The sequence below is a fragment of the Shinella sp. SUS2 genome (assembly GCF_001262505.1).
GTDB lineage: Bacteria > Pseudomonadota > Alphaproteobacteria > Rhizobiales > Rhizobiaceae > Shinella.
Genome location: NZ_KQ410733.1, coordinates 56616 through 113169, shown reverse-complemented (window position 1 = coordinate 113169; position 56554 = coordinate 56616). Strand labels below are relative to the sequence as shown.

Below are 56554 nucleotides of genomic sequence, written 5' to 3'. Positions count from 1 at the left end.
GTCTCCTTTTAATGTAATAACGTAACATAGTTTTGTTATAGCGTAACATCGCCTGTGTCCAGCGTTCCGTGGCTCTTCCTGTTGGAGAACGGCAGGGAAGCCCTTGCCTGTCCGATGGCTGCCTGAAAGCGCTGGCAAGCGCTACGTGGTCGCCAGATGCTCCAGCAGCTTTCGGGCGACGGGATCGAGCGGTCGGGACTGATGAACGCACAACAGCAGGCGACGCGTTGCCCAGGGTGCGCTCAGCCGGACGCAGCGGATCGGCAGGGTGCGCCGGTAGCGCCGGGCCGCAACGTCCGGAAGAATGCCGACCCCGGCGCCGGCGGCCACAAGGCGGCAGATCCCCTCGAAGGTTCGCAGACGGATGCGCATGCGGAGCTTCTGCCCGATCCGAAGGGCCTGCTGATCGATATGGTCCTGCAGTGCACCGGCAAAGCCGATATGGGTCTCGCCGAGCATGTCCGGAAAGGCGATCTGTTTGTGCGTTGCCAGTGGGTGGTCCTGCGGCAGCACCGCGACGAGGCGGTCCACGGCGAAAGGAAATGTCGAAAGCGGACCGGCATCGACGGCATCGGAGACGATGCCGATCTCGGCCAGCCCCCGTGCCACCGCAACCACGGTGTCCCGACTTGGCCGTTCGGAAAGGTCGATATCCACCCGGGGATGGGCCGCAAGCCACGGGGCGAGGCGTTCTGGCAGGAACTCCATCATCGCGGCCGTGTTGGCGAGAACCCGGATCGTCGCCCTCAGCCCGCGCGCATGCTCGGACATGTCCGCATGCATGGTGCCGACCTGGTGCAGCACGAGACGGGCGTGGTGCGCCAGCGTTTCCCCGGCACGGGTCGGCGTCACGCCGCGGCGGCCGCGTTCAAGAAGCAGCACCCTGCCCGAGGCTTCCATATCCCGCAGCCGCTCGCTTGCCGCCGCGACCGAAAGGTTTGCGGCAAGGGCGCCGTGCGTGATGCTGCCAGCCTCGACGATGGCCAGGAAGAGGCGAAGATCGGCTAGGTCAAAGCGCATGTCCGAAGCGTAACACGGATTGTGCTTTCGGAAAAACCGGAAGCTGGCACTGGACCTTCCGGCTTGCGCACCGGGCATGCCCGGCACTAGCTCTCCACATGGACAAGACCGAAATCATCATCGTCGCCGCAACCTTCTTCCTTGCCGGCATCGTCAAGGGCGTCACCGGCATGGGCCTGCCAACCGTCGCGATGGGCGTGCTTGGCGCCCTCATCTCGCCGTTGAGCGCCGCAGCCCTGCTGCTCGTCCCGTCCTTCGTCACCAATCTCTGGCAATTGCTCGCCGGCCCCGGTTTCACGGCCGTCCTTCGCTCCTTTTGGCCGATGATGGCGATGCTTGTCATCGGAACGCTCCTCGGCGCCGGCCTGCTTGCCGGCGGCGACACCAACCGGTCCACCGCAGTGCTCGGCCTCACCCTCGTGGCCTATGTCCTCTATTCCCTTTGCGCCGGGCCAAAACACGTGCCGCGGTCGTGGCGGGCCGTCGCCTCGCCGCTCGTCGGCCTTGCGACCGGCATCGTGACGGGCGCGACCGGCGTGTTCGTCATTCCGGCGGTGCCTTACCTCCAGTCCCTGGGCCTCGGCAGAGACGCGCTGGTCCAGGCGCTCGGCCTTTCCTTCACCGTCTCGACAATTGCCCTTGCCCTCGCGCTCGGTCTGCACGGCGCGCTGCCGGCCGATAGCCTGCTGCCTTCGCTCCTCGCCGTCGCACCCGCCCTGGCCGGCATGGGGATAGGACAGGGGATCCGGCGGCACATCCACCCGGCAACCTTCCGCCGGGGTTTCCTTGTCTGCCTGCTTTTGCTGGGTTGTGAGATGGCACTCCGGCCATTCCGGTGACGAGGCCTCTTTCTACCGCGCTTGTGGCGGCACGATGTGGCGACGGTTGATGCTTGCCGGGCGCCCCTTGATGGACAGGGTGGTGTCGCGCTTTTCGCGCTCGGCAACAACCTTGCCCTTCGAGACGACGCAGAGTCGCTCGGCACGCAGGCGCACTGCCTCGATGGGATTGCCCGCATCGAGCACGACAAGGCTTGCCGATTTGCCGACGGCGAGGCCGAGGTGATCGAGGCCCATGATCTCGGCATTGACCCGCGTCACCATGTCGAAGCAGGCGCGCATGTCCACGGGCGACGACATCTGGGCGACGTGCAGTCCCATGAAGGCGACATCCAGCATGTCGGCAGTGCCGAGCGAATACCAGGGGTCGAGCACGCAGTCCTGGCCCCAGCCGACTCGGATGCCGGCCTTCAACATCTCCGGCACGCGCGTCATGCCGCGACGCTTCGGGTAGGTGTCATGCCGGCCCTGCAACATGATGTTGATGAGCGGGTTGGGAATCGCCGACACACCCGCCTCGGCGATCAGCGGCAGCAGCTTCGAGACGTAGTAATTGTCCATCGAGTGCATCGAGGTGAGATGCGAGCCGGCCACCCGGCCCTGCAGGCCGAGGCGCTGGGTCTCGTAGGCGAGCTGCTCGATGTGGCGGGAGAGCGGATCGTCGGTCTCGTCGCAGTGCAGGTCGACCATCAGGCCGCGCTCGGCCGCGATCGCGCAGAGGTCGGTGACCGACCGCGTACCGTCCGCCATGGTGCGCTCGAAATGCGGGATGCCGCCGACGACATCGACGCCCATGTCGAGGGCGCGGATGGTGTTTTCACGCGCGTTGGGCGCGCGGTAGAGACCGTCCTGCGGGAAGGCAACGAGCTGGAGGTCGATATAGGGCGCTATCTCACGCTTGACCTCGAGCAGGGCTTCCACGGCCAGCAGACGGTCGTCGCAGGTATCGACATGGGTGCGGATGGCGAGCAGGCCCATGGACACCGCCCAGTCGCAATAGGCAAGCGCACGCTCCTTGACGGCCTCGTGGGTCAGCAGCGGCTTGAGCTCCCCCCAGAGCGCAATGCCTTCGAGCAGCGTGCCCGAGGCGTTGATGCGCGGCAGCCCGTAGGAGAGCGTCGCATCCATATGGAAATGTGGATCGACAAAGGGTTGGCTGACGAGATTGCCCGACGCATCAACGACACGGCCGGCTTCGGCGTCGATACGTGGCTCGATTGCGGCGATCACCTCGCCCTTGATGCCGATATCGGCGACGGTTCCATCGGGTAGCGTGCCACCCTTGACGATCAGGTCGAAGCTCATCTTTCGCCTTTCTGGTATGGGATCATCAAAGCCTTGGGATAGGTGGCGCGGCGCGCCACCAGGATCAGCGCCAGGATCGACAGTGCATAGGGCATCATCAGAAAGACCTGGTAGGGCACGATGCCGCCCGATATCTGCTGCAGGCGGATCTGATAGGCGTCGAAGGCGGCAAACAGGATGGCGCCGACCAACGCCTTGCCCGGCCGCCAGGAGCCGAAGACGACAAGCGCGATGCAGATCCAGCCACGGCCGTTGATCATCTCGAAGAAGAACGAGTTGAACGCCGACATGGTCAGGAAGGCGCCGCCGACCGCCATCAGCGCGCTGCCGGCGACGACGGCACCCATGCGGATGCCGGTGACCGAAATACCCTGCGCCTCCACGGCCGACGGGTTTTCTCCAGCCGCGCGCACGGCAAGGCCGACAGGCGTGCGATAGACAACCCAGGTGACGAGCACGACCGCGAGGAAGGCGAGATAGGTCAGCGGTGTCTGCGTGAACAGCGCCTCGCCGAGCACGGGGATGTTCGACAGGCCGGGGATCGCCAGCGGCTGGAACGGCTCGATCTTCGGCGGCGAGGTCACCTCCGGCAATACGAGGCGATAGGTGAAATAGGTCAGGCTGGTCGCCAGCAGCGTAACGCCGATGCCGACGACATGCTGCGACAGGCCGAGCGGCACGGTGAGCGTGGCATGCAGCAGACCAAACAGCGCACCGGCAAGGGCCGCCACAAGCACGCCGGCCCACAGGTCGCCGCCGCTATAGACCGTGAACCAGCCGGCGAAAGCGCCGACAGTCATGATGCCTTCGATACCGAGATTGAGCACACCGGCGCGTTCGCAGATCAGTTCGCCCATGGTCGCGAAGATCAGCGGCGATGCGATGCGCACGACGGCGACCCAGAAGGAGGCGGTGAAGAGGATTTCAAGCGCGTCCATCATCACCTCCACCTGATCCTGTACCGTGTCAGAAGGATCGCCACCACCATCGTCAACAGCGAGGTGGCCACCATGACATCGGCGATGTAGCTCGGCACCTTGGCGGCGCGGCTCATCGCATCGGCACCGACGAAGATGCCGGCGACGAAGATCGCCGAGGCGACGACGCCGAGCGGATTGAGCATCGCCAGCATGGCAACGACGATGCCGGTATAGCCGTAGCCTGCCGACAGATCGAGCGTCAGGTTGCCCTTGAGCCCGGACACTTCGGAAAAGCCCGCAAGTGCGGCCAGCCCGCCGGAGAGCAAGGCCGTCTTCATCAGCACAAGGTTGACCGGAATGCCGACGAAACGCGCGCCTTCGGGATTGTGGCCGACGGCGCGCATCTCGTAGCCGAGCTTGGTCTTCGTCGTGATGACCCACACCACGACGGCCGCGATGATTGCGATGACGAAGCCGAGATGCAGACGCTTGCCCTGGATGAGGCGCGGCAGCTGCGCCTCCGCGATGACCTTCTGGGACTGTGGCCAGCCCAGCCCCATCGGGTCTTTAAGTACGCCTTCCAGCAGCATCGACACGAAGAGCAGGACGATGAAGTTCAAAAGCAGCGTGGTGACCACCTCGTCGACGCCGAAGCGCGTCTTCAGCACGGCCGGGCCAAGCAGCAGCAGCGCACCGGCCGCCATCGCCGCCGCCATGAGCACCGGAATCAGGATGACCGACGGCAGGGGTAGGGCGCCGGTTCCCAGCACCACGGTGACCACACCGCCAATATAGAGCTGCGCTTCAGCGCCGATGTTCCAGAGCTTGGCGCGGAAGGCGACGGCGACGGCAAGGCCTGTGAAGATCAGCGGCGCCGCGCGCGTCAGGGTTTCCAGCAGCGCGAATTGCGAGCCGGCTGCGCCCTGCGCGACCAGGTAGAAAACCGAGAGCGGCGACGCGCCGGCCGCCAGAACCAGAAGAGAGACCAACAGCAGCGTGGCGAGGATGGCCGCCAGCGGGAACAGCAGGGTGACCGCCAGCGTCGGCGCGGGTTTCGGCTCAAGCCGCATCGGTGCGCTCCCCGCTGTGGCCGGCCATCAGCTCCCCGAGCTCACGAATGCTGCGCTCGCCGCGGGCGGAGGGTGTCGACAGGCGCCCCTTGGACATGACGATGATGCGATCGGACAAGGCCAGGATTTCCTCGAGATCTTCCGAAATCAGCAGGACGGCCGCGCCGCGTTCCCGCGCCGCGAGCAGCTTGCGGTGGACATAGGCGACGGCGCCGACATCAAGGCCGCGCGTCGGCTGGCTGGCCAGGATGACAGCGGGTTCCGGATCGAGCGCTCGACCCAGGATGAGCTTCTGCATGTTGCCACCCGACAACAGGCGTATGCGCGCCTCAGGCGAGGGACACTTCACATCGTAGTCGGCGATGATCTTCTCGGCGAAGCGACGGGCGGCCTTCCAGTCGAGAAACCCCATGCGGCTGAAGCGCGCACTGCCGTAGCGCTCGGCGATCACATTCTCGGTGACGCTCATGTCGCCGATGGTGCCGACCGCATGGCGGTCTTCCGGAATACGCGCCACGCCATGGTCGAGCGCGACACGCGGCGACCAGCCGGCCACGTCCTGCCCGGCGACGGAAATGCGGCCGCCGGTCGCGCGCTGGGTGCCGGCGATGAGCGCTGCAAGGGCCGCCTGGCCATTGCCGGAAACGCCGGCAAGGCCGGTGATCTCGCCGGCCCTCAGGGTAAGCGATATGTCGTCGAGCGCAGCCCCGTTGTAGGGCGTGGTGGAGACGCGTTCGAGCGCCAGCAGCGGTGCCCCGACATTGGCCGGGCTGACCTCCGCCGGCTTCACCTCCTGACCGACCATCAGAGCCGCCAGCGCCTTGCGATCGGTCGATGCCGTTTCGCGTTCGCCGACAAGCTGGCCCGCGCGCAGCACCAGCACACGATCGCTGACGGCCATCACTTCATGCAGCTTGTGGGAGATGAAGATGATCGACAAGCCCCTGGCGACGAGCAGCTTCAAGGTTCGAAACAGCGCATCGGTTTCGGCCGGGGTCAAGACGGCGGTCGGCTCGTCGAGGATCAGGATACGGGCGTCGCGATAGAGCGCCTTGAGGATTTCGACACGCTGGCGCTCGCCAACCGAAAGCGTGGAGACGGTGGCTGCAGGATCGACGGCAAGGCCGAAATCGGCGGAGAGCTGCGCAATGCGTGTCCGCGCCAGCGCCCTGTTGAGCCGCGCCCGCCAGAGGCTTTGTGTGCCAAGTGCGATGTTCTCCTGCACCGTCATGTTGTCGGCGAGGGTGAAATGCTGGTGCACCATTCCGATACCGGCATCCAGCGCAGCGCGCGGATCACCCGGCGGCAGCGGCTCGCCAAAGGCCTCGACGGTTCCAGCATCGGCGACATAGTGGCCGAAGAGAATGTTCATCAGCGTCGTCTTGCCGGCGCCGTTCTCGCCGAGCAGCGCGATGACCTCGCCACGCTTCAGATCGAAGGAAATGCCGTCATTGGCCCGGAGGGAACCGAAACGCTTGCTGATGCCGGAAAGACGGAGGACGGGTGTATCGGACACGTTGGTAACCGGGCGTGGGTTTTGAGGGCTGTTCTGCTCACAGGGAGGCGTGATGGCGGCAAGGGAAAACATCCTCTGCCGCCAGCCATGTCGCCCCGCGATCGTCAGAACGCGGAACGCTAGCTCGATTTCGGCTCTGCGTCGTTGATCTCGACGGTGAACGAACCGTCCTTGATCGCCTTTTCCTTCTCGGCGATCTTCGCCTTCACGTCGTCGGGAACCTTGGCATCGAAGGTGCCGAGCGGCGCGAGCGAACAGCCGCCGTTCTTCATGAAGGAGTAGACGCCGTAGTCGTCCGCCTTGAAGGCGCCGGCCTTCACTTCCGCGATCGCCTTGTCCAGCGTCGGTTCGAAATGCCACAGCGCGGAGGCGACCACGGTCTCCGGATAGTCCGCCTGGGTATCGATGACATTGCCGATGGCCAGGACCTTCTTTTCCTTGGCCGCGTCGGACACGCCGAAACGCTCCGCATAGAGCAGGTCCGCTCCGCCATCGATCTGGGCGAAGGCGGTCTCCTTGGCCTTGGGCGGATCGAACCACGAGCCGATGAACGCGATCTGGAACTTGGTATCCGGGGCCACCTCTTTCACGCCCGCCATGAAGGCGTTCATCAGGCGGTTGACCTCGGGGATCGGATAGCCGCCGACCATGCCGATGTTCTTCGACTTGGTCATCGCGCCGGCAACAAGACCGGAGAGGTAGGAAGCGTCCTGGATGTAGTTGTCGAAAACCGAGAAGTTCGGCACGGCGGCATCGGGCTTGAAGCTGGAGCCCATCAGGAAGGCGACGTCCGGATAATCCTTGGCGACGGCACGGGCGGCATCCTCCACGCCGAAGACCTCTCCCAGGATCAGCTTGTGGCCGGCTTCGCAATATTCGCGCATGACGCGCTCATAATCGTTGTTGGCGGTATTCTCCGAATAGACATATTCGATGTCCCCGCGCTCCTTGGCGGCATTGGCCGCCTTGTGGATGCGGCTGACCCACTGCTGCTCGACCGGAACGGTATAGATGGCCGCGACCTTGAGCGGGTCGGCGGCGAACAAGCGGCCCGGCAGGCCTGCGGCCGCAACCGCCGCGGACGCACCGGCGACCTTGATCAGGGTTCGTCTGGAAATGCCGAAATTGAATGGATTGCGATGCATTCGATTCCCCTTTGGCTTATCGCGCAATTCATTGAAAAGCGTCTTTTTTTACCACTTGGTCAACATAGGTGAAATCTCTCGCTGCGGCAATTGGGCGCGGCTGAAAGTTCACGGCATGCGGCCTGGCGCACCCGTCAGTGCCCGGCACGACACCGGGTTTCGCTTCAGCAAGATTGCCGCCTTGTCCGAACGGCACCACCAGCCCGGAGCGTTGCTCGCCGGACTGCCGAAAATGCGGTAATGCTGATGATGGTGTGCTTACTTGCCGACGAAGGTCGGCCTGCGCTTCTCGACGAAGGCGGCCATGCCTTCCTTCTGGTCCGCCGTTGCGAACAGCGCATGGAAAAGCCGCCGCTCGAAGGCGATCCCGTCACGCAGGCCTGTTTCGAGCGCACGGTCCACCGCCTCGCGGGCGGCCATCGCCGCCGCCTTTCCATAGGTGGCGATCGTCTCGGCCGCGGCGAGCGTCTCCTCCATCAGCCTGTCGGACGCGATCACCCGGGAAACGAGGCCCGCCCGTTCCGCCTCCACCGCGTCCATCATCCGGCCGGTGAGGATGAGATCCATCGCCTTCGCCTTGCCGACGAGCCTCGTCAGCCGCTGTGTTCCGCCCATGCCGGGGATCACGCCAAGCTTGATCTCCGGCTGGCCGAACACGGCCGTATCGGCGGCAAAAATCATATCGCACATCATGGCCAGCTCGCAGCCGCCGCCGAGCGCATAACCGGAGACCGCAGCAATTTTCGGCGTGCGCAGCGCAGCGAACCGTTCCCAGGCGGCAAAAAAGTCCTCGCTGTACATCTCGGCGAAGGACTTGTCGGCCATCTCCTTGATATCGGCACCCGCGGCAAAAGCCTTTTCCGAGCCGCGGATAACGAAACAGCCGACGCCGGGGTCGCGATCGAGCGCGGCAAGATCATCGGCGAGTGCAAGCATGATTTCGGAATTCAGCGCGTTGCGAGCCGCCGGCCGGTTCAGCGTTACGATGACGACGCGGCCCTGCCGTTCGACGATAACAGGTTGCTCCACCCCAGCCACTCCCTCGATGATCGATGCCATGTCCGCTACCTTGTCCCCGTCTCGCCCCGCAACATGTTGATGATGGCGGAAAAATCCTTGCCGCCGAACCCTTCGTCGGCAAATCTCTGATAGAGCGCCGCCGCCGTGGCGCCGAGTGGTGTCATCGCGCCGGCATCTGTTGCTGCTGCCTGCGAGAGCTTCAGATCCTTCAGCATCAGCGCCGCGGCAAAGCCAGGTTCGTAGTCACGATTGGCCGGCGAGCCGGGGACGGGCCCGGGCACCGGGCAATAGGTCGTCAGCGACCAGCATTGGCCCGAGGAGACAGAGGCGACGTCGAACAGCGCCTGGTGCGTGAGACCCAGCTGCTCGCCGAGCACGAAGGCCTCGCCCACGGCGATCATGCTGATGCCGAGGATCATGTTGTTGCAGATTTTTGCCGCCTGGCCGGCGGAGGCGCCACCGCAGTGGATGATCTTCTTGCCCATCGCCTCGAACACCGTTTTCGCGCCGGCAAAGACCGCCGCATCCCCGCCCACCATGAAGGTGAGCGTGCCGGCCGTAGCCCCGCCGGTGCCGCCGGAAACGGGTGCATCGAGCGCCGGGCAACCATGTGTCTCGGCGAGCGCGTGGGCCTTGCGGGCGCTGTCCATGTCGATGGTCGAGCAGTCGATGAGCAACGTGCCCGAGGGCACGATGGCCACCAGCTCCTGCCAGACGGAAAGCACATGCGCACCCGCCGGCAGCATGGTGATCACGATGCCGGCGCCGGAAACGGCCTCCGCGACCGAGGCGACGGTCGATATCCCATTTTCCCGGGCGAGCTCCAGCGAGGCGGCCGTCAGGTCGAAACCGCGCACATTGTGGCCGGCTTTCACGAGGTTTGCGGCCATCGGGCCGCCCATATGGCCAAGACCGATGAAGGCGATAGGGCTCATAGGCGTTCTCCTTTCCCTGCATCCACAACGAAGAGCGGCTTTGCCGACGGTTCGAAGAAGGCGGCGACATGCTCGGCAGTGACGTCATCCAATCGCGCCGGGCGCCACTGCGGATTGCGGTCCTTGTCAATGACGGCGGCCCGGACACCCTCGTAGAAATCATGACTGCGCAGAACGGCCGCCGTGGCGGCGAACTCCCGTTCGAGGCAGGCTTCAAGCGACGGCGCCTGCCTCCCGAGGCGGAGCAGGCGGAGCGTCACCTTCAGGCTGAGCGGTGATTTCGTCCGCAAAACGCCGAGCGTCTTTTCCGCAAAAGCCGATCCGTCCTGCGCCAGCGCCTTCAGGATGTCCTCGATCGTATCGAAGGCAAAAAGCCGATCGATCAGGGGTTGCTGCGCAGCGACGCTTGCGGGCGGCGGCGTTTGCGAGAAGGCGGCAATCGTTGCCGGCACATCGGGCTGGCGGGAGAGCGCTTCGGCCAGCTCCGGCAGGCGTTCCGAAGGGACGTAGCTGTCGGCAAGCCCGAAGGCGATGGCGTCGGCGGCAGCCAGCAGTTCGCCGGTCAATCCGGCATAGGTGCCGAGTTCGTTCTTCCCGCGTGTGAGGAACCACGACGCGCCGACATCCGGGAAGAAGCCGATGCCCGTTTCGGGCATGGCGAAGCGGGTGCGCTCGGTGACGATGCGGTGGCTGGCATAGACGGAAACGCCGACCCCGCCGCCCATGACGATGCCGTCCATGAAGGCGACGAAGGGTTTTTGCAGCCGGTTCAGGCGGGCGTTCAGGCGATATTCCTCGCGCCAGAAATCGACGGGCTCCGGGGAGCCGGCCTTGCCGCCCTCATAGATCATGCGGATGTCGCCGCCGGCGCACAGCCCGCGCTCGCCCTCGCCGGTGAGAAGCACGGCGGCGACGTCGGGATCGACCTCGAAGGCGTCCAGCGCCCTGTCGATGTCGCGGATCATCGGGAGGGTCAGGCTGTTGAGCGCCTTCGGCCGGTTGAGCCGGATGCGGCCGAGCGCGCCGGTGCGGTCGATCAGGGTTTGCGGCTCAGATGTGGAGGGCATGGCCGAGGGCTTTCAATGCGGCTTCCTGCAAGCCTTCGCTGCGGGTCGGGTGGGCGTGGATCGTGCCGGCGACGTCCTCCAGCCGCGCGCCCATTTCGAGCGCCAGCGAGAAGGCGCTGGAAAGCTCCGAGACACCAGCGCCGACCGCCTGAAGGCCGAGCAGCAGGTTGGTGTCCGCGCGCGCCACGGCGCGGACAAAACCGTCTTCCGACTGGGTGGTCATGGCGCGGCCGTTGGCGTTGAACGGGAAGAGGCCGATGCGGATGTCGTAGCCCTGCGCGCGCGCCTCGTCGGGCGAAAGGCCGGCGGTGACGATTTCCGGATCGGTGAAGCAGACGGCGGGGATGGCGCGCTTGTCCCAGGCGCGCTTGCGGCCGGCGACGATCTCGGCGACCATCTCGCCCTGCGCCATGGCGCGATGGGCGAGCATCGGCTCGCCGGTGACGTCGCCGATGGCATAGACGCCGCGCATGGAGGTGCGGCAGCGCTCGTCGATGCGGACGAAGCGGCCGGCGCGGTCGAGATCGAGGTCTTCGAGGCCCCAGCCCTCCGTGCGCGGCTTGCGGCCGACGGTGACGAGAACCTTATCTGCGGCAATCTGTTTTTCCGCGCCGGACGCGGTCTCGATCACCAGCGCCTCGCCGGAAAAACCTTTCGCCTTGACGCCGGTCAGCACGCTGACGCCGAGATCGGCGAGGCGCTTTGCGACCGGCTTGACGAGTTCGGCGTCGTATTGCGGCAGGATCTGCGCCATGGCCTCGACCACCGTGACCGCCGCGCCCAGCTTGGCGAAGGCCGTGCCGAGTTCGAGGCCGATATAGCCGCCGCCGACGACGGCAAGTTTTTGCGGCACGCTTTGCAGCGACAATGCCTCGGTGGAGGACAGGATCGCGCCGCCGAAGGGCAGCGCCGGCAGCTCGACCGGTTCGGAGCCGGTGGCGATGACCACCGTCTCGGCGCGGATGACTTGCGTTCCGGTCTCGGTCTCCACCTCGACGGTCTTGCCGTCGCGGAACCGCGCCTCGCCGTGCACGATCTTCACCTTGGCCTTGCGCAGGAGGCCGAGCACGCCGCTGTTCAGCCGGCCGACGATGCCGTCCTTCCAGCGGATGGTCTGGGCAAAGTCCAGCTTCGGCGCTTCGACCGTGATGCCGAGCGCGTTGGGGGCCGTCATGTGGCGCACCTTGTCGAATTCCTCCGCCGCATGGATCAGCGCCTTGGAGGGGATGCAGCCGACATTGAGGCAGGTGCCGCCGGCCTTGGCCTTTTCGACGATGACCGTATCGAGGCCGAGCTGGCCGGCGCGGATGGCGCAGATATAGCCGCCGGGGCCTGCGCCGATGACAAGAAGCTTGCAGACGATCTCTTTCATGTCATCAGCCTTCGATGAAGATCAGTGCGGGGGTTTCGAGCAAAGCCTTGATGCGCTGGACGAACACCGCCGCATCCCAGCCGTCGACGATGCGGTGGTCGAAACTCGACGACAGGTTCATCATCTTGCGCGGAATGAACTGCACGCCGTCCCAGACCGGCCGGGTCAGGATCTTGTTGACCCCGACGATCGCCACTTCCGGGTGGTTGATGATCGGCGTCGTGACGATGCCGCCGAGCGCACCGAGCGAGGTGATGGTGATGGTGGAGCCGGAGAGTTCCTCGCGCGCGGCCGTGCCGTTGCGGGCGGCGTCGGCGAGGCGCGTCAATTCGGCGGCGCTGTCCCAGATCGTCCGCGCCTCGGCATGGCGCACGACCGGCACCGTCAGGCCGGCCGGCGTCTGCGTGGCGATGCCGATATGGACGGCGCTGTGGCGGGTGATGATGCCGGCATCGTCGTCGAAGGTAGCGTTGACGCCCGGCTGTTCGCCCAGCGTCTTGACCAGCGCCCGCATCAGGAAGGGCAGGATGGTCAGTTTTTGCTGGTCGGGCTTGCGGCCGGCGTTCATCGTCGCGCGCAGGTCTTCGAGGTCGGTGACATCCACCTCCTCGACATAGGTGATGTGGGGGATGCGGGCGCTGGCAAGCCGCATCTTTTCCGCGATGCGGCGGCGAAGGCCGGTGACCTTGATTTCCTCCGTCGCAGTCTTGCGGGCAAGGCCGGCCGGCGCGGCGACGGGCTGTGCGCCGCGCGCAACAAACTGGTCGAGGTCGTCATGGGTGATGCGGCCGGCCGGGCCGGTGGCCGATACCTGCCGCAGATCGACGCCGGCCTCCTGTGCGCGCAGCCGCACGGCGGGCGAGGCGAGCGGCCTTGTCTCCACCGTCGAGGTCTTCCCCTTCTCCCCGGCGGGGAGAAGGTGGCCCCCCCGGGTCTTGCCGGAGGCGAGCCCCAGGACAGGCTCCGGGCCGGATGAGGGGGGCGGCTGGCTCGGTGCGGGGGAAGATACCCCCTCATCCGCCCTTCGGGCACCTTCTCCCCGCTGGGGAGAAGGGAGAGGCTGCCGCGCCTCTTCCGTTACGCTCTCATTCTCGCTTTCACCACCGCTCTCGCCCTCCCCAGCCACAGCGATGCGCAGCAGCGGCGCTTTCACGGCCACCGTGTCGCCGATCTCTGCGCCGAGCCACAGCACCGTGCCATTGACCGGCGAGGGAATCTCCACCGTCGCCTTGTCGGTCATCACGGCGGCGAGCACCATGTCCTCGCGCACCGGATCGCCCGGCTTGACGTGCCATTCGACCAGCTCGGCCTCCGCCACGCCCTCGCCCACATCGGGCATCTTGATGACGAACTCGCCCATCCTCAGCCCTCCATCACTTCTTTGAGCGCCCGGCCGACGCGGGCAGGCCCCGGAAAATAGTCCCATTCCTGCGCATGCGGATAGGGCGTGTCCCAGCCCGTCACGCGCACCACCGGCGCTTCGAGGCTGTAGAAGCAATACTCTTGAACCAGCGACACGACCTCCGCGCCGAAGCCCGACGTGAGCGTCGCCTCGTGCACGACGACGCAGCGGCCGGTCTTCTTCACCGATTGCACGATGGTGTCGAGATCGAGCGGCAGCAGGCTGCGCAGGTCGATCACCTCGGCGTCGATCCCCGTCTCCTCGGCCGCGGCGAGCGCCACATGCACCATCGTGCCATAGGCGACGACGGTGACCGCGCCGCCCGGCCGGCGGATCTCCGCCTTGCCGATGGGGATGGTGTAGTGCCCCTCCGGCACCTCGCCGAGATCGTGCTTCGACCAGGGCGTGACCGGTTTTTCGTGATGGCCGTCGAAGGGGCCGTTGTAGAGGCGCTTCGGTTCGAGGAACATCACCGGGTCCGGGTCCTCGATGGCGGCGATCAAGAGGCCCTTGGCGTCGTAGGGATTGGAGGGGACCACCACCTTCAGCCCGCAGACATGGGTGAAAAGCGCTTCCGGGCTCTGGCTGTGCGTCTGCCCGCCAAAAATGCCGCCGCCGGTCGGCATGCGCACCACGATGGGGCAGGTGAAATCGCCGTTGGAGCGATAGCGGATGCGCGCCGCCTCCTGCGTGATCTGGTCGTAGGCCGGATACATGTAGTCGGCGAACTGGATCTCGACGCAGGGTTTCAGCCCATAAGCCGCCATGCCGATGGCCGTGCCGAGAATGCCGGATTCGTTGATCGGCGCGTCGAAGCAGCGTGTCTTGCCGTATTTCGCCTGCAAGCCCTGCGTCGCGCGGAAAACGCCGCCGAAATAGCCGACGTCCTCGCCGAAGACGACCACATCGTCGTCGCGTCCCATCGAGACGTCCATGGCGCTGCGCACAGCCTCGATCATCGTCATTCTTGCCATGTCAGTATCCTGCCTTCTGCCGCTGGCGGCGGATATGGGCGGGCATGTCCGCATAGACGCCCTCGAAAATGTCGCGCACCGAGGGTTTTCCCCCGGCATGCAGCGTGCCGTGGCTTTCGGCCTGTTTCTGCGCCTGGATCACCTCGTCGAGGATTTCCGCTTCGGCCTGCGTGTGGCGCTCCTCCGACCAGGCGCCGCGCACGATGAGGTGCTTCTTCAGCCGGAGGACGGGATCGCCGAGCGGCCACGCCTCGGATTCCGTCTTCGGGCGATAGGCGCTCGGATCGTCCGAGGTGGAATGTGCGCCGACGCGGTAGGTGACGTATTCGATCAGCGTGGGCCCAAGATTGCGCCGCGCCCGCTCCGCCGCCCACTTCGCGACAGCGTAGACGGCAAGGTAGTCGTTACCGTCGACACGCAGCGCCGGGATGCCGAAGCCGAGGCCGCGGGCCGCAAACGTGCCGGAGCCGCCGCGGGCGATGCCCTGGAAGGTCGAGATGGCCCATTGGTTGTTGACGATGTTGAGGATGACCGGGGCCTTGTAGGTGGAGGCGAAGACGAGGGCGGAGTGGAAATCGGATTCGGCCGTCGAGCCGTCGCCGATCCACGCCGCCGCGATCTTGGTGTCCTTCTTGATCGCCGAGGCCATGGCCCAGCCGACGGCCTGCACATATTGCGTGGCGAGGTTGCCGGAGATGGTGAAGAAACCGTGCGCCTTCGAGGAATACATGATCGGCAATTGCCGACCGCGCAGCGGGTCCGCCTCGTTCGAGTAGATCTGGTTCATCATCTCGACCATCGGATAGTCGTCGGCGATGAGCAGCCCTGCCTGCCGGTAGGTCGGGAAATTCATGTCGCCCTTCTCCAGCGCCTTGCGGAAGGCGGAAGCGACCGCCTCTTCGCCGAGATGCTGCATGTAGAAGGAGGTTTTCCCCTGCCGTTGCGCCATCACCATGCGGGCGTCGAAGGCGCGCAGCATCATCATGTTGCGCAGGCCCGTCAGCAGCTCCTCGTCGGAGAGCAGCCCGGCCCAGGGGCCGACCGCCTCGCCCTCGCGATTGAGCACGCGGATGATCGAATAGGCGAGATCGCGGATATCCTCCGGCGCCACATCGACCGCCGGCCGGGGCACCGAGCCCGCCTTGGCGATCTTGACGCTGGAGAAATCCGGCTGGCCGCCCGGCCGGACCGCCGGCTCGGGGACGTGCAGGCTCAGATGCGGAACCTCGGTCATGCCCTATCATACCTCCCTTGTCGGCTTGTCGCCGTTATAGATTGCGCGCGATGACGATGCGCTGGACGTCACTCGTTCCCTCGTAGATCTGGCAGATGCGCACGTCGCGATAGATGCGCTCGACCGGGTAATCCGCCATGTAGCCGTAGCCACCGTGGATCTGGATCGCATCGGAGCAGACCTTTTCCGCCATTTCCGACGCGAACAGCTTTGCCATCGAGGCTTCGGTGAGGCAGGGCAGCCCCTCCTCCTTCAACACTGCTGCATGCAGCACCATCTGGCGCGCCACCTCGATCCGCGTCGCCATGTCGGCGAGCCTGAAGGCGACGGCCTGATGCTCGATGATCGGCGCACCGAAGGCCGTACGCTCGCGGGCGTAATCGCGCGCGGCCTCGAAGGCCGCCCGCGCCATGCCGACGGACTGCGATGCGATGCCGATGCGCCCGCCTTCGAGGTTCGACAGCGCGATGCGATACCCCTCCCCCTCCCCGCCGAGCCGGTTTTCGGCGGGAATGCGCATGCCGCTGAAGGCGATCTGGCAGGTGTCGGAAGAATGCAGGCCGAGCTTCTCCTCCACGCGCACGACCTCGTAGCCGGGCGTATCGGTCGGCACGAGGAAGGCGGAAATGCCCTTCTTGCCGGCATCGGGATCGGTGACGGCGAAGACGATGATGAGGTTGCCGTTCTTGCCCGAGGTGATGAACTGTTTCGCGCCGTCGATGACGTAGTGATCGCCGTCGCGGCGGGCGCGCGTCTTGAGGTTCGAGGCGTCGGAGCCGGCCTGCGGCTCGGTCAACGCAAAGCCGCCGATCCATTCGCCAGAGGCGAGCTTCGGCAGGAAGCGCTCTTTCTGCGCCTCCGTGCCGTATTTCAGGATCGGCACGCAGCCGACGGAACTGTGCACGCTCATGATGGTCGAGCAGGGGCCATCACCGGCGGCGATTTCTTCCAGCGCCACGGCATAGGCGACCGCGCCCGTCTCCGAGCCGCCATAGGCTTCCGGCACCAGCATGCCGAGGAAGCCGAGTTCGCCCATTTCCGCCAACGCCTCGCGCGGAAAACGGCTCTGCCTGTCGCGCTCCGCCGCGCCCGGAGCCAGCCGCTCGCGGGCAAAATCCCGCGCCATGTCGCGAATCTGGGCCTGCTGTTCCGTCAGGATCATGTCCGGTCTCCCCCCAAACCGTTCAGTGCCGTTCGATCGCCACCGCCGTCGCCTCGCCGCCGCCGATGCAGAGCGTCGCCATGCCGCGCTTCAGATCGTAGCGTTGCAGCGCGGCGAGCAGCGTGACGAGCACGCGCGCGCCGGATGCGCCGATCGGGTGGCCGAGCGCACACGCGCCGCCGTGCACGTTCACCTTCTCGTGCGGCAGGTCGAGATCGCGCATCGCCGCCATGGCGACGACGGCGAAAGCCTCGTTGATCTCGAACAGGTCGACATCGGCAAAATTCCAGCCGGTGCGCTCGCCGAGCTTTTTGAGCGCGCCAATCGGCGCGGTCGCGAAAAGATTGGGCGCTTGCGCATGCGTGGCATGGCCGACGATGGTGGCGAGCGGCGCAAATCCCTCGCGCTCGGCCTGCGAACGCCGCATCAGCACCAGCGCCGCCGCGCCGTCGGAAATCGAGGAGGCGTTGGCCGCCGTCACCGTGCCGCCTTCGCGGAAAGCCGGTTTCAGCGTCGGGATTTTTTCCAGTTTCGCCTTGCCGGGCTGCTCGTCACGGCTGACGACCGTTTCCGACCGTCCGGCCTTGACGGTGACCGGAACGATCTCGCCATCGAAAGCGCCGCTCTCGATGGCGTCGCGGGCGCGGCTGAGCGAGGTCACGGCATAATCGTCCTGCGCGGGGCGGGTGAACTGGTAGGCTTCGGCGCAGTCCTCCGCAAACGTGCCCATCAGGCGGCCCTTGTCATAGGCGTCCTCCAGCCCGTCGAGGAACATATGGTCGATGACGCGGCCATGGCCGAGCCGGTAGCCGCCGCGCGCCCGGTCGAGCAGATAGGGCGCATTCGTCATGCTCTCCATGCCGCCGGCGACGGCGACCGAGGCGCTGCCGGCCGCGATGAGATCGTGCGCCAGCATGACGGCCTTCATGCCCGAGCCGCACATCTTGTTGACGGTGGTGGCCCCGGCGGCGAAGGGCAGGCCCGCGCCGATGGCCGCCTGCCGGGCCGGCGCTTGCCCCTGACCGGCCGGCAGCACACAGCCGAACACCGTCTCCTCGACAGTCTCCGGGCTGACGCCGCTGCGCTCCAGCGCCGCGCGGATCGCGGCCGCGCCGAGTTCCGGCGCGGTGGCGTCCCGGAGATCGCCCTGAAAACCGCCCATCGGCGTGCGGGCCGAACCGACGATGACGATGGGATCCTGCAACATCATATCGAAACCTCCCGAATCCGATCTCAGCGCGGAGCCATGCGCAACGCGCCGTCAAGGCGGATGACCTCGCCATTCAGCATGACGTTCTCACAGATGTGGCGCACCAATGCGGCAAATTCCACCGGCTTGCCGAGGCGCGTCGGGAAGGGCACGCTGCGCCCCAGCGAATCCTGCACCTCCTGCGGCATGCCCGCCATCATCGGCGTTTCGAAAATGCCCGGCGCGATGGACACCACCCGGATGCCGGAGCGGGCAAGCTCCCGCGCAATCGGCAAGGTCATCGCCGCAACGCCGCCCTTGGAGGCCGCATAGGCCGCCTGGCCGACCTGCCCGTCGAAGGCGGCGACCGAGGCCGTGTTGACGATGACGCCGCGCTCGCCGTCCGCCCCCGGCTCCTGCCGGGCGATGGCGGCGGCGGCGAGCCGGATCATGTTGAAGGTGCCGATGAGATTGATGCCGACGGTGCGGGCAAAGCTATCGAGCCGGTGCGGCCCGTCGCGGCCGATCACCTTTTCGCCGGGCGCGACGCCCGCGCAATTGACCAGCCCATGCAGATGGCCGAACCGTTCGAGCGCAAGATCGACGGCGGCCTGGCCATCCCTCTCCTGCGTCACGTCCGTCTGGATGAAGGCAGCACTGCCTCCAAGTTCGCCGACGATGGCCGAACCGGCCTCCGCATTGACATCGGCGATCACGACATTGGCGCCCTCGCCCGCCAGCATGCGGGCCACGGCAGCACCGAGGCCCGAACCGCCTCCGGTGACGACAAAGGTCTTTGCGCGGATCAACATGGCTGCTCTCCCTCAGCACAGTTCTTGTCCGTTGGGCCAGCGTGAAGTGTCGTGAACCGCGAATGGGTCGCACGCCCTCGACGGGCCTGCCCATCCGTCTTGCATCACTCTACGATGGCGCGGTATTGCATGCGATGACCAAAGCGTCTCGATTTTTCGGCCAGTTTTACCATATCCTGCAGGGCATGACGATGACGGAAACCGGACGGCGGATGATATCACCCTTCTTTGTGGAAGAGGCGATCGATTGTCTGAAACGACAGGGAAAAGCACCTGAAAAGGTGCTTGCCTCCGTCGGCCTACCCGCCCGGATCACAGCGCCGATCTCCGCGGAAAGCTACGGTGCCCTCTGGCTGGCAATCGCGGCCGAGATGGACGACGAGTTCTTCGGCATGGGCGGCCGGCCGATGCCCAGCGGCAGCTTCACCCTGCTCTGCCACTGCATCCTGCACGCCAAGACCCTTGACCAGGCGCTGCGGCGCGCGCTGCGTTTTCTGAACGCAATGCTGGAGGATCCGCAAGGCCATCTCGACATTTCCGACGGGCTTGCCCAGATCGTGCTCAAGGACGCCATCGGCCCGCGCACCGCCTTCGCCTACCGGACCTACTGGATCCTGCTGCATGGCATCACCTGCTGGCTCGTCGGTCGGCGCATTCCGCTGCGCATGGTCGACTTCCGCTGCGCCGAGCCGGAGCACGGCGCGGACTACCGGCTGTTCTTCGGCGCTCCCGCGCGTTTTTCGCAGCCGGTCAGCCGTCTCGCCTTCGATGCCTCCGTGCTGAAACTGCCGATTGCCCGTAGCGAGCAGGCATTGAAACAGTTCCTGCGCAACGCGCCCGCCAACATCCTTGTCCGTTATCGCTACGATGCCGGCCTTGCGGCGAGCGTACGCAAGCGCCTGCGGCAGGTGCCACCCACCGCCTGGAGCGCCTTCGACGATCTCGCCGCGCAATTGCGCATGTCCCCCTCGACCCTCCGGCATCGCCTTCATGCGGAAGGCCAGAACTACGCGACGATCCGCGATGAAATCCGCCGGGACCTCGCCATCGAGATGCTGCAGACGACGGCGCTCGGCGTCGGGGAGATCGCCACCCGGCTCGGCTTCTCCGAACCCAGCGCCTTCCACCGCGCCTTCCGCAAGTGGACGGCGACGAGCCCGGCCGGTTTTCGCCGGGAGACGCTGGCATAGGCGCTGTCCGTCCGGGCATGCGTGCGAGAGGCACAGGGCGATCCCGTCACCAAGCGCAGCCCGGCCTCGTCCTTTAGCTTGCGCCTTCCTGCCCTGTGCCGAGATGCAGACCAACAATGGCGATCACGATAATCGCCACATAGGCTATGCGCTGGGCGCCCAGCGGTTCGCCGAACACGACGGCACCGACGAGAACCGAGCCGACCGCTCCGATGCCCGTCCAGACCGCATAGGCCATACCGAGGGGCAGGACGGACAGAGCTCTGGCGAGCGAAAACACGAAAGCCGCCAGAAGGAGGATGGAAAGAAAGCCCCAGCCCCAATGGGTCATGCCGTGCGATTTCTTGGTCGCCAGCGCCCAGAGCACGTCCAGCACGCCGGACAGAACCAGCAAGGTCCACCCCGCCGCGGCACTCATGCATCCGCCCCCGCGAAGCGCTCTGCAAGGGCCGCCAGTTGCACCTGCGCCTTTCCTGCCGCAGCGAGCACGCCCTCCGGCTTGCCAGCCGTCGGGCCGACGGGAACGATGTCCGCGTCACCCAGACCGATGAACGCCAGCGCCTGCCGCAGGTAGGGCGTAGCAAGATCGGGCCGGCCCCAGGACGGGCCCTCGGAGAAACCGCCGGAGCTTGCGAGAATCGCGACAACGGGGCGCGGCCGCAGAAGCGGCGTGTAGCCGGTTTGCGGATCAAAGCGGAAGCTGAGGCCCGGCTGGGTCACGAGGTCGATATAGTGCTTGAGCCGGTAGGGGATTGAGAGGTTCCACATCGGCGTGGAAATGAGGACCGCATCCGCTGCATCGAGCCTTTGCACCAGATCCTCGATCGCCGCCCAGCTCTCGGCCTCCTGCGGCGTGAAGGAGCGGCCCGCTAGACGCGCATACTTCGCGGCAAGCAGAGGCCCGTCGAAGGCCGGCAGGTCGGCCTGCCAGACGTCGACCTCGCGGACCTGAAGGCCCGGGCGATGCGTTTCAAGCGCCTTTATGAAACCCGCCGCCGCCTTGCCGGAATGGGAGAGGTCCGCACGGGGTGACGCCTTGATATGCAGCAGTTCGGTCATGTCGATCTCCTTTGCTGGATCGACATATAAATTTGCGTCTGCGCGAATTATTCTGCATGAATTACGAAACCAGTTCGCATTGGCGCGAAAATGCTCTCGACCGACGACCTTCTTCTGATCGCGGCCCTCGCACGCAGCGGAAAGCCCGCCGCGGCGTCCACCAGTCTCAATGTGCATCTTGCAACGGTCTATCGCCGGCTGAAGGAACTGGAGCAGGAGGCCGGCGCACCGCTGTTCCAGCGCCTCGGCGGGCAATATATCCCGACCCCGCTCGGCAGCGAGCTGGTCCGCGCCGCGACGGCCGTCGCGGCAAGCCTTGCCGAGGCCCGACGGCGGCTTGCGGGCGGCGAACAGCGTCTTGAGGGCCGCATCACCCTCACGACGCCCGATTCCCTGGTGCCTCTGGTCACCGCGCTGCTCCCGCTGGTCCGCCGGAAACATGCCGGCATCCGCTTCGACCTTGTGGTCTCCAACGCCTTTGCCGACATGGCGCGCTACGAGGCGGAAGTCGCAATCCGCCCCACACGGTCCCCGCCGGAGACATTGGTCGGCCAGCGGGCGGGCGCGTTCCGCTACGCAATCTACGCGAAAACCGGCAGCGCGACGGATCTGCCGTGGATCGCACTCGACGACAGTCTTTCGGCCATTCCCGCCGCCCGCTGGCTGGCCGTCCACGTAGCGGAAGAGGAGACCGTACTGCGGGTGAACAGCATGTGGGCCGCCGCCCAGGCCGCGGCAGCCGGCCTCGGGCAGGCACTGCTGCCGGACTATCTGCACCGGTCGTTCGATCTTGAACGGCGGGGCGGCTTCATCGACACATTGGAATCGGAAGTCTGGCTCCTCGTCCATCCGGACCTGCGCCGCACACCACGAATCCAGGCCTTCATGGATCTGGCCGCCGGAAAACTCCGGGAGCAGTTGAAGGCAGGGTAAGAGCGTCAGCCGCGGCTCGATGGCGACATGCGGTACGTCCGGCCGCTCATCGTGCGGATCGAGGATGGGGTGGCCGGAGCGCACGCCGATGCGTCTCGGCCTTCGGGATCGCCTCGGGCAAGGGCCAGTCGATGAAGATCATATTCAGCTAGGAAAGAGCCATGAGCACGCAACTCTTCGACCTCACGGGCAAACGCGCCCTCGTCGCCGATCCCGCCTTTTCCGCCTGGCTGGAAAAGCGTACGCCGGCGGGCCGCTGGGGCAAGGTGGAGGAGCTTGTCGGCGCGTGCATCTTCCTTGCCTCCGATGCTTCCTCCTTCGTGAACGGACACACGCTTTATGTCGACGGCGGCATCACGGCCTCACTGTGAGGAAAACAGGCGCACCGTCCTGATGAGCGTCTCCGGCTGCGGCACGTCCGCCGTCCGCGCGGCACATCGCCCCGTTACCTTCGTGCACTTTTCCGGCAGCAAGGAGCTGACTACCGCCGGCATGACCGGCGGGCGGGGCATTTCATGCCGCTGCCGCCAGCGACTACGTGATCCCCAGCCTCAACTCCCCAGCCATTGTACGCTGCGCCATCTTCCGCGATGCCGACACGGGCCCTTCTCGTTGCTCGGTTCCCCGGTCTTCCCTTCGTTGAGTACGATCCCCCTCAGGCCCTGCCAAACACGGCTTTCAACTCCGCGACATTCTCCGGCGACAGCATGCGCCGGGGGGCACCGCGCAGGAGAACCAGGAGCTTGGCGGTTTCCTCCAGCTCCTCGGCGGCATAGACGGCGGAGGCGATGTCCGTTCCGGTGACAACCGGCCCATGATTGGCGAGCAGCACGGCAGCACAACGCCCGCCGAGATCGCAGATCATCTCCCCCATCCGCGTGTCACCCGGCTTCACATAGGGCAGCAGCTTCACCGCGCCGACGCGCATGACGACATAGGGGGTGAGCGGCGGGATACAGTCGTCGGGGTCCGTATCGGCAAGACAGGACAGCGCGGTGGCGAAGGTCGAATGGAGATGCACCACCGCGCCCGTCCCTTCCCGCGTCTCGTAGAACGCCCTGTGCAGGAACACTTCCTTCGACGGCTTGTCACCGGAAACGTGGTTGCCGCATAGTCGGCCGGATATCCGGCAGGAAGCTCCTCGGCGAATGCACCGAAGGTGGTCATGAGCGCAGTGCCGAACACAAGGGCAGCCGCGCGGGCGGATAGGATCCTGTTCATCATCTCATCTCCCAAAGATTGAACCCGCGTCGCGAAAACAGCCGCGGGCAATGCGCGAGGGCCACTCCCTGCCCTCGCATCCTCCCCGTTTGTGTTTTGGTTTTCAGCAAATCAAAACACAAACAATACCATCAGGCGCGCTTCCGCTCGCCACCACCGTTCCGAACCGCACCCGCCACGCGAGAGCCGAAAACGTCTGTGTTGGTGGCGCCACCGAGATCGCGCGTGCGCGAACCCGGATCAGCCAGGATCTCGTCGACAGCGCGCTCGATTTCCGCACCCGCCGCCTCGAACTGCGGCAGGTCGCGTTGCTCGCCGAGCCAGCTCAGCATCATCGCTGCCGACAGGATGAGTGAGGTGGGGTTGGCGATATTCCTGCCCTGGATGTCCGGCGCCGAACCGTGCTGGGCCTGAGCGCAGACGAGGCCGGTCTCGGCATTGGCATTGATCGAGCCGGCAAGGCCAAGGCTGCCGGAAAGCTCGCTTGCAAGGTCCGAGAGGATGTCCGAATAGAAGTTGGTCGCCACGATCACGTCGAAGCGCGAGGGATCGCGCACCAGATGGGCCGCCATCGCATCGATGATGACGTCGTTGAGCGTCACCTCCGGAAACTCGGCGGCAACCTTGTGGACCTGCTGCAGAAAGAGGCCATCGGTCAGGATGAAGTTGTTCGCCTTGTGGACCGCAGTCACCTTCCTGCCCCGCTTCATGGCGAGCAGGAATGCCTGGCGCGCAATGCGTTCGCAGGCCGAAGCCGTGATCTTGCGGACCGACAGCGCCACGTCCGGTGTTGGCATGAACTCGCCCGTGCCGGCGAACATGTTGCGGTCGGGGTAAAACCCTTCCGTCGCCTCGCGCATGATGACGAGATCCATCGTCTTGGCGTTGTTGAGGAAGGGACGCGAGCGGGCCGGGCGCACATTCGCATAGAGGTCGAGCTTGACGCGGAAACCGGCAGAGACGTTCGCACCCCCCTTGTCGCGGGGCGGGTAGTCCATGTGCGACTGCGGGCCGAGGACGATGCCGTCGAAGGTACGCGCCCGTTCGATCGTCTCGTCCCGCAGCGTCGTGCCGAACTTTTCCAGGCTGGTGAAGCCGGTGTCTTCGAAGTGGTATTCGAGGCCGAGACCGAAGGCCGCATCCGCAGCCTTCAGGACCTCCATGGTTGCCGCGGTGATCTCGGGGCCAATCCCGTCACACGGCGTCACGAACAGTTTCATCAGATCCATCTCCCATAAGGCGACGAGCGATAGCGCCGCGCAATGTCACGGGAGAAGTATTGGCTTTTTTAATTCATAAATGCAATCTCTATTTTTCGGGACCTTCTTTTTCATGCGCCTGGTGCGACCAGGACCAGGCAACGGGCGACTTCTTGGAGAGCGCACCGCCGAGATGCCGGCGCATCGTGTAGGACGCCTCGACGATCTCGCCGCGCTCGAGAAGATCGAGAATTTCGAGGTGTTCCTGGCATTGCCGCACAGTGCGGCTGCGGTCGACGCGCGAGCGGTATTCGAGAAGACGGCGCATGCGGTTCACGCGCACGAGCGAGAGATGGAAGAACGGGTTGTTCGACATCTTGATCAGCTCCTCATGGAAGGACGCACCATTGTGCAGCAGCCGCTCGGCCGGTAGGCGCTCGATGTCGGTGTCCAGCATCCGCTGCTGGATACGCCGCTGCTCCTCGATGATCTTCCGGTCGAGGCGGAACTCCGGTTCCAGCATGGCGGCCGGCTCGATCAGCATGCGGAACCGATAGATCTGCTCGAAGGCCTCCGGCGTCTTCGCCACCGGCAGGAAGCGCCAACCGTATCCCTGCTTGCGCTCCGCCCAGCCCTCGCGGGTAGCACGCATCAGGACATCGTTGAGCTGCGATTTGGTCAGTTCATAGCGCTCGCGCAACATCTGCTCCGTCACCTCGGCGGGGATGCGGTCCGTCAGCCAGTCCTCTGCCAGCCGCTGGTAGTCATTCGCGATCTCGAATGGCTCGGCATCGTCGCGCACCCGCTCGACGATGCCTCCGGCCGTCTCCCGCACGAAGAAGCCACGGTTTTCCTTCTGCTCCAGCAATCCCTGACTTGCCAGCATGTCCATCGCCTCACGCACAGGCGAACGGGAGACTCCGAAGCGGTCCGCCAGCTGCTGGGTCTTGACATGGTCGCCCACCGTCAACTCCCCGGAGGTGACGAGAAGGGTGATTTCGTTGGCGATGGTCTGGGCCAGCTGGCTGGAGCGCATGTCTTCGGTGTCCCTGGTCTTCCGGAGGGGCGTGTCGGGCAGAGGTTATTCCACGGGTGGGGCAAAAGAAACAATAGCCCAGATTTTTTGCATATCCTGCCGGATAAAAGCCAATGAGAGGCCAGATTCCGATTGACACATCCATATAATTGGCTTTTTAAGTTCTAAAAATCATTTTCTTGGAGCTTTCGGCGATGCGGCAGATCGAAACGGCGCAGGGAACCGCCCGGCTCGTCCCGTTGAACGAGGTCTTCGAAGGTCGGCTCGAACGCTTGCCCGTCGTCCTGCGCATCCTGCTCGAGAACGTGGCACGGCGCGACCCTGGCCGGCTGGCGGCCTTCGTCGCCGCGCTCGACCGCTGGATCGAGGACGGCACGAGCGAGGGGGAGGTCGATTTCCATCCGTCCCGCGTGCTGATGCACGACACGACCTGCGTGCCCGCACTGGTGGATATCGCCGCCATGCGCGACGCCATCGCCGAGGCTGGCGGCGACCCTTCGTCCCTGACCCCCGCGCTGCCCGTCGACGTTTCGGTCGACCACAGCGTGGCCGTCGACTGGTATGGTCGCCCGGGCGCGCGCGAACACAACATGCGCCGCGAGATGGACCGCAACAGCGAGCGCTACCGTCTGATGAAATGGGCGACCACCGCGCTGCCCGGCGTCCGGGTCCATCCACCCGGCACCGGAATCATGCACACGCTGAATCTCGAACAGCTCGCCACGGTCATCGGGATCGAGGGGCGCGACGGTGAGCGTTGGGTTGCGCCCGACACGCTCGTCGGCACGGACAGCCACACGCCGATGATCAACGGCATCGGTGTTCTGGCCTGGGGTGTCGGCGGGCTCGAGGCTGAGAGCGTGCTTTTCGGCATGCCGGTGACGCTGCGCATTCCTGACGTGGTCGGTGTCCACCTCACCGGGCGACTGAGGCCCGGCGTGCTGTCGACGGACCTCGCGCTCGAGGTCACCCACCTGCTGCGCCGGCACGGCATCGCCGGCGAGTTCGTCGAATTCTTCGGCGCGGGCGTCTCCACGCTGACCGGCGGCGACCGGGCGGTCGTCGCCAACATGGCACCGGAATACGGCGCCTCGACCGGCTTCTTTCCGATCGATACACAAACGATCGCCTATCTTCGTGAAACGGGGCGCTCGGCCGAACATTGCGCGCTGGTGGAGACGGCGGCAAGGGCGCTCGGCCTCTGGTTCGATCCCGCCGCGGAACCGCGCTACACCCGCGTCGTCGAGCTCGATCTTGCAAACGTTGCGCCGCTTCTCGCCGGCCCGTGCCGGCCGCAGGACAAGCTGCCACTTGACGAGGCGGCACGGGCACTGGAGGCGGCAAGCGGCCAACCGTTCCGGCAGGGAACACAGGACATACCGGATGGCGCGATCGCCATCGCCGCCATTACGAGCTGTACGAACACCTCCGACCGTCGGCTGCTTGCCGCCGCAGGCCTCGTCGCACGCAGGGCCCGCTGCCTCGGCCTTCGCCCGCCCGCCTGGGTCAAGACCTCCCTTGCGCCCGGCTCACCCTCCGCCGAGCAGTTTCTCTCGGCCAGCGGACTGCTTGCCGATCTGGAAGCGCTGGGCTTCGGCATCGTCGGCCATGGCTGTACGACCTGCATCGGCAATTCCGGGCCGCTGCAGCCGGACATGGCAGAGGCGATTGCCGGTGGAACGGTGGCAGCGGCGCTGCTTTCAGGCAACCGCAACTTTCCGGGGCGTGTGCATCCGGCCCTGCAGTTCGGCTTTATTGCGTCTCCGCCACTCGTCGTCGCCCTGTCGCTTGTCGGCAGGATCGTGCCCGATCCCATGAATGTCGAGATCGCCCGCGGGGGCGGCAGCACCCCGATCCGCCTTGGCGAACTGCTCGCGTCAGACGCGGAAATCGATGCTGTGGTGCGACAGTTTTCCGAGCCGCAGGCCTTCAGGGAGGCCTTTGCGCAGGCCGGGCAATACGAACCCTGGCAACAGCTCGATGCGCCGCGATCCGTGCGCTTTCCGTGGTCCGAGACCTCCACCTATCTCCGCCGGCCGCCCTTTGCCGCCGCGGGACAGGAAAACCGGCTGGGCGCCTATACGGCCCATCCCCTGCTCGTCCTCGGCGACGACATGACGACCGACCACATCTCACCGGCCGGCCAGATCGCAGCCGGCAGTCTTGCCGGGCAACACCTCATCGAACGCGGAGATCCCCCGGCCGACCTCAACGTCTACGCCGCCCGGCGCGGCAACTGGCAGGCCATGGTGCGCGGCCTTTTCGACAACCGGACTGCCGCGAACGTCCTGATCGGCGGCCGGCCGGCCTCGCGGACCATCCATGCGCCGACGCTGGAGGAAGGCCCGCTCTGGAACGTCGCCGAACGATACCGGGCGGAGGGCCGTTCCGTCGTCCTCGTCGCCGGCGAGCGCTACGGCACCGGCTCGTCACGCGACTGGGCCGCCAAGGGCGTGGCGCTGCTCGGCGTGCGCGCGGTGCTCGCCCGCAGCTTCGAGCGCATCCACCGCACCAATCTCGTCGGCATGGGCGTGCTTCCCATCGTGATCGACCGCGCGACGCCCTTTTCCCCGGGGCCAACGGACCGTATCGAGATCGACGCCACGCAGGTGGTACCGCGTGGCCCGATCAGAGTGACCCTGCTGCGGCCCGACGGCACCCGCCAGCAATTGCAGGCCCGCGCCGCAGTGGAAACGGACCGGGAGGCCGCCATCCTGGTTTCCGGCGGCATGATCCCGGCGATCCTCTCCGCGAGGCTTCGCCGGCAGGCCTGAAGCATTCGTCGCGGGAATGCGGCAACACCCCCCAAGACGATAGTGGCCTATTTCGACGGGTCCTCGTTTCCTCTCCCGCCGCGCCCACCTGCAAGGGCAAGCATGTCGGAGAACAGGGCCGTCCATTGGGCCTCTGTGATATCGATAAGGCCGAAGGCCTTCAGCAGGAAGGCGCCCTCACCAGCGAGGAAGGCGAGCGCCGCCTGCCTGTCCTCCGCCTTGTCCATATCCAGCCCCGCCAGGCGATGCGTGTACCAGACCCGGCTCGACGCCACCTGCTCCGGGCTTTGCAAGAGGGCCGTCATCATTACAGCGGAACGAGAGTACTCCGCCTCGTCGCTGTCGCGGGTCGCGAGCAGATGTCCGCGGATGACGGACTGCGGCGAGCGGTCATCGCCCGCATGCGCCATCACCTCCCCCTCGAACGTGCTGCCCCAGCGCTCGATCATCGAGCGGATCAAATTCTCCTTCGTGCCGAAGCAATATTGCACGCCGCCCTTCGTGATGCCCGCGGCGCGCGCGACGGCATCGAAGGTCAGGCCCGTCGCACCGTCCAAGGCCACGATCGCCTCCGCGGCGTCCAGAACACGGTCGCGATCTATACTGCGCGGTCGTCCTGCCATTTCACCTCTTCCATTTCAATACGAACGTATTTATATAGCGCCCCACGCGCATGCAACCTCTAAACACCATGCCCAAGGATCATACCCATGTCTCGTGGTAAACGCTGGCTCGTTCTCGCCGTCGTCTCCAGTGCCCTCTTCCTGATCGTCATCGACATGACGGTGCTCTACACGGCCCTGCCCAAACTGACGCACGCACTGTCAGCGACAGCCGCGGAAAAGCTCTGGATCGTCAACGCCTATCCACTTGTTGTCGCCGGCCTGCTGCCCGGTCTCGGTACGCTGGGCGATCGGCTGGGCCACAAGCAGATGTTCATGGCCGGCCTCATCGTGTTCGGTCTCGCCTCGCTCGGCGCGGCCTTCGCCCCCTCCTCCGCCCTCCTGATTGCCGCACGCGTCGTCCTGGCCGCCGGGGCCGCGATGATGATGCCCGCCACGCTGTCGCTCATCCGCCTCACCTTCACCGACGAGAAGGAGCGCGCCTTCGCCATCGGCATCTGGGCTGCGGTCGCCTCGGGCGGGGCAGCGCTCGGCCCCGTCGTCGGCGGGCTGCTGCTCGAATATTTCTGGTGGGGCTCCGTCTTCCTGATCAACGTTCCGGTCGTGCTCGTCGCGCTCGCGGCAAGCGCCGTCCTGCTCGCCCGCCGCGCGGGAGACCGCACCCGGCCCTGGGATCTCCTCGGCTCCGTGCAGGTGATGTTCGGCCTCGTCGGCCTCACCTATGCCGTCAAGGAAGCGGGCAAACGCGATCCTTCCTGGGAAAGCGCAGCCATCGCGCTCGCCATCGGCCTTGCGGCGATGACGGTATTCATCCGCCGCCAGCGCCGCAGCGCGGCACCGCTGATCGATTTCGCGCTCTTCGCCAATCCGCGTTTTACCGCGGGCGTCGTCACCGCACTCGTCGCCTCCGCCGCCCTCATCGGCGTGGAGCTGGTCTTCAGCCAGCGGCTTCAGCTCGTGCTCGGCTATTCCCCGCTCGAGGCCGGCCTGCTCATTCTGCCGATCCCCGCAGCCGCCTTCTTCGCCGGGCCGCTTACCGGGCTCGCCCTGCCGCGCCTCGGTGGCGAACGGGTACTCTGGGCCGCACTGCTGCTGTCCGGGCTTGCGCTTGCCGCCTTCCTCGCCACGCACCAGGGACCGACGGGTTACTGGATCGCGGCCCTCGCCGCGATGGGCTTCGGTGTCGGCGCCTCCATGACGGCGGCATCGGCCGTGATCATGCTCTCGGCACCGGAGGAGCAGGCCGGCATGGCCGCCTCCGTGGAGGAAGTTTCGTTCGAACTGGGCGGCGCGCTCGGCATTGCACTGCTCGGAAGCCTGATGTCCGCCCTCTACTCGAAGGCGATGGTGGTGCCGCAGGGCATAGCGCTTGCCGACGAGGCCCGCGACAGCCTCGACGAGGCGCTGGTTCTTGCCGACGGCCTCAAACCGGACCAGGCACAACAGGTCATCACCCTTGCCCAGTCCGCCTTCGACTATGCCTTTGTCGGCGTTGTCGGCGTCGCCGTGGCGATGCTGATTGCGGTCGCTTTCACGCTCTACTGGAAACTGAGCCCGCGCTGATCATCGCACGAGTGCCGCGCTACGCGCGGCCTCACTCCACCCAGGCACCGTTGCGCGCGACGATACGGCCGCGCTTGACCACCAGGCTGCGCTTCGGCCGGTCGACGAGGATCTGCGCCCGGTTTTCGCCCTCGATCAGCACAAGGCTGCCCTCGCGACCGACATCGAGGCCGTAGCCTTCAAGATCGAGCAGGGCGGCGCCGCGCGCCGTGCCCATGTCGAGCGCAGCGACCAGCTCGTCATCGGTGCGGCAATAGGAGCGGTAGGACAGCAGCCAGCAGCGCTCCAGCATGTCGCCGTTGCCGTGCGGGTTCCAGGTGTCACGCAGGGAATCCGAAGCGACGGCGCATCTGACGCCGCGTCGAGCCAGCTCGAAAATCGGCGGAAAATCGATCTCGCCCGGAACGGCGGAAATGATGCCGATATCGTTTTCCGCAAGGACGTCGATCATCCTGTCCACCGCATCGGCCGCCCCGTCGCCAAGACAGAAGGCATGGCTGACAACGACGCGGCCCTGCATGCCGTTCGCCCTGGTACGCTCGGCGATCATCTTCAAGGTGGCCAGGCCGAGTTCGCTCGCCTCGTGCAGGTGGATGTCGATCTTCGCCCCCTTGCGGCTGGCGATGTCGAAGACCGTGTCGAGATGCCCTTTGGGATCACCGTCGATATCGGTCGGATCGATGCCGCCGATGATGGATGCCCCCTCGTCGAGCGCCGCTTCCATCAGATCCGCCGTGCCAGGGTCGATCATCATGCCGAGCTGCGGAAACGCGACGAGTTCGAGACCCACGGCGTGGCGCGTCCTTTCATGGGCGCGCAGCACCGCATGCAGGTTGTCGAGCTTGTAGCCGCTGGAAATGTCGACATGGCTGCGGATATGGGTCGAGCCCATGGCAACGCACTGCCGCATGAGGTTGCCGGCGCGCTCCTCCGTGCTCCAGGGCAGGTTCTGGCGGATCTCGACCTCGTTGTCGATCATCGCACGCAGCGAGGGCGGCACATTGATGCTGTGCCACGGCAGGCCCCAGAGGATCTTGTCGAGATGCACGTGCGGCTCGACGAAGGGAGCGATGGCGACGGCATTGCCGCCATCATGCGCGGGAACGCCCGGCTCGCGCGGCAGGTTTGCACCGATGGCGACGATCCTGCCGCCCTTGATCAGGATGTCGGCAGTCTCACCGCCATCGGGCCGGACATTGGTTACAAGCAGGTCGGTCATTTCGGAGAACCCTGAAATCAGCACGGATGCGGGTGGAGAACGTCATTCTTTTCCCGCTTTGCCAATCTCCGCTCTCCACCGTCCACTTGGCAACCGTTGAGGATGCAAGCCTCAATCGACCTGGGCGACGAGGCCCACGGACTTGATACCGGCAACCGCGCAGATCTCGTCATTGTCGGAGGTATCTCCGGTGATACCGACCGCACCAAGCAGCGCCCCGGCGGCATCGCGGATCAGCACGCCGCCGGGAACGGCGACGATCTTGCCACCCGAGACGGCGGTCAGGCCTTCAATGAAGTGCGGGCGCTCCTTCGCGTTCTTGTCCAGCCAGCGTGAGCCCATGCCCACGGCGAGCGAACCATAGGCTTTGCCGAAAGCGATCTCATAGCGCAGCATGGAGGCACCGTCCTGCTTCTGGAAGGCCTTCAGGTGCCCTCCGGCATCGAGCACCGCCACGGTGAGCGGCTTGAGGCCGGCCTGAGCGCCCGCCTCCAGGGCGGCGGCGATGATGCTGTTGGCGACGGCAAGGGTAAGTTCGGCCATGTCTGTCCTCGTAGGGTCCTGTTTTCCGAAAGGTCCCGGCGAAGGATCGCCGGAACCCGAACTGTCGAAAGCTTCGCTGCCCTTCTATCAGGCGGCGATGGCGCGGTCTGCTGCCATTTCGCCGGCAATCGTATCCGTCACCATCTGCGCGGTCGCTGCCGAAAGTGTCCAGCCGAGATGGCCGTGGCCAGTGTTGTAGAACACACCCGGCTGACGCCCCTTGCCGACCCGCGGCATCATGTTGGGCATCATCGGGCGGAGACCCGCCCAAGGCACGACACGATTGGTATCGGCCTCGGGAAACAGCATGCGCGTCCAGTCGACGAGCGGCTTGACGCGGTCGTGGCGGATGTCGCGGTTCATGCCGTTGAATTCGGCCGTGCCGGCAACGCGGAAACGGTCGGGGCCAAGACGGCTGGTCACGATCTTCGCCCGGTCGTCGAGCAGGCTCACCCAGGGGGCTGCCGCCTGGCTGCGCTCGTCATCGAGATGCACGGTGATCGAGTAGCCCTTGACGGGATAGATATTGACCCGGTCGCCGAGCATGGCGGCAATCTGGCGACTGGCCGTGCCGGCGCAGACGACGACGCCATCCGCCTCGACCTGGCGCTCCGCGCCCTCACCCGTCGCATAGCTGATGCGGAATGCACCGTTTCTGCCGATCGCCGTAACGCGGGCATCGAAAAGGAACCGGGCGCCCCGGCGCTGGCAGGCCTTCGCAAGGCCCGAGGTGAACTTGTGGATGTCGCCGGTCGAATCCGACGGCGTGTAGAAGCCACCATGGAAGGCCCCGTGCAGGGTCGGCTCGATCGACTTGACCTCTTCGGCCGTCACCGCCCGGCGATCGAGCCCGCCCTCGGTCAGCATGGCGTTGACCTTCGCGGCGTGGTCGAAGCTCGCCTTGTCCCAGTAGATGTGCAGGATACCGCGGCGCACATGGTCGAAATCGATGTTTTCGCGCTCGGCGATGGAGAAGAGGTGCTGCCGGGCGGCGATCGCCAGACGGGTCGTTTCCACCGTGTTGTCGCGATAGCGCATGATGTTCGAGACGAACTCGGCAAGCCAGGAATATTTGTGCCAGGTCGGCCGCGGGTTCATCAGCAGCGGCGCGTCGTTCCGCATCATCCATTTGACACCCTTGAACAGGGTGGACCAATGGTTCCAGACCTCGGCATTGCTGGCGGAAAGCTGACCGCCATTGGCAAAGGAGGTTTCCATGGCAGCGTAGCGCTGGCTTTCGAGCACGGTAACGTCGAAGCCACGCTCCAAAAGAGCATAGGCAGTGGTGACGCCGGTAATACCGGCGCCGATAACGGCGATATGGGGCATATAGGTCTCTCGCTCCGTATGACATCAGGGTACGGGCCGGAGCCCGCGTTTTCCCCAATCTGTCACGGTACCTGAGAGTTTACCCGCACGGCACGGCCGCGGCGGCTTTCCCCTTCGGTGGACGCTCACAGCGTCTCTCTCCAGATCGTTCAACTGCACGGTCACTTGTGCCTGAGAGTTTCCTGGGGGGTTGCTCCGTCGGCGCCGGCCTTGCAGCCGGTCTCTCCCATGCAGTCTTGTCGAACGCGCGCAGGCTACCGCAATCTTGAGGAGAATCAAGAGGGGCGATGACGATGTCCCGAAACTTCCGCCCCGGCACCGCCAGGCAGCGCGAGGAAACGCAGGGCCGAGACGAGCCCGATGGCGGCGATGCACAGGAAGGCGGCACGGATATCCACCAGCATGCCACCGCCAGCGGCCTCGGGGAAAAGGGCGGCCGAAAGGCGGATGAAGGCGGCGGCAACGGCGACGCCGAGAAGCTGCGCGAGCTGCTGCAGCATGGCGGAGATGGTAGTCGCCGCGCTGCGCTGGGCGGGCGTGACATCGGCAAAGGCGATCGTCGTCAGCGCGGTGAACTGCATAGAGCGGGACAGTCCGCAAACGATCAGCAGCCCGAAGAGCAGCAGCCACGGCGTGTTATCGTCGACGAAAGCGAAGGCGCCGATCGTCAGCGCAGCGACAAGGCCGTTGACGACGAGCAGCGTACGGAAGCCGAAAAGGCGCAGCGCCGGCGTCGTCACGCTCTTCATCAGGAGGTTGCCAAGGAAATAGACGAGCACGAGCGAGCCGGTCTCGACGGCGTCCATACCGAGGCCGACCTGGAACAGGAGCGGCAGCAGGAAGGGCGTGGCATTGACCGCAAGCCGCCCGGCAGTACCGGCCGAGAGCGTCGCGAAGGCAAAAGTCGGAACCTTGAGCACGGCCATGTCGAGCAGCGCATGCGGCGCGCACCGGAGATGACGGATGGCAGCCCAACCGGCGGCAAGGCCGAGGGCGAGAACGGCAAGCGTGCCGGCACCGCCCGTCGGCGCGCTGGAGAGCTCCAGGCCGGCAAGCGTGAGGGCGAGCGCGCTTCCCGTCAGCAGGAAGCCTTTGAGATCGAAGGGGCGCGCGCCCTCGGCCGGCGCTTCCGGCACGAAGAACAGCACGAGCACCACGCCGAGCAGGCCGAGCGGCAGGTTGATGAAGAAATTCCACTCCCAACCGGCATGGGTTGTAACCCAGGCGCCGATCAGCGGCCCGACCACCGGCGCGATCAGCGCCGGCCAGGTGATGGTGGCGATCGCTCGCACCAACTCCGCCTTCGGCGCGCCGCGCAGCACGAGCTGGCGCCCGACGGGCGTCATCAGTGCGGCGGATGCGCCCTGAAAGAGCCGCGCCGCGGTGAACTCGCCAAGCGAACCGGAAAAGCCGCAGGCGACGGAAGAAAGCGTGAAAAGTGCGATCGCCGTCACGAAAACTTCGCGGGCGCCGAACCGGTCGGCAAGCCAGCCGGCCAGCGGAATGAACACGGCCATGGCAAGCAGATAGGCCGTGAAGCCGATGTTGAGCCCCACGACATCTGTCGAGAAGGCCTTCGCCATCGCCGGCAGCGACGTCGCGATGATCGTGCTGTCGAGCATCTGCATGAAGAACGCCACGGCGACGACGGCCGGGACGATGCGGGTGCGGTGGAGCGGTATGGGCTGTGAGGGAATGGAAGACATCGCAATCACAAAAAAGGCGACGGCGTTCAAAACGCCGCCGTCCGATCCTATAGAGCAATTCCAGCGAGAGCGCGAAGCGGATTTGCCGGACGTGCAAGGAGACAAACGAAGGGAGCGTTTCCGCAATCCGGAGACAAGCGGAAGCGCCCGTAAATCAGTTGCTGGCATCCAGCTTTTTGACGGCGGCATCGTAGAAGGAGCGATCGATCCAGGTGTCGTAGTTGACCTTGCCCTTCAAAAGCTCGGCATCGGCCATGAACACCTCCTCACCCTGAAGCGCACGCACGGCCTCCTCGGTCACCTGCGGATCCTGGAAGAACTTGCCGTCCGGATAGGTCGCGCGCACGGCCTTGTCGCTGTTGCCGGTCTCCCTGACGAAGATCGCGATCGTCTCTTCCGGATTGGCGTCGGCCCAGCGCGCCGCCGCGATATCGACGGCCAAAAGGCGCGTCACGATGTCGGGGTACTTGCGGGCGAAATCGCCGTTGACGCTGAGGAGATGCGGCACGGCCCATTCCGGGCTGCCGGAAACGCCGGCATCGAAGATCACCCGGGCTTCGCCTTCCTCGACCAGCTTCTGCACAGGACCGGTGCTCTCCACGAGGGCATCGACGTCACCACGCGACAGGGCCGGACCGGAGCTCTCGATGCCGAGATTGAGGCTCTCGACGTCGCCCAGCGAAAGGCCCACCGTCTTCAGCGCCTTGGCGAAAGTCGAATGGCGCACCGTGCCGGCGAGATAGGCGACCTTCTTGCCCTTGAGGTCCTCGATTTTCTGGATCGGCGAATCCGGCTTCACGACGATTTGCGTCTCGTTGGAGCGGTTCCAGCTCGACAGGCCGATCAGCTTCACGTCGGCGCCGGTGGCCGCAAGGCGCAGCGAGGGGTTGTTGCCGATATAGGTGAAGTCGATTGCGCCGGAGCCGAGGGCGACGGTCGCCGCCGAGCCACCGTCGAAGGTGGTCAGCTCAACCTTGATGCCGTCCTTGGCGAACTCGTCCTCCAAGAGCTTCTTGTTGCGGTAGAGGATGAACTTCAGGTGGCCAGGCGCCGTGGAGCCGATGCGGATGACGTCGGGCTTCGCCTCGTCGGCGGAGGCCGTCGCAAGGCCAGCACCGGGCAGGATCGACAGCGCGAGTGCGATTTTCAGGAGTGTCCGGCGCAGCGGAAGGAGCGGAAACGATGTCATGGGCAAATCCTTTCGGGATGGGTCGTTGATTGAGGAAGCGATGCGATCGGGATCAGTTCGGGCCGCTTTCGCCGCTGCCGCGCCAGTGCGTCGCACGCCGTTCACCAGCAACGAGCAGGTAGTTGAGCAGGAGGCCGATGATCGTCAGCGTCAGGATGCCCGCATACATGCGATCGGTTTCCAGCATCAGCGACGAATTCTGGATGAGGTAACCAATGCCGGACTGGGCCGCGAGCATCTCGGCCGCGATCACCGAGAAGAGCGAGGTCTTCACGCCGAGCCGGGCACCGGCGACGATCGAGGGAATGGCGGAAGGGAAGATCACCTTCTTGAAGAGGTCCCAGTCCGAGGTGCCCATGGAGCGTGCCGCCTTGACGAGCAGCGGATCGACGGACTTCACGCCGACGATCGTGTTGATCAGAAGAAAGAACACTGCGGCATAGAAGGTGATGGCGATCTTCGAGGCTTCGCCGATACCGAGAACGAGGATGAAGACCGGCAGCAGCGCGAATTGCGAGGTGTTGCGCAGCGTCTGGACGAGAAAGTCGGAGGCTTTCTCGAACAGCGAATAGCGCCCCATCAGGAAGCCGAGCGGCACGGCGGTGACGACGGCCAGCGCAAAACCGATCGCCGCCCGTTGCAGGCTGATGCCGATGTGGTCGGCAAGCTGGCCGGAGACGATCATCTCCCAGAGCACCGCAAGCACCTGGCTCAGCGGCGGGAAGAACAGGGCATTGATCCAGCCGATACGCGGTGCGACCTCCCAGAGCAGCGCGAAGGCGACGAGTGCCGGCAGGCCGAGCGTGATGGTGGAGACGGTCTCGCCGAAAGCACTCGGCGCCTTGGAAGAGGTGCGCTTGCGGCGCAAGGAAAAGGCGGTGCGCAGTGGCAGGTTGCGGTCGACGATGAGGCTCATCGGATCCTCCCTCAATTGGCGTAGGTGGAAGCAAGGGTCCAGTCGCGCTGGGCCTTGCCGACTTCGTCGCGCAGGCTTTCCCAGACGCGGCCGCGATAGGCGTTGAAGGCTTCGCTGTTGCGGATATCGAGATCACGCGGGCGCGGCAGGTCGATTTCGACGATCTCCTTCACGCTCGCCGGCCGGGCGGTCATCACCACGACGCGGTCGGCAAGATAGATCGCTTCGTCGATGGAATGGGTGACGAAAACCACCGTCGTCTTGATCTGCTCCCAGATGCGAAGGAGCTCGCTCTGCAGGATATCGCGGGTCTGCGCATCGAGCGCGGCAAAGGGCTCGTCCATCAAGAGGACCTGCGGATCCGTCGAAAGCGCCCGGGCGATCGCCACGCGCTGCTGCATGCCGCCGGAAAGCTGCGAGGGGAAACGGTCCTCGAAGCCCTTGAGACCGAAGAGATGCAGGAAGTCCTTCGCCCGCTCGCGCCGCTCGGCTGCTGGAACGCCACGCACTTCCAGCGCATATTCGACATTCTGCAAGGCCGTGCGCCAGGGAAAGAGCGCATATTGCTGGAAGACATAGGCCGTGCGGGCATGGGGTTTGGTGACCTCGATGCCATCGATGCGGGCGACGCCCGAGGTCGCCTCGGTCAGCCCGGCGATCACGTCGAGGAGCACCGACTTGCCGCTGCCGGAGGGCCCGACGAGCGTGATGAACTCGCCGCTGTTAATGGTGAGGTCCACGCCATCCAGCACCGCGATACGACTGGACGTGACACCGTCGACGGTCACGGTCTGGCCGGGCTTCAGGTTGAACGACTTGCGCACAGCGCTGACGGCGATGCGTTCCATGGTATCTCCTTTTCAGACCTGTGCCACGCGGATGTGGCGGGTCGGATCATTCCTTGTTCCCCCGGCGCGGCCGCGGTTCCAGCCGAGCGCGCGGGCATAAGCGCCGAAGAGGTCGCGCTCGAGGACGTCGGGCTCGGTGATGCCGGTCGGGCCATCCGCCTGCTCGGCGACGTAGAGCGCATCGGTCGGGCAGTAGATTTCGCAGAGGAAACAGGTTTGGCAGTCGTCCTGTCGGGCGATGACGGGAAGCCCCGTCTCGTCCCGATCGAAGACGAAGGCCGGACAGATGCGCTCGCAGATATCGCAGCGGATGCAGCGGTCGGCGGAGACGACTTCGATCATCCTCAGCCCTCCTGCGCCGTCTCGAGGGAAAGGGTCTCCCGCACCGCCGTCACGCGATCGAGGCCTGAGACGATGATGCGGCTTGCCTGCGCCTCGCTCTCGCCCGGAAAATCGCGCCGGCGGTGCACGCCGCGGCTTTCCGTGCGCAGCGCGGCCGCGGCAACCGTCCAGCGGGCGCTGGCGGTGACGGCCGCGACCTCGCGGGTCTGCAGGCGGTCAAGGCCCGCGGCAGGCGAGGCCCCGTTCAGCCGGGACCAGAGGTCCTCCAGCGTCCTGCCACTCGCTTCAAGCGTGGCAGCCGTGCGCCAGTAACTCTTGTCGAGCGGGGCGATCTCGTCGTGCACCGTACGGGCGGCGGCGGCAAGATCGATGGCCTCCCCGGCCGGGCCGCGAAGGCCTGTCCTGCCGAGTGGGCGCAGGCGGTTTCCATCACGTCCCTGCCAACGGCGGGCGTGCCGGGCCGCGCCATGGCCGGCCCACCAGCCACTGGCGATCGCCCAGGAGGCATTGATTGCGCCGCCGCCCGAAATGCCGCCCGTCACGTTCTCGCGGCTCGCTGCGTCGCCGGCGGCATAGAGGCCGGAAATACCGGTGCCGCAATCGGAGGAGACGATGCGGATGCCACCGGTGCCGCGCACCGTGCCCTCGTATTTGAGATCGACACGGAAGAGATCCTCGAACGGATTGACGCCCATGCGCTCATACGGCTGGAAGCAGTTCGGCTGGCCGCGCCGCAGCCAGTCCTGCATGGCGGGTTCGGCAAGATCGAGCCGGGCGTAGACCGGACCGGACAGAAGCGCTTCTGCCACCAGCCGCTCCCCGCCGCCGATGCCGTTCGTCACCGGCTCGCCGCGAGCGTCGCGCAGCACCTGACCGTCCGCGCCGTAGAAGGTGGCCCAGCGGAAAGGCAGGCCCTTGTTCAGCGACGTGCCATGCGGGGCGAGCGTGTATTTGCCGGTGAACTCCATGCCGGACAGCGATGCACCGGCCTCCGCGGCGAAGAGATAGCCGTCGCCGGTCAGCCCCGTACCGCCAAGGATGCGTTCGAAAAAGGCGCAACCGCCCGTGGCCAGTATCACGGCCCCCGCCCGGACCTGGAAACTTGCCCCGGTGCGGCGCGCAAGCCCTGCGGCGCCAGCGACATGATTGTCGTCGCCAAGCAATTCGAGGACCGGGTGATGATCGAGGATCGTCACGCCGGCCTTCTGCACGCGCTGGCGCAGGAAGCGCATGTAATCCGGCCCGCGCAGATTGGCGATGTAGAGGCTGCCGTCCTCCTCGCTCGGGAACGGATACCCCCATTCCACCAGCTTCTGGAGGTTCTCGTAGGCCTGGTCGGCGGCGCGCAGCATCCAGCGGCGGTCGGCAAGGCCGACTGTGCGCTTGAAACGCTGCTCGACGGAGGCCGCCCGTCCTTCGCCCGGCGGCACGCACCAGGTCCCCGTGTTCGACGGCGCGGTGGCGCCACTTGTGCCATGGTAGCCCTTGTCGGCCAGGACGACGCGGGCGCCGGCCTCGGCCGCCGACAGCGCCGCCCAGCCGGCGGCCGGCCCGCCGCCGACGACGAGCACGTCCGTTTCGATGAGGCGCCCCTCCAGGGTGGGCTGTTCCTTGCGACGCGATGCCATGATGTTCCGGCCTGGTACGAGGAGAATGACGGCCGGTTCAGGCGGCGGTGGGAAACCAGGAGGGCTCGTTGCCGGCTGTCCACTTGATGTTGCAGCCGATGGAGGGAACCTGTGCCGCTGCTGCAGCACCCCCGATCAGCACAGCTTCCACGGCCGCACGTAGATCCGCGCCGGTGACGTCCTTGCCGTTGCCCGGGCGGGCGTCGTCGAACTGGCCGTGATAGGCCAGCCTGCGCTCGCGGTCGTAGAGGAAGAAGTCCGGCGTGCAGGCTGCGCCATAGGCTTTGGCGACGCCTTGCGTTTCATCCTTCAGGTAGGGGAAATCATAGCCATAGGTCTTCGCCTCGATGCCGAGCCGTTCGAGCGCTTCCTCCGGATGCGCCTCCGCGTCGTTGCTGTTGATCGCGACGATGGCAAGCCCCTGCCCGGCATGATCGCGGGCGAACTGCGCCAGCGCCTCGCGGATCAGCACCACGAAGGGGCAGCGGTTCGAGATGAAAGCGACCAGCAGTGCCGGGCTATCCGCGAAATCCTTGAGGCTGAACGCGGCGCCATCGGCATCGAACAGAACAAAGTCCGGAGCGCGGGTCCCCAGCGTGATGGGATTGGATTCGGTCTTGGGCATGATATCCTCCTGGCAAGCCAACGAGACTATTAAAAGATATAATCCATAGATTTTATAGGCAATGAATCGCTGCGATTGCCAGTCACCGGAGATATTCTTCGCGCACCGCCGCGGCATCGTGAAATTTTTCACCTCACCGGAGGTCCAGCGATCCATCTGCCCGGAGTTCCAGTGGGCCGAAGGTTACGCCACTGGCTTCAAAAACGAGCAATGCCTTAAAGCCCGCCTCGTTCCGCCCATTTTTTGTGCAACGCGCCCCTTCTTTCAGCGAAAGTATCGCCGTGTTTGCGGGCAGACCTCCGCAGGACGATGAATTTTCCGCAGATATCCGCGCTCGCTTCGATCTGGCACGTTTGATGCATTTCATCTGCTATCCGGTTGTCGAGCGCCCCAGGCGTCCGGCAGCCTCGTAAAACCAGCGTCACGTGAGAGAACGAAATGACAAAGTACAAGCTCGAATACATCTGGCTCGACGGTTACAAGCCCAGCCCGAACCTGCGCGGCAAGACCCTCATCAAGGAATTCGACGCTTTCCCGACGCTGGAACAGCTTCCGCTCTGGGGTTTTGACGGTTCTTCCACGATGCAGGCCGAAGGATCGAGCTCGGACTGCGTGCTGAAGCCGGTCGCCGTCTATCCTGATCCCGAGCGCAAAAACGGCGTTCTCGCCCTCTGCGAAGTCATGATGCCCGACGCCAAGACGCCGCATCCGTCGAACACGCGCGCCTCCATCCTCGATGACGACGGCGCCTGGTTCGGCTTCGAACAGGAATACTTCTTCTACCAGAACGGCCGGCCGCTCGGCTTCCCGGATGCCGGCTTCCCGGCTCCGCAGGGCCCGTACTATTGCGGTGTCGGCTACAGCAATGTCGGCGCCACCGCCCGCAAGATCGTCGAAGAGCATCTCGACATCTGCCTTGCCGCCGGCATCAACCATGAAGGCATCAACGCGGAAGTCGCCAAGGGCCAGTGGGAATTCCAGGTCTTCGGCAAGGGCTCGCGCAAGGCTGCCGACGAGATCTGGCTTGCCCGCTACCTGCTGCAGCGCCTGACCGAAAAGTACGGCATCGACGTCGAATATCACTGCAAGCCGCTCGGCGACACCGACTGGAACGGCTCGGGCATGCACGCCAACTTCTCGACCGCCTACATGCGCGAAGTCGGCGGCAGGGACTATTTCGAAGCCCTCATGGGCGCTTTCGCAGAAGCCCGTGCCGACCACATCGCCGTCTACGGACCGGACAACCACATGCGCCTGACCGGCAAGCATGAAACGGCCTCGATCCACCAGTTCAGCCATGGCGTGGCAGACCGCGGCGCATCGATCCGCGTGCCGCACTCCTTCGTCAACAACGGCTACCGCGGCTATCTGGAAGACCGCCGCCCGAACTCCCAGGGCGACCCCTACCAGATCGCTTCGCAGATCCTGAAGACGATCTCCACCGTCCCGACCGACGTCGAGAACCGCGAAGCAGCCTGACCGGCGTTTCGAAACGAAAGATACAACGCCCCGTTTTACGGGGCGTTTTTTTGTCCGGCGCATGCCGATAAGCGGCGCTCATGTCTCCATCATACCTACTTATTTGCGCCGCAGCATGGCGCAACATAGGCTTTCCTCACAGCCCGCAATCAAGACGGGCGGCGCGACGGGCATTTGAATCTGTCTCCAGAGAGGAATTTCCATGTTCAGAAAACCCATGTTTCTGGCAGCGACGGCGCTTGCCTCCTGTTTGTTTCTCGGCGCGGCGAGCGCCGCTGAACCGCTTTCCGTCATGAGCTTCGGCGGCGCCTACCAGGACGCCCAGCGCAAGGCCGTCTTCAGCGCCTATGCCGAAGAAACCGGCCGGGCCGTCTCCGAGCAGGAATACGGCGGCGAGATCGCCAAGATCAAGGCGATGATCGACAGCGGCAACACGACGATCGACGTGGTCGACGTCGATGCGCCGACGCTGCTGCAGGGCTGCGACGAAGGCATTTTCGAAACGATCGATTGGGAGAAGATCGGACCGAAATCGGAATGGCTGGCCGGCACGACATCGGACTGCGGCGTCGGCACGATCGTCTATGCGACGGTGCTCTCCTACGACGAGACGAAGCTCGAAAAGGCGCCGACGAAACTTGCCGACCTCTTCGACCTTGCCGCCTTCCCCGGCAAGCGGGGCCTGTGGAAGAACCCCGCGACCAACCTCGAATTTGCGCTGCTTGCCGATGGCGTGCCGTCGCAGGACGTCTATACGGTGCTCGCGACGCCGGAGGGTCTCGACCGCGCCTTCGCCAAGCTCGACACGATCAAGGAGCAGATCGTCTGGTGGGAGGCCGGCGCGCAGGCCCCGCAACTGCTCGCCTCGGGCGAGGTGACCATGACGACGGCCTGGAACGGCCGCATCTTCAACGCCAACAAGGAAGGCCGCGCCTTCGGCATCGTCTGGGACAACCAGATCCTCGATTCCAACTACTGGGTCATTCCCAAGGGCGCGAAGGACCTCGAGGGTTCCCTCGCCTTCATCCGCTTCGCCGTCGCGCCGAAGGTGCTGGCCGGTATCGCCAAATACATCCCCTACGGCCCCGTTCGCTCGACGGCGGCTGCCGAAGTGGCCGCAGAAGACGCAAAAAACCTGCCGACGAGCCCGGCCAACCTGACGACCTCGCTCACGCTCGACAACGCCTTCTGGGCCGACCATGGCGACGAGATCCGCAAGCGCTTCACCACCTGGCTTTCCAACTGAAGGACGGGCGGATGAACACGATGACGCTGGAAAGGAGGCGGCTCGGCGACGAGCCGTCGCCATCCCCTGCCGCCAATCCGATGGTCGCCTTCGAGAGGGTGCAGAAGACCTATGACGGGCGCACGCTGGTGGTGGAGGACCTGAACCTTGCCGTGCGGCGCGGCGAGTTCCTCACCATGCTCGGCCCGTCCGGCTCAGGCAAGACGACGACACTGATGATGCTCGGCGGCTTCGAGCAACCGACGAACGGGCGCATCCTGCTGGAGGGGCAGGCGGTGGAACGCCTGCCGCCCGAGCGGCGCGACATCGGCTTCGTCTTCCAGAACTATGCGCTCTTCCCGCATATGACGGTGGCCGACAATGTCGGTTTTCCGCTGCGTTACCGCGGGATCCGCGGGGCGGATGCGGCACGGCGGGTTGCGGAGGCGCTTGCCATGGTCAGGCTCGACGGGCTTGGTGAACGCCGCCCGGCGCAGCTTTCCGGCGGCCAGCAGCAGCGCGTGGCGCTCGCCCGCGCCATGGTGTTCAAGCCGAAGCTCATCCTGATGGACGAACCGCTCGGCGCGCTCGACAAGCAGTTGCGCGAGCACATGCAGATCGAGATCCGCAGGATCCAGCAGCAGCTCGGCATCACCATGGTCTATGTGACGCACGACCAGTCGGAGGCGCTGACCATGTCCGACCGGATCGCCGTCTTCAACGACGGCCGCATCCAGCAGCTCTCCGATCCGGTGACGCTCTACGACCGGCCAGAGAACCGCTTCGTCGCCGGCTTCATCGGCGACAACAACACGCTCTCCTGCGAATTCCTCGGCAGCGAGAACGGCCTCGCCTTCGTGCGGATGAAGGACGGAACGCGCCTTGCAGCGAGCGGGCCGGCGCATCCCGCGCAAAACGACCTCACCGTCTCGCTGCGCCCCGAACGACTTGCTCTCGACGGCGCGGGAAGCGCGAACGCGGAAAACCGCATCAAGGCCCGGGTGCTCGACAAGACCTTCCTCGGCGACCGGGTGCGTCTCACCCTCGAAGCTTTCGGCACCGAACGCCTCGTCGCCAGCCTGCCGGCAGCCGAAGGCGCGACGGCCCTGCCCGGAAGCGAGGTCGGCATGGCCTTTTCCGCCGCCGATTGCAGATTGCTGGCGAGGTGACCGTGACACAGACCCTTTCCCTCCCCTCCCCAGCCGCCGCCCCGAACCTGCGCGCCGCACTCCGGCGAGCCGAACGGCCGGGCCGGCTCGGCGCGCTCGCACTGGCATTGCCGGCGCTGCTCTTCCTCGTCGTCACCTTCGCCGCGCCGATCGGGCTCTTCCTCACCACGGCCGTGCGAAACCCGGAGGTGCGCGATACCCTGCCGCAAACCGCCGCGATCCTTGCCGACTGGGATGGGCTGGCGACGCCGGGCGAGGCAGCTTACGCCGCGCTTCTCGGCGATCTGACCCGCGCCAAGGAGGAAAACACCGCTGCCGCGCTTGGAAAACGGCTGAACTACGAAAGCGCCGGCATGCGCAGCCGCATCATGTCCGTCGTGCGCCATCTCGGTGGTTTTCAGGACGGTGCCCTCGCCCCGCAATTTGCCGCGCTCGATCCCGTCTGGGCAAGCCCGGACCTCTGGGCGATCATCAAGCGCAATGCCGCGCCCGTGACGCCCTACTACCTGCTGACGGCGGTTGACCTGCAACAGGACGCGTCCGGCGCCGTCACGCGCGTCAAGGACGACCAGGCCGTCTTTCTCGGCATCCTCGGGCGCACCCTCTGGATCGCCGGCCTCGTGACGGCGGCGACGCTTCTTCTCGGTTTCCCGACGGCCTATGTCATTTCGCTGGCGCCCGCGCGCATTGCCGGCTTCATGCTGCTGATGGTGCTGCTGCCGCTCTGGACCTCGCTTCTGGTGCGCACCACCGCCTGGGTCGTGCTTTTGCAGACGGACGGCGTCATCAACCAGGCGCTCCTGGCGCTCGGCCTCACCACCGAAAAGCTGCAACTGATGCTGACGCGCTTCGGCACGGTGACGGCAATGACCCATATCCAGCTTCCCTTCACCATCCTGCCGATCCTCAGCGTCATGAAATCCATTCCCGCGGGACAGATGCGGGCGGCGCGTTCGCTCGGTGCCCCGCCGTTCTTCGCCTTCTGGCGGGTCTACGCGCCGCAGACGCTTCCGGGCGTCGCCGCCGGCTGCCTGATGACCTTCATCCTGTCGCTCGGCTACTACATCACGCCCGCGCTGGTCGGCGGCCCGCGCGACCAGATGCTCTCGAACTTCATCGCCACCTATATCAACCGCGACCTGAACTGGGGCATGGCGGCGGCGCTGGCCGGCCTGCTTCTCGTCATGACGATCTCCATCTATCTCCTGTTCCTGCGCCTCGTCGGCGCGGAGCGTATCAAGCTTGGATAGAACCATGTGGCTTCCCGCTTACGCGACCCGCAGCGAACGGCTCTGCCGCATCGCCGTCGTCCTCTTCGCCTTCGCCGTGCTCGCCTTCCTGATCGGGCCGCTCTTCGTCGTCTTCCCGCTCTCGGTCTCGAAGGATCCGTTCTTCACCTTCCCGATCCGGGAATATTCGTGGCGCTGGTATGCGGATTTCTTCCAGAACGCTCGCTGGATGCAGAGCCTCGTCAATAGCCTCGCCGCCGCCGCCCTCAGCACGCTGATCGCGACCGTCCTCGGCACGCTCGCCGCCCTCGGCATCAGCCGCCCCGGCTTCCCCGCGCGCAAGGCCGTGATGGCACTGATGATCTCGCCGATGATCATGCCGGTCGTCATCGTCGCCGTCGGGGCCTACATGTTCTTCGGTTCACTGGGGCTGACCAACACGCGCACCGGCCTCGTGCTGGCCCATGCGGCGCTTGCCATCCCCTTCGTGGTCGTCACCGTGCTCTCGGCGCTGTCGACCTACGACACCAATCTCAGCCGGGCGGGCGCAAGCCTCGGGGCGGGACCGGTCAGCGTGTTCTTCGCCGTCACGTTGCCGCTCATCCTGCCCGGCATCGTTTCGGGCGCGCTGCTCGCCTTCGCGGTGTCCTTCGACGAGGTAATCGTCGCCCTGTTTCTCACCGGGGCCGACCAGCGCACCCTGCCGGTACAGATGTTCTCCGGCATCCGCGACCAGATCAACCCGACGATCATGGCGGCGGCCAGCCTGCTGACCACCGTCTCCATCGCACTCTTCGTGGTGCTGAGCCTGATCGGGCGGGCGCGCCGCGCCTGATCAGCCGTCCCGGTTGCTGGCGAGGAATGCATCGGCGAAATGCGCCGCAAAACTTTCGGCAACCGGCGAGCGCTTGCGATCCGAACTCAGATAGATGCCGACGACGACGTCGGCGAGGCGCGGCAGACCGAGCGCCTCGTCGAGCGTCCTCAGCTTGCTCGGCACGATGCGGCGGGCGAGCACCGTGTTGCCGAAGCCGGAGCCGACGGCAGCCTCCAGCCCGGCAAGGCTGGGGCTGGTATAGACGAGATCGTAGCCGCGCCCGTCGCGCTGCAGCGCCGTCAGCATGGCGCGGCGATAGAGGCAGCCTTCCGGATAGCAGACGATGCGCAGGTTCGCGCTTCCATCCGTCACGACGGAGGTCGGCGTATCGCCGACCCAGGCGAGCGGTTCCTTCCAGGTCATGAACGCGCCTTCCGCCGGCCCGTCCGGCGTCATCGCCACGACGAGATCGTAGAGGCCGTTGCGCAGCCCCTGCAGCAGGACATGCGAGAGATCGCAGACCACCTCAAAGCGGAAATCGTGGCCGCTGCGGGCAAGACGCGGCATTAGCTTCGGCAGGAAATGGTCCGCATAGTCGTTGGGAATGCCGAGGCGGATCTTGCCGTGCTGGTCCCGCCTGGAGAGCCGCAGCACCATCTCGTCGTTGAGCGTCAGCATCTGCCGGGCATAACTCGCCACGAGCTCGCCCGCCTCGGTCGGCTGGGCGCTGGCATCCTTGGCGAAGAGGGAAACGTCGAGAAGCTCCTGGAGCTTCTTCATCTGCAGGCTGATGGCCGGCTGGGTGCGGCCGAGCTGCTCGGCGGCGCGCGTATGGCTGCGCAGGTCGATGACCGCGAGGAAGGTGCGAAGAAGATCGGTCGGAATGTTTCTCACGGGATCGGCACCGCTCCAAAAGGAAACGGGCCGATCGGGCGGCCCGTTCCAAGTTGCCCGCGGACGGGTCAGGCGGGGAGGATATTATGCTCCGGACCGAAGGGAAAGCCCGTGATGTTCTCGCTGCCGGTCTCGGTCATCACGAGGATATCGTGCTCCCGGTAGCCGCCGGCGCCCGGCATGCTCTCCGGAATGGTCAGCATCGGCTCCATGGAGACGACCATGCCGGGTTGCAGCACCGTGTTGATGTCCTCGCGCAGTTCCACGCCCGCCTCGCGGCCGTAATAGTGCGAGAGCACGCCGAAGGAATGACCGTAGCCGAACGAGCGGTAGCCGAGCAGGCCGTGCTCTCGGTAGATCTCGTTGAGTTCCGTCGCGACGTCGCCGCAGCGCGCGCCGGGCTTGAGGAGTTCGAGGCCACGGCGATGGACGGCGCAATTGATCTCCCAGATGCGCAGGTGCTCGTCGCTGGCGTGGTCGAGGAACAGCGTGCGCTCCAGCGCGGTATAGTAGCCCGCGATCATCGGGAAGCAGTTGAGCGAAAGGATGTCACCCTTCTCCACCCGGCGTGCGGTCACCGGATTGTGCGCGCCGTCCGTGTTGACGCCCGACTGGAACCAGACCCAGGTGTCCATCAGCTCGGCATGGGGAAAACGGTTCGCGATATGGCGGACCATGGCCTGCGTTCCCGCCAGCGCCACCTCGTATTCCGGCACGCTTTCGCGAACGGCGTTTGCCACCGCCGCCCCGCCGATATCGGCCGTCGCGGCACCCTCCTTGATGAGCACGATCTCCTCGGCCGACTTGATCGTCCGCAGCCACATGGTCGGCGCGCCGATATCGACGAATTCGACATGCGGAAACGCCTCCTCCAGCAGCCGGCGCAGGTCGAGATTGACCTGGTCGAACTCGATGCCGATGCGCGAGACCTTCGGCAGCAGCGTCTGCAGGGCATGGAAGAAATTGTCGCGCTGCCAGTCGGTATAGGTGATGTTGTCGCCGAAGGTGCGCCGCCAGGGCTGGCCCGCATCGATGCCCGCGGAAACCGACGTCGCCTTTTCCGGCGTGATGACGAAAGCATAACGACGGCCGAAGGAGCAGTAGAGGAAATCGGAGAAATAGCAGATGTTGTGGTAGGAGGTGAGGATCGCCGCATCGAGCTTCAGCTCCTCCAGGATGCGCCGCATGGCATTCTGCCGCCGCTCCATCTCGCCCGCCGAAAATGTCGGCCGCACCTTCTCGCCATTGTGCATCTCCTGCAGCCGCAGCAGCTGGTTCGGCATCCCTCGCGCAAACATGTTCATTCGAAAAACTCCCTTGACCGCGGCCAATCGCGCCGGTTGACGGGATTCAAGGTAGAAATCTTCGCTGTCGCTGGAAAATTAGAAGTTCCAATGGAGCCATAAGGGGCAACGCAGCAATCTAAAAAGAAAGGGCGACACCAATGGTACCGCCCCTTTTCTTCCTTAAAGGATACCGCTCAGGCCGCCCTTGCAGCCGTCACGAAGGCCTTGATCTTGTCGAGGTCCTTGCGGAAGCCACCTTCGGGCAGCGGCTTGTTGGTGTGGGTCAGCGAATCCACGGCCCAGGGTTTGACGGCGGCGATGGCGGCCGCGACATTGTCCGGTCCGAGCCCCCCGGCAAGAATGACCGGCAGCTTGCTGCGCTCGACGATCGCGCGGCTCAGCGACCAGTCATGGGTGACGCCCGCCGCACCGATGCCGCCGATATGGGCGGCGACGGAATCCAGGATGAAGCTGTCGCAATAGGGCTCGAAGGCAGCAGCATGATCAAGCGCTTCCGGCCCGGTCATCGGGATGGCCTGCAGGATGCCGAGGTCCGGATAGAGCGGCAGCAGGGTTTCGCGGAGCTGGCGCACATGATCCGGCGTCACAAGCGTGATGTCGCCGCACAGATGCAGCACGTCCGGCCGGACGGCGGCGACCATGTCGGCGATGGCGCCAAGATCGCTCTCCACCGACAGCGCGACGCGCGACGCCCGGCCCTTCAGTGCATCGGCGATCTCGCGCGCCGTCGCGAAGCTGATTTCGCCCGGCAGGCCGCGATTGGAGGGGGTCAGGCCGAGATAGTCGACGCCCGCCTCTGCCGCGGCGATCGCCTCGGAAACGGTCTGCATGGTGTAGATCTGAATTTTCACGGCATTCCCTGTCTTGGAACTAGATGGACTTGGGAAGGATGGCGTTGACCATCCGCTCCTCGGTGAGCTGGGCCCGCTCGGCATTGCGCGCGACGAGGGCGGAATAGAGCGCGTCGATCAGCGCCATCTGGGCGATCTGTGCGGCCATCGGCTCGCTGCCCTGCTCGTGCGAGACGCTGACGAGGACGACATCGGCAAGCCGCGCCAGCGGCGAGGCGCTGTTGCCGGTGATGCAGAGCGTCTTTGCCCCGCGCGACTTCGCTTCCTGAAGCACGAGCACCGGATCGCTGGTGATGCCAGAGTAGGAGATGACGACGACGAGGTCTTCCGGCCCGGTCAGCGCCGAATGCATGATCTGCAACTGGGAATCGACGGGTGCATCGCACCGGAGACCGAGCCGGATGCAGCGCTGATAGAGAGCCTGCGCGACGATGCCCGATCCGCCGACGCCGCCGACAAGGATATGGCGCGCGCCGGCGATGAGATCGAGCGCGCCGGCAAAGGTCGCCTCGGAAAGCACGCCCTGCGTATCGTTGATCGCCTGCGCCACGGCGCGGAACAAGCGGCCGGCAGCCTGAAGGTCGCTCGCATGGGGCTCGCTGGCGTTCGTGTCCTGGCTCTGGCGCGGCTCCTGGACCAAGGCCAGCTTGAGATCGGTGAAGCCCTCGAAGCCGGCGGTGCGACACATGCGCAGCACGGTCGTGTCGCTGACGTCCACCGCCTGGGCGATGGCCGACATGGAATTGCGGATGGTCGCCTCGACATTGTCGAGCACCCAGAGCGCAACGCGACGCTCGGAGTCCGACAGTTTCGGCAGCACGCTGCGCAGCCGGCTGCTCGCGGGATTGGACGGACCACGCAGGTCAACGGTCATGGCGGCTCTTTCGCGGTCTGACACGGTCGATAGCGGTGACGCTAGCATGGGCATGTTGTGGTGTCACTATGGACAGCTAGTTTTTGTTGTGGCATCACTTCATATGGCGGCGGAGGGCGCTGCCCCATCGTTTCGGGAGGATATCGTGAAGCTGAAACGTCTTCTCATTGCCGGCGCCGCGCTTGCGCTCACCGCACTTCCGGCCGCGGCCGGCGAGCTTTCCTTCTGGCATGCCTATGCCGGGCAGCAGGACAAGATCGATTTCATCACCTTCGCGCTCGACGAATTCGCCAAGAAACATCCCGACATTACGCTGGATGTCGTCGCGGCCGAGCAATCGGCCTACAAGACGAAGCTCAACACCGCCATGGCGTCCGGCAACCCGCCGGACGTCTTCTACACCCTGCCCGGCGGCTTCCTGAATGCCTTCGTCAAGGGCGGCCAGATGTATGCGCTCGATGCCGATCTTGCCAAGGACGGCTGGCGCGACAGCTTCCTGGAAAGCGCCATCGCCCAGACCAGCAAGGACGGCAAGACCTATGCGGTGCCCGTCGACGTCGATTCCGTCGTCTTCTGGTACGACAAGGCGCTGTTCGCCGAAAAGGGCTGGACCGTTCCGAAGACCTATGACGAGCTGATGGCGCTCGCCGAGAAGGTCAAGGGAGAGGGCCTCGTGCCCTTCTCGCTCGGCAACAAGGATTCCTGGCCGGCCACCTTCTGGTTCCAGTACATGGAAATGCGCCTGAAGGGCTCCGGTGTCGTCGCGTCCTTCGTCAATGGCGACGCCGCTGCGACGCTCGGCGCAGAGGGCGAAAAGGCCTTCCAGACGGTCGCCGAGATCGCCAAGAAGGAGTATTTCCCGATCGGCTTCAACGGCATGAGCGACCAGGAAGCCAACATGCTCTTCCTCAACGGCCAGGCCGCCATGCTGCTCAACGGTACCTGGCAGATCGGCGCATCGGCCGATGCACCCGAGGGTTTCGAGCTTGGCTACTTCGCCTTCCCGAGCGTTTCCGGCGGCGCGGGAGACCAGACGGACGTACTGGCTGGCGTTGCCGCCTCCTTCGGCATTTCGGAGAAGACGGACAACAAGGCCGACGCGGTCACGCTGTTGAAGTTCCTCTCCTCGCCCGAGGTGATGACCAAGTATGTCGAGCTGCGCAAGACGATGGTGACCGTCAAGGGCGCCACCACCGAGGCCGCTGCCGGTCCCGTGCTCTACGGCATCAGCAACGACCTGATGAACGCCGCCGGCCATCTCGATTCCTTCTACGATACGGCCATGCCGCCGGCTGCGACGAACATCTACTACACGACGCTGCAGGGCGTGCTCGACGGTTCCGTTGCGCCCGCCGACGGTGCCAAGCGTCTCGAAGACGCGCTGAAGGCGAACAAGTAGGAAAACAGCCCGCCGGCGCTTCAACGTGGGCGGGCCGATACCTCCAGGAAACCGGCGGGATGATGCGCGCTGACATCGGCTTTGCGAAGAGACACAATCGGGCGGCGCTGGTCTTCCTGGCGCCGGCTCTCGTCTTCGTCTTCGCCTTCGTCGCCTATCCCGTCGTCTATGCCGGCTGGTTGTCGATGTTCCAGTGGGACGGCGCCTCCCCGCCGCTCTTCGTCGGCGCCGGCAATGTCCTCAGGCTTGCCGCCGACCCGATCTTCTGGGCCTCACTCGGCCGCAACCTGCTCGTCGCGCTCTCGGCCATCGTCTTCCAGGTCTTTCTGGCGCTGGTCATCGCCTATTGCCTGGTGCGCATCGTGCCGGCCTTCAGCCGCATCTTCCTGTTCTTCTATCTCGTGCCCGTCATGGTCAGCGAGATCTGCATCGGCCTGCTCTGGCGCTTCATGTACAATCCCTATTTCGGGCTGGTGAACGCGGCGTTGAAAGTGGTGGGCCTCGACAGCCTGAAGCGCGGCTGGCTCGGCGAATCCGACACCGCCTTCCTCGCCGTCGTCGTGGTCATGAGCTTCACCTATCTCGGGCTCTATGTGCTGCTCTTCACCGCGGCCGTGCGTTCCGTGCCGGAAAGCGTCTACGAGGCGGCGGAGATCGACGGCGCGGGCCATCGGCGCAAGTTCGTCTCGATCACCATCCCGATGGTCTGGGATGCCGTGCGCGCCAACTCGCTGCTCGCCATCATCGGCTCGCTCAAAACCTTCTCTCTGGTGTTCGTGCTCACCAATGGCGGGCCGAGCCACGCCAGCGAGGTCATTTCCACCTATCTCTACAAGATGGGCTTCGGCAGCTTCGAGATGGGCTATGCCGCAACCATCGGCTTCGCCCAGATGGTGCTGACGGCCCTCGCCGCCTGGATCATCTTCCGCTACATGAAGCGCAAGGGGGACGCATGACGACGGTCGTCCACCGCTGGAACCGCACGAACAGCGTCGTGCTCGCGCTCCTCACCCTGCATGTGCTGATGGTGATCTTCCCCTTCATCTGGATGATCTACAGCACCTTCAAGACGAACAAGGAATTCATGCGCTCCGTCTGGTCCTTCCCGACCAGCCTCAATTTCGACGCCTACATCGGGGCGTGGAGCGGCGGGGCGCTCGGCGGCTACGCCGTCAATTCGCTGATCGTCATGGCCGGCGCGACACTGATCACCGTCCTCGTCTCAACGCTCGCGGGCTACGCGCTCGCCATCTACCGGCCCCGCTGGATGCCGGCGGTGGAACTGTCCCTCACCGCCGCCATGGCGATCCCCGCCTATGTGGCGCTGGTGCCGCTCGTCGTGATGCTGCGCGGAGCCGGCCTGCTGGACACCCATCTCGGCGTCATCCTGCCGACAGCGGCCTTCAACGTGCCCGTATCGATCTTCATCATGCAGGCCTTCTTCAACACGCTGCCGCGCGAACTCTTCGACGCCGGCCGCGTCGACGGCGCTTCCGAATGGCAGATCTTTCGCAAAGTCGCCCTGCCCATCGCAAGGCCGGCCATGTTCACCGTCGCCATCGTCAACATGATCTGGGTGTGGAACGACTTCCTCTTCCCCGTCGTCTTCATCAACAATCCGGCGCGCAAGACCCTGCCCGTCGGCCTTACCGATTTCGTCGGCGAGCACATCACCAACTATCCGGCGATGCTGGCGGCTATCCTGATCGCGGCCATCGCCCCGCTCATCCTCTTTGTCTATTTCGAACGCCAGATCACGGCCGCCCTCATCGGCGGCGCCGTGAAGGAGTAACACAATGTCTGCCAAGGATTACCAGTTCGCCAGCCGCGCCGTCTTCTACGAGCCTGAGGAACACTCCCAGTCGATCAGCTACCCGATCTACATGTCGGCGAACTTCCAGTATGCCGGCGACATCTACGACCAGATCGTGGCCGGCGCGCGCAAGGAAGTGAACATCTATTCGCGCTGCGGCAATCCGACAGAGTACAAGTTCGAAGAGCATATCGCGCAGCTCACAGGCGGCACCGGCTGCCTTGCCACGGCATCCGGCATGGCAGCGATCTCGCATGCGCTCTTCGGCATCCTGAAGGCCGGCGATCATATCGTCGCCGACCTCACCACCTATTCCTCGACCCATGAATTCTTCGACCACCGCGCCCAGGATTTCGGCCTGAAGGTCAGCCTCGTCGATTGCACGGATGTGCGTGCCGTCGAGAACGCCTTCACCGCCGAAACCAAGGTCCTCTATGTCGAGGCCATCGCCAACCCGACGATGAAGGTGCCGCCGCTCAGAAAGCTGGTCGAGATCGCCCATGCCCGCGGCATCGTCGTCATCTGCGACAACACCTTCGCCTCCCCCGCCGTCTGCCGCCCGCATGAATTCGGCGTCGACGTCGTCGTCGAAAGCGCCACCAAGTTCATCGGCGGCCACAACGATGCCGTCGGCGGCGTCATCACACTGAAATCGGACATCCTGCCCACCGACTGGCTGGAGGATGTGCGCTGGAACACGCTGAACAAGCTCGGCGCGCCGCTCTCTCCCTTCAACGCCTGGCTGCTTCTGCGCGGCGCCCAGACCCTGTCGCTGCGCCTCGAAAAGCAATGCGCCAACGCGCTGGCGCTGGCAAAGCACCTGGAGGCTCATCCGCGCGTCAAGCGTGTCTTCTATCCCGGCCTGCCCTCGCATCCGAACTACGCTGCAGCCAGCGAGCAGTTGCAGGGCGGCGGTGCGATGCTCTCCTTCCAGGTGGCCGACGAAGCCTCCGGCGCACGCCTCCTCAAGCGGCTGAAACTGTGCTCCTTCGCAGCCAGCCTCGGCGGCCTTCGCACCACCACGCAGGTTCCCGCCACCATGGCCTTCCTCGACATTCCAAGCCAGGAACGCGAGGCGATGGGCGTGGTCGACGGCCTGGTGCGCTTCTCGGTCGGCATCGAACATATCGACGACATCATCGCCGATGTGGATCAGGCGATCGCGTTGATGCACGTCGATCTCTGAGGCCGCCCGATGGCCGCGGTCGTCCTGCTCGGCGATATCAATATCGACCTCGTGCTCGATATTCCCTTCTACCCGCCCGAGGGCGGGGAAGGCATCGCCACGCACCAGACCGTGGCACTCGGCGGTTCGGCCACCAACACGGCGATTGCCCTTGCCCGCTCCGGCCACGAGGCCCGCCTGATCGGGCGTATCGGTGCGGATGCCTGGGGCCGGCAGGCGCTTTCGGATCTTGTCGGAGCCGGCGTTGCGACCCGCTGGATCGGCGAGGATCCGGCCGAGCCGACGCAGATCAACGTGGTGACGGTGGGTGCGAGCGGCGAACGCACCATGTTCGCCTATCGTGGCGCCAATGCCCATCTCGTGCCGGACGACATTGCCGAAAGCGCCTTCGAAGGCGCCGCGCTGTTCCATCTCTCCGGCTATGCGCTGCTTCAAGCCCCCCAATCGCAGGCCGCCTGCCGCGCCATCGATATTGCAGCAGCGCGGAGCATCCCCGTCAGCCTCGACGTGCCCGGCGGCGTCGCCTCGACAATCGCCGGCAAGGTGCTGAGCCTTCTGCCGAAGCTGGAGATGATCCTGCTCGACGGCGCCGACCTTCCCCGCCTCCTGCATCGGCCGCAGGGGAGCGACCTTGAGCCGATGCTCGCCGCGCTGCTGGCGGGTGGCGTGCGACGCATCGCGCTCAAGGGGGATGGAGCCGCATCACGCCTCTGCCGACGCGAAGGCACCGACAGTGCCCCGTGGTTTTCCACCGCGGCAGTGGACACGACCGGCGCCGGCGATGCCTTCGCCGCCGGCCATATCCACGGCAGCCTCACCGGCCTCAACGGCCCCGACTGCTGCCGCCTCGCCAACGCCTTCGGCGCCGTCGCCGTGACGCGCAAGGGCGCAGGCATCGCCATGCCGTGCCTTCAGGACGCCTTGCAGCTGATGGCGCGCTGATCCAGGTTTTCCGACAGACGTGACCTTTTCCAAGAAAAGGCCGCAGGCGGGTACGACCTGCCAAGGATGCTCGCGCGCGGCGGTGCCGGTCCGTCCCGATAGAGGATGGCTCGCGACCAAAGCCGGGCGCCTGAAACGGGGCGAAGACATCGGGCCTCCTTGACTGAGCAATATATTGCTCATAGCATCCTGTGCAATCATCCCTGTCCTGAAGACAGCAAACCGCACGCTCTCCATCGCCTGCTGCCGATGTCCGAGACACCAAAGGAGTTGCCCCATGAAGATTCGTGATTTCGGCGTTGAAATCTGGATGAACCGCTATGAAAACAATTGCGAACTGAACATCGCCGAGACCTGTGTCGAATCTCTGACCGTCGCCGAGCTCCTGGAGATGGCGGGCAAGACCGACACGATCCTCTCCGAGCTTCTGCCGATAAAGCTGAC

Annotated in this window: 52 protein-coding genes, 1 pseudogene and 1 riboswitch (1 of these 54 running past the window's edge); of the genes and pseudogenes, 17 read left to right on the top strand and 36 right to left on the bottom strand. The window is 65.3% G+C overall.

Translation table 11 applies throughout. The features are described from left to right. Positions 1-141 precede the first annotated feature (141 nt). On the bottom strand, positions 142-1020 hold the full coding sequence (locus AKG11_RS19130; RefSeq protein WP_050745072.1) for a LysR family transcriptional regulator: 879 nt from the start codon (positions 1018-1020) through the stop codon (positions 142-144). Between the two features lie 98 nt (positions 1021-1118). Between AKG11_RS19130 and AKG11_RS19125 the strand changes: the two genes are divergently transcribed. Continuing rightward, positions 1119-1859 (top strand): sulfite exporter TauE/SafE family protein, encoded by a 741-nt coding sequence (locus tag AKG11_RS19125; RefSeq protein WP_050745071.1) that lies wholly within the window; start codon positions 1119-1121, stop codon positions 1857-1859. A gap of 12 nt (positions 1860-1871) precedes the next feature. Here AKG11_RS19125 and AKG11_RS19120 read toward each other — a convergent pair whose 3' ends face one another. The 15 genes from AKG11_RS19120 to AKG11_RS19050 form a co-directional block, all read right to left on the bottom strand. After that, a complete protein-coding gene (locus tag AKG11_RS19120) occupies positions 1872-3164 on the bottom strand; it encodes an amidohydrolase family protein (RefSeq protein WP_050745070.1) in 1293 nt (430 codons plus the stop codon). Next, positions 3161-4102: an ABC transporter permease gene (locus AKG11_RS19115; protein ID WP_050745069.1), complete on the bottom strand. Its 942-nt coding sequence runs from the start codon at positions 4100-4102 to the stop codon at positions 3161-3163. Before AKG11_RS19115 ends, AKG11_RS19120 begins: the two co-directional genes overlap by 4 nt. Positions 4103-4104: 2 nt before the next feature. Next, positions 4105-5154, bottom strand: a complete 1050-nt coding sequence (locus tag AKG11_RS19110) for an ABC transporter permease (protein WP_050745068.1) — start codon at positions 5152-5154, stop codon at positions 4105-4107. After that, a complete protein-coding gene (locus tag AKG11_RS19105) occupies positions 5144-6670 on the bottom strand; it encodes an ABC transporter ATP-binding protein (protein WP_050745067.1) in 1527 nt (508 codons plus the stop codon). The genes AKG11_RS19110 and AKG11_RS19105 overlap by 11 nt, the downstream gene beginning before the upstream one ends. A 119-nt stretch (positions 6671-6789) precedes the next feature. Further along, entirely contained in the window at positions 6790-7815 is a 1026-nt protein-coding gene (locus tag AKG11_RS19100) for a BMP family protein (RefSeq protein WP_050745066.1), read from the bottom strand. Positions 7816-8073: 258 nt separating this feature from the next. Continuing rightward, positions 8074-8874: an enoyl-CoA hydratase gene (locus AKG11_RS19095; RefSeq protein WP_023516857.1), complete on the bottom strand. Its 801-nt coding sequence runs from the start codon at positions 8872-8874 to the stop codon at positions 8074-8076. A gap of 5 nt (positions 8875-8879) precedes the next feature. Further along, positions 8880-9770 (bottom strand): 3-hydroxyisobutyrate dehydrogenase, encoded by an 891-nt coding sequence (gene mmsB, locus AKG11_RS19090; RefSeq protein ID WP_050745065.1) that lies wholly within the window; start codon positions 9768-9770, stop codon positions 8880-8882. After that, positions 9767-10837, bottom strand: coding sequence for an enoyl-CoA hydratase/isomerase family protein (locus AKG11_RS19085; protein ID WP_050745064.1), 1071 nt, complete (start codon positions 10835-10837; stop codon positions 9767-9769). Before AKG11_RS19085 ends, mmsB begins: the two co-directional genes overlap by 4 nt. Beyond that, complete coding sequence (gene lpdA, locus AKG11_RS19080; RefSeq protein ID WP_050745063.1) at positions 10821-12209, bottom strand: dihydrolipoyl dehydrogenase; 1389 nt, start codon at positions 12207-12209, stop codon at positions 10821-10823. The genes AKG11_RS19085 and lpdA overlap by 17 nt, the downstream gene beginning before the upstream one ends. A 4-nt stretch (positions 12210-12213) precedes the next feature. Continuing rightward, positions 12214-13569, bottom strand: coding sequence for a dihydrolipoamide acetyltransferase family protein (locus AKG11_RS19075; RefSeq protein WP_050745062.1), 1356 nt, complete (start codon positions 13567-13569; stop codon positions 12214-12216). A gap of 2 nt (positions 13570-13571) precedes the next feature. Continuing rightward, positions 13572-14585, bottom strand: coding sequence for an alpha-ketoacid dehydrogenase subunit beta (locus AKG11_RS19070; protein ID WP_050745061.1), 1014 nt, complete (start codon positions 14583-14585; stop codon positions 13572-13574). 1 nt (position 14586) lies between these two features. Continuing rightward, a complete protein-coding gene (locus AKG11_RS19065; protein WP_050745060.1) occupies positions 14587-15819 on the bottom strand; it encodes a 3-methyl-2-oxobutanoate dehydrogenase (2-methylpropanoyl-transferring) subunit alpha in 1233 nt (410 codons plus the stop codon). A 34-nt stretch (positions 15820-15853) separates the two neighbouring features. Then, positions 15854-16981 carry an acyl-CoA dehydrogenase family protein gene (locus tag AKG11_RS19060; protein ID WP_050745059.1) on the bottom strand — a complete coding sequence of 376 codons (1128 nt, stop codon included), beginning with the start codon at positions 16979-16981 and terminating at the stop codon, positions 15854-15856. Between the two features lie 22 nt (positions 16982-17003). Beyond that, positions 17004-18191, bottom strand: coding sequence for an acetyl-CoA C-acyltransferase (locus tag AKG11_RS19055; protein ID WP_050745058.1), 1188 nt, complete (start codon positions 18189-18191; stop codon positions 17004-17006). A 23-nt stretch (positions 18192-18214) separates the two neighbouring features. Next, positions 18215-18982, bottom strand: coding sequence for a 3-hydroxyacyl-CoA dehydrogenase (locus AKG11_RS19050; protein WP_050745057.1), 768 nt, complete (start codon positions 18980-18982; stop codon positions 18215-18217). Between the two features lie 191 nt (positions 18983-19173). Between AKG11_RS19050 and AKG11_RS19045 the strand changes: the two genes are divergently transcribed. Then, positions 19174-20172: an AraC family transcriptional regulator gene (locus tag AKG11_RS19045; RefSeq protein ID WP_082342538.1), complete on the top strand. Its 999-nt coding sequence runs from the start codon at positions 19174-19176 to the stop codon at positions 20170-20172. A 73-nt stretch (positions 20173-20245) separates the two neighbouring features. Here AKG11_RS19045 and AKG11_RS19040 read toward each other — a convergent pair whose 3' ends face one another. Together AKG11_RS19040 and AKG11_RS19035 are read right to left on the bottom strand one after the other, a co-directional pair. Next, positions 20246-20590, bottom strand: a complete 345-nt coding sequence (locus AKG11_RS19040; RefSeq protein WP_050745056.1) for a DMT family transporter — start codon at positions 20588-20590, stop codon at positions 20246-20248. Then, positions 20587-21231, bottom strand: coding sequence for an FMN-dependent NADH-azoreductase (locus AKG11_RS19035; RefSeq protein ID WP_050745055.1), 645 nt, complete (start codon positions 21229-21231; stop codon positions 20587-20589). The genes AKG11_RS19040 and AKG11_RS19035 overlap by 4 nt, the downstream gene beginning before the upstream one ends. Positions 21232-21321: 90 nt before the next feature. Between AKG11_RS19035 and AKG11_RS19030 the strand changes: the two genes are divergently transcribed. Together AKG11_RS19030 and AKG11_RS19025 are read left to right on the top strand one after the other, a co-directional pair. Then, positions 21322-22164 (top strand): LysR family transcriptional regulator, encoded by an 843-nt coding sequence (locus tag AKG11_RS19030; RefSeq protein WP_050745054.1) that lies wholly within the window; start codon positions 21322-21324, stop codon positions 22162-22164. A 194-nt stretch (positions 22165-22358) separates the two neighbouring features. Next, positions 22359-22535, top strand: a pseudogene (locus AKG11_RS19025) (SDR family oxidoreductase); the annotation flags it as partial. A gap of 284 nt (positions 22536-22819) precedes the next feature. Here AKG11_RS19025 and AKG11_RS19020 read toward each other — a convergent pair. From AKG11_RS19020 to AKG11_RS19010, 3 genes are all read right to left on the bottom strand, one after another. Next, complete coding sequence (locus AKG11_RS19020) at positions 22820-23290, bottom strand: class II aldolase/adducin family protein (RefSeq protein ID WP_256364425.1); 471 nt, start codon at positions 23288-23290, stop codon at positions 22820-22822. A 226-nt stretch (positions 23291-23516) separates the two neighbouring features. After that, positions 23517-24605, bottom strand: coding sequence for an isocitrate/isopropylmalate dehydrogenase family protein (locus tag AKG11_RS19015; RefSeq protein WP_023516909.1), 1089 nt, complete (start codon positions 24603-24605; stop codon positions 23517-23519). A gap of 88 nt (positions 24606-24693) precedes the next feature. Beyond that, complete coding sequence (locus AKG11_RS19010; RefSeq protein WP_023516908.1) at positions 24694-25620, bottom strand: GntR family transcriptional regulator; 927 nt, start codon at positions 25618-25620, stop codon at positions 24694-24696. A gap of 194 nt (positions 25621-25814) precedes the next feature. On the opposite strand from AKG11_RS19010, the gene acnA reads away from it, so the two are divergent. Further along, positions 25815-28394 (top strand): aconitate hydratase AcnA, encoded by a 2580-nt coding sequence (gene acnA / locus AKG11_RS19005; RefSeq protein WP_050745052.1) that lies wholly within the window; start codon positions 25815-25817, stop codon positions 28392-28394. Positions 28395-28441: 47 nt separating this feature from the next. Here the strand turns inward: acnA and AKG11_RS19000 are convergent, their stop codons facing one another. After that, entirely contained in the window at positions 28442-29017 is a 576-nt protein-coding gene (locus AKG11_RS19000) for a TetR/AcrR family transcriptional regulator (protein WP_050745051.1), read from the bottom strand. A gap of 87 nt (positions 29018-29104) precedes the next feature. Here AKG11_RS19000 and AKG11_RS18995 point away from each other — a divergent pair, with 87 nt between their 5' ends. Beyond that, positions 29105-30580, top strand: a complete 1476-nt coding sequence (locus AKG11_RS18995) for an MFS transporter (RefSeq protein ID WP_050745050.1) — start codon at positions 29105-29107, stop codon at positions 30578-30580. A 31-nt stretch (positions 30581-30611) separates the two neighbouring features. Here AKG11_RS18995 and AKG11_RS18990 read toward each other — a convergent pair whose 3' ends face one another. The 10 genes from AKG11_RS18990 to AKG11_RS18945 all read right to left on the bottom strand — a co-directional run bounded on the left by AKG11_RS18990 (position 30612) and on the right by AKG11_RS18945 (position 40925). Next, the gene (locus tag AKG11_RS18990; RefSeq protein WP_156334110.1) at positions 30612-31799 is read right to left on the bottom strand and encodes an amidohydrolase family protein; all 1188 of its coding nucleotides are present in this window, start codon (positions 31797-31799) and stop codon (positions 30612-30614) included. A 111-nt stretch (positions 31800-31910) separates the two neighbouring features. Further along, positions 31911-32342, bottom strand: a complete 432-nt coding sequence (locus tag AKG11_RS18985) for a GlcG/HbpS family heme-binding protein (RefSeq protein WP_023516811.1) — start codon at positions 32340-32342, stop codon at positions 31911-31913. A gap of 87 nt (positions 32343-32429) precedes the next feature. Then, entirely contained in the window at positions 32430-33671 is a 1242-nt protein-coding gene (locus AKG11_RS18980) for a D-amino acid dehydrogenase (protein WP_050745048.1), read from the bottom strand. A gap of 148 nt (positions 33672-33819) precedes the next feature. Next, positions 33820-33910, bottom strand: a riboswitch (glycine riboswitch). A 36-nt stretch (positions 33911-33946) separates the two neighbouring features. Next, positions 33947-35377 carry an MFS transporter gene (locus AKG11_RS18975; protein WP_050745160.1) on the bottom strand — a complete coding sequence of 477 codons (1431 nt, stop codon included), beginning with the start codon at positions 35375-35377 and terminating at the stop codon, positions 33947-33949. 154 nt (positions 35378-35531) lie between these two features. Further along, entirely contained in the window at positions 35532-36566 is a 1035-nt protein-coding gene (locus AKG11_RS18970; protein WP_050745047.1) for an aliphatic sulfonate ABC transporter substrate-binding protein, read from the bottom strand. Positions 36567-36618: 52 nt separating this feature from the next. Further along, entirely contained in the window at positions 36619-37482 is an 864-nt protein-coding gene (locus tag AKG11_RS18965) for an ABC transporter permease (RefSeq protein WP_050745046.1), read from the bottom strand. An 11-nt stretch (positions 37483-37493) separates the two neighbouring features. After that, on the bottom strand, positions 37494-38330 hold the full coding sequence (locus AKG11_RS18960; RefSeq protein ID WP_023516982.1) for an ABC transporter ATP-binding protein: 837 nt from the start codon (positions 38328-38330) through the stop codon (positions 37494-37496). Positions 38331-38342: 12 nt separating this feature from the next. Beyond that, positions 38343-38672 (bottom strand): 4Fe-4S dicluster domain-containing protein, encoded by a 330-nt coding sequence (locus AKG11_RS18955; protein WP_023516983.1) that lies wholly within the window; start codon positions 38670-38672, stop codon positions 38343-38345. Between the two features lie 2 nt (positions 38673-38674). Continuing rightward, a complete protein-coding gene (locus AKG11_RS18950) occupies positions 38675-40300 on the bottom strand; it encodes an FAD-dependent oxidoreductase (RefSeq protein ID WP_050745045.1) in 1626 nt (541 codons plus the stop codon). Positions 40301-40337: 37 nt separating this feature from the next. Next, the gene (locus tag AKG11_RS18945; protein ID WP_050745044.1) at positions 40338-40925 is read right to left on the bottom strand and encodes a thioredoxin family protein; all 588 of its coding nucleotides are present in this window, start codon (positions 40923-40925) and stop codon (positions 40338-40340) included. A gap of 438 nt (positions 40926-41363) precedes the next feature. Between AKG11_RS18945 and AKG11_RS18940 the strand changes: the two genes are divergently transcribed. From AKG11_RS18940 to AKG11_RS18920, 5 genes are all read left to right on the top strand, one after another. After that, entirely contained in the window at positions 41364-42404 is a 1041-nt protein-coding gene (locus AKG11_RS18940) for a glutamine synthetase beta-grasp domain-containing protein (protein WP_023516650.1), read from the top strand. Between the two features lie 202 nt (positions 42405-42606). Next, complete coding sequence (locus AKG11_RS18935; protein WP_050745043.1) at positions 42607-43650, top strand: ABC transporter substrate-binding protein; 1044 nt, start codon at positions 42607-42609, stop codon at positions 43648-43650. A gap of 11 nt (positions 43651-43661) precedes the next feature. After that, positions 43662-44798: an ABC transporter ATP-binding protein gene (locus AKG11_RS18930; RefSeq protein ID WP_082342528.1), complete on the top strand. Its 1137-nt coding sequence runs from the start codon at positions 43662-43664 to the stop codon at positions 44796-44798. A gap of 2 nt (positions 44799-44800) precedes the next feature. Then, positions 44801-46048, top strand: a complete 1248-nt coding sequence (locus AKG11_RS18925; protein ID WP_050745158.1) for an ABC transporter permease — start codon at positions 44801-44803, stop codon at positions 46046-46048. 4 nt (positions 46049-46052) lie between these two features. Further along, positions 46053-46862 (top strand): ABC transporter permease, encoded by an 810-nt coding sequence (locus AKG11_RS18920; RefSeq protein ID WP_050745042.1) that lies wholly within the window; start codon positions 46053-46055, stop codon positions 46860-46862. On the opposite strand, the gene AKG11_RS18915 is transcribed toward AKG11_RS18920, so the two are convergent. From AKG11_RS18915 to AKG11_RS18900, 4 genes are all read right to left on the bottom strand, one after another. Then, the gene (locus AKG11_RS18915; RefSeq protein ID WP_024270274.1) at positions 46863-47738 is read right to left on the bottom strand and encodes a LysR family transcriptional regulator; all 876 of its coding nucleotides are present in this window, start codon (positions 47736-47738) and stop codon (positions 46863-46865) included. 68 nt (positions 47739-47806) lie between these two features. Next, entirely contained in the window at positions 47807-49021 is a 1215-nt protein-coding gene (locus tag AKG11_RS18910; RefSeq protein WP_050745041.1) for a M24 family metallopeptidase, read from the bottom strand. A 197-nt stretch (positions 49022-49218) separates the two neighbouring features. After that, a complete protein-coding gene (locus AKG11_RS18905) occupies positions 49219-49896 on the bottom strand; it encodes a phosphoribosylanthranilate isomerase (protein WP_024270273.1) in 678 nt (225 codons plus the stop codon). A gap of 19 nt (positions 49897-49915) precedes the next feature. Beyond that, positions 49916-50770, bottom strand: coding sequence for a MurR/RpiR family transcriptional regulator (locus AKG11_RS18900; RefSeq protein WP_082342526.1), 855 nt, complete (start codon positions 50768-50770; stop codon positions 49916-49918). Between the two features lie 145 nt (positions 50771-50915). Here AKG11_RS18900 and AKG11_RS18895 point away from each other — a divergent pair, with 145 nt between their 5' ends. The 6 genes from AKG11_RS18895 to AKG11_RS18870 all read left to right on the top strand — a co-directional run. Then, entirely contained in the window at positions 50916-52169 is a 1254-nt protein-coding gene (locus AKG11_RS18895; RefSeq protein ID WP_245290174.1) for an ABC transporter substrate-binding protein, read from the top strand. 59 nt (positions 52170-52228) lie between these two features. Beyond that, positions 52229-53125 carry a carbohydrate ABC transporter permease gene (locus tag AKG11_RS18890; protein WP_245290173.1) on the top strand — a complete coding sequence of 299 codons (897 nt, stop codon included), beginning with the start codon at positions 52229-52231 and terminating at the stop codon, positions 53123-53125. Next, positions 53122-53961, top strand: a complete 840-nt coding sequence (locus AKG11_RS18885) for a carbohydrate ABC transporter permease (protein ID WP_050745039.1) — start codon at positions 53122-53124, stop codon at positions 53959-53961. Before AKG11_RS18890 ends, AKG11_RS18885 begins: the two co-directional genes overlap by 4 nt. A 4-nt stretch (positions 53962-53965) precedes the next feature. Continuing rightward, positions 53966-55168, top strand: a complete 1203-nt coding sequence (locus AKG11_RS18880; protein ID WP_050745038.1) for a trans-sulfuration enzyme family protein — start codon at positions 53966-53968, stop codon at positions 55166-55168. Positions 55169-55177: 9 nt separating this feature from the next. Continuing rightward, entirely contained in the window at positions 55178-56110 is a 933-nt protein-coding gene (locus AKG11_RS18875; protein ID WP_050745037.1) for a carbohydrate kinase family protein, read from the top strand. 277 nt (positions 56111-56387) lie between these two features. Continuing rightward, positions 56388-56554 carry the 5' portion of an aminotransferase gene (locus tag AKG11_RS18870; protein ID WP_050745036.1) on the top strand. It continues 967 nt past the right edge of the window, so 167 of the gene's 1134 nt are visible here — the first part of the coding sequence; the start codon lies at positions 56388-56390; its stop codon lies off the right edge, out of view.

What these genes read in the sequence shown, in the direction of transcription:
- AKG11_RS19130 (WP_050745072.1), bottom strand. Translation starts at nt 1,020, where the DNA reads ATGCGCTTTGACCTAGCCGATCTTCGCCTCTTCCTGGCCATCGTCGAG.
- AKG11_RS19125 (WP_050745071.1), top strand. Translation starts at nt 1,119, where the DNA reads ATGGACAAGACCGAAATCATCATCGTCGCCGCAACCTTCTTCCTTGCC.
- AKG11_RS19120 (WP_050745070.1), bottom strand. Translation starts at nt 3,164, where the DNA reads ATGAGCTTCGACCTGATCGTCAAGGGTGGCACGCTACCCGATGGAACC.
- AKG11_RS19115 (WP_050745069.1), bottom strand. Translation starts at nt 4,102, where the DNA reads ATGGACGCGCTTGAAATCCTCTTCACCGCCTCCTTCTGGGTCGCCGTC.
- AKG11_RS19110 (WP_050745068.1), bottom strand. Translation starts at nt 5,154, where the DNA reads ATGCGGCTTGAGCCGAAACCCGCGCCGACGCTGGCGGTCACCCTGCTG.
- AKG11_RS19100 (WP_050745066.1), bottom strand. Translation starts at nt 7,815, where the DNA reads ATGCATCGCAATCCATTCAATTTCGGCATTTCCAGACGAACCCTGATC.
- AKG11_RS19095 (WP_023516857.1), bottom strand. Translation starts at nt 8,874, where the DNA reads ATGGCATCGATCATCGAGGGAGTGGCTGGGGTGGAGCAACCTGTTATC.
- mmsB (WP_050745065.1), bottom strand. Translation starts at nt 9,770, where the DNA reads ATGAGCCCTATCGCCTTCATCGGTCTTGGCCATATGGGCGGCCCGATG.
- AKG11_RS19085 (WP_050745064.1), bottom strand. Translation starts at nt 10,837, where the DNA reads ATGCCCTCCACATCTGAGCCGCAAACCCTGATCGACCGCACCGGCGCG.
- lpdA (WP_050745063.1), bottom strand. Translation starts at nt 12,209, where the DNA reads ATGAAAGAGATCGTCTGCAAGCTTCTTGTCATCGGCGCAGGCCCCGGC.
- AKG11_RS19075 (WP_050745062.1), bottom strand. Translation starts at nt 13,569, where the DNA reads ATGGGCGAGTTCGTCATCAAGATGCCCGATGTGGGCGAGGGCGTGGCG.
- AKG11_RS19070 (WP_050745061.1), bottom strand. Translation starts at nt 14,585, where the DNA reads ATGGCAAGAATGACGATGATCGAGGCTGTGCGCAGCGCCATGGACGTC.
- AKG11_RS19065 (WP_050745060.1), bottom strand. Translation starts at nt 15,819, where the DNA reads ATGACCGAGGTTCCGCATCTGAGCCTGCACGTCCCCGAGCCGGCGGTC.
- AKG11_RS19060 (WP_050745059.1), bottom strand. Translation starts at nt 16,981, where the DNA reads ATGATCCTGACGGAACAGCAGGCCCAGATTCGCGACATGGCGCGGGAT.
- AKG11_RS19055 (WP_050745058.1), bottom strand. Translation starts at nt 18,191, where the DNA reads ATGATGTTGCAGGATCCCATCGTCATCGTCGGTTCGGCCCGCACGCCG.
- AKG11_RS19050 (WP_050745057.1), bottom strand. Translation starts at nt 18,982, where the DNA reads ATGTTGATCCGCGCAAAGACCTTTGTCGTCACCGGAGGCGGTTCGGGC.
- AKG11_RS19045 (WP_082342538.1), top strand. Translation starts at nt 19,174, where the DNA reads ATGACGGAAACCGGACGGCGGATGATATCACCCTTCTTTGTGGAAGAG.
- AKG11_RS19040 (WP_050745056.1), bottom strand. Translation starts at nt 20,590, where the DNA reads ATGAGTGCCGCGGCGGGGTGGACCTTGCTGGTTCTGTCCGGCGTGCTG.
- AKG11_RS19035 (WP_050745055.1), bottom strand. Translation starts at nt 21,231, where the DNA reads ATGACCGAACTGCTGCATATCAAGGCGTCACCCCGTGCGGACCTCTCC.
- AKG11_RS19030 (WP_050745054.1), top strand. Translation starts at nt 21,322, where the DNA reads ATGCTCTCGACCGACGACCTTCTTCTGATCGCGGCCCTCGCACGCAGC.
- AKG11_RS19015 (WP_023516909.1), bottom strand. Translation starts at nt 24,605, where the DNA reads ATGAAACTGTTCGTGACGCCGTGTGACGGGATTGGCCCCGAGATCACC.
- AKG11_RS19010 (WP_023516908.1), bottom strand. Translation starts at nt 25,620, where the DNA reads ATGCGCTCCAGCCAGCTGGCCCAGACCATCGCCAACGAAATCACCCTT.
- acnA (WP_050745052.1), top strand. Translation starts at nt 25,815, where the DNA reads ATGCGGCAGATCGAAACGGCGCAGGGAACCGCCCGGCTCGTCCCGTTG.
- AKG11_RS19000 (WP_050745051.1), bottom strand. Translation starts at nt 29,017, where the DNA reads ATGGCAGGACGACCGCGCAGTATAGATCGCGACCGTGTTCTGGACGCC.
- AKG11_RS18995 (WP_050745050.1), top strand. Translation starts at nt 29,105, where the DNA reads ATGTCTCGTGGTAAACGCTGGCTCGTTCTCGCCGTCGTCTCCAGTGCC.
- AKG11_RS18990 (WP_156334110.1), bottom strand. Translation starts at nt 31,799, where the DNA reads ATGACCGACCTGCTTGTAACCAATGTCCGGCCCGATGGCGGTGAGACT.
- AKG11_RS18985 (WP_023516811.1), bottom strand. Translation starts at nt 32,342, where the DNA reads ATGGCCGAACTTACCCTTGCCGTCGCCAACAGCATCATCGCCGCCGCC.
- AKG11_RS18980 (WP_050745048.1), bottom strand. Translation starts at nt 33,671, where the DNA reads ATGCCCCATATCGCCGTTATCGGCGCCGGTATTACCGGCGTCACCACT.
- AKG11_RS18975 (WP_050745160.1), bottom strand. Translation starts at nt 35,377, where the DNA reads ATGTCTTCCATTCCCTCACAGCCCATACCGCTCCACCGCACCCGCATC.
- AKG11_RS18970 (WP_050745047.1), bottom strand. Translation starts at nt 36,566, where the DNA reads ATGACATCGTTTCCGCTCCTTCCGCTGCGCCGGACACTCCTGAAAATC.
- AKG11_RS18965 (WP_050745046.1), bottom strand. Translation starts at nt 37,482, where the DNA reads ATGAGCCTCATCGTCGACCGCAACCTGCCACTGCGCACCGCCTTTTCC.
- AKG11_RS18960 (WP_023516982.1), bottom strand. Translation starts at nt 38,330, where the DNA reads ATGGAACGCATCGCCGTCAGCGCTGTGCGCAAGTCGTTCAACCTGAAG.
- AKG11_RS18955 (WP_023516983.1), bottom strand. Translation starts at nt 38,672, where the DNA reads ATGATCGAAGTCGTCTCCGCCGACCGCTGCATCCGCTGCGATATCTGC.
- AKG11_RS18950 (WP_050745045.1), bottom strand. Translation starts at nt 40,300, where the DNA reads ATGGCATCGCGTCGCAAGGAACAGCCCACCCTGGAGGGGCGCCTCATC.
- AKG11_RS18945 (WP_050745044.1), bottom strand. Translation starts at nt 40,925, where the DNA reads ATGCCCAAGACCGAATCCAATCCCATCACGCTGGGGACCCGCGCTCCG.
- AKG11_RS18940 (WP_023516650.1), top strand. Translation starts at nt 41,364, where the DNA reads ATGACAAAGTACAAGCTCGAATACATCTGGCTCGACGGTTACAAGCCC.
- AKG11_RS18935 (WP_050745043.1), top strand. Translation starts at nt 42,607, where the DNA reads ATGTTCAGAAAACCCATGTTTCTGGCAGCGACGGCGCTTGCCTCCTGT.
- AKG11_RS18930 (WP_082342528.1), top strand. Translation starts at nt 43,662, where the DNA reads ATGAACACGATGACGCTGGAAAGGAGGCGGCTCGGCGACGAGCCGTCG.
- AKG11_RS18920 (WP_050745042.1), top strand. Translation starts at nt 46,053, where the DNA reads ATGTGGCTTCCCGCTTACGCGACCCGCAGCGAACGGCTCTGCCGCATC.
- AKG11_RS18910 (WP_050745041.1), bottom strand. Translation starts at nt 49,021, where the DNA reads ATGCCGAACCAGCTGCTGCGGCTGCAGGAGATGCACAATGGCGAGAAG.
- AKG11_RS18900 (WP_082342526.1), bottom strand. Translation starts at nt 50,770, where the DNA reads ATGACCGTTGACCTGCGTGGTCCGTCCAATCCCGCGAGCAGCCGGCTG.
- AKG11_RS18890 (WP_245290173.1), top strand. Translation starts at nt 52,229, where the DNA reads ATGATGCGCGCTGACATCGGCTTTGCGAAGAGACACAATCGGGCGGCG.
- AKG11_RS18885 (WP_050745039.1), top strand. Translation starts at nt 53,122, where the DNA reads ATGACGACGGTCGTCCACCGCTGGAACCGCACGAACAGCGTCGTGCTC.
- AKG11_RS18880 (WP_050745038.1), top strand. Translation starts at nt 53,966, where the DNA reads ATGTCTGCCAAGGATTACCAGTTCGCCAGCCGCGCCGTCTTCTACGAG.
- AKG11_RS18875 (WP_050745037.1), top strand. Translation starts at nt 55,178, where the DNA reads ATGGCCGCGGTCGTCCTGCTCGGCGATATCAATATCGACCTCGTGCTC.